This is a genomic window from Rhodanobacter sp. Root561 (assembly GCF_001427365.1).
In the GTDB taxonomy this organism is placed as follows: Bacteria; Pseudomonadota; Gammaproteobacteria; order Xanthomonadales; family Rhodanobacteraceae; genus Rhodanobacter.
Map to the genome: position 1 here is coordinate 56,739 of NZ_LMGH01000001.1, position 57,671 is coordinate 114,409.

Here is a 57,671-nt window from a genome sequence, read left to right on the forward strand (position 1 = left end):
GTCCGCGCGTGCCGACCCATACTCCCCAACCATCATCCGACTACGCGCGCCGCGTCGTGGCGGAATCCGCCGACATGCTGCCCGTTCCCACCGGCACGCGCGTACGCCGCGCCGCCTCGTCCGACCTGGATGAGCTGGTCGCCCTGGAACAGCGTAGCTTCAGCAGCGACCGGCTCAGCCGCGCGCAGTATCGTCGCCACCTGGACAGCGACAGCGCCGTGGTCCTGGTCGCCACCGGCCATCCCCGGCCTCTGCTCGGCAGTGGCGTGCTGTTCTTCCGCAAGCGCAGCAGCGTGGGCCGGCTCTATTCGCTGGCGACCCGGCCCGAGGCACGCGGCCAGGGCGTCGGTGCGGCGTTGCTCGAAGCGGCGGTGAACGCCTGCCGGCACCGTGGCTGCCACGCGCTGCGACTGGAAGTGCGCACCGACAACGCCGCCGCGATCGGCCTGTACGAGCGCGCGGGATTCCGGCGCATCGGCCGCTACGAGCGCTACTACCAGGACGGCGCGGATGCGTGGCGCTACGAGAAATCGCTGGACTGAGCGCCAGCTCGTTCAGTCACCCAGTGGCTGCCCGATGCGCCGCTCGGTCGCTTCGTCCGGCCGCGCCACCAACGCGCCGGTGCGCATCAGGCTCACCGTGTAGTGACCCTGGTCAACCAGCGGCAGGAACGCGCCGCTGCCGTAGACCGTGTCCACTTCGGGCAGCCAGCGCGGGTACTGCTTCTTGAGGTCGAGCAGATCGAAGCCGCCGTTCTCGCCGAAGCCGATCACCGTGCGCGGTGCGTTCATTTCCTGCGCCGCATCGTCGTAGCGGCCGGACAGGCGGTCGAGCCGGTACAGCGGCGGCACGCCGGCCAGCAGGGCCGGCAGTTTCCATTTCAGCACCACCGCCTCGATGCGCCACTGGTCTCCCGCCAGTTGCACCTGGCGCGTGCTGCCGTCCGGCCAGTTGAGGGTGACGTCCCAGCGCTGCGGCGACAGGATCCGCGCGTCGATCTCCACCACCGGCGCCTCCTCGCCCAGCAGGCGGTAGCCGCGCAAGGCATAGCCGGCGCCGGCCAGCAGCAGGGTCAGCGCGAAGCAGGTCAGGCAGAGCAGCGCGCGCCAGCTGGCCGCCAGTCGACGACCACGCTGCAGGCGCTGACGCACGGCCACCAGTTGCACCAGGGTGACCAGTGCAAGCACGGCGGCCAGCACCAGCAGCATGGTCGTCGGCAAGCGCAGCAGGGTGGCCCAGTCCATCGTGTTCATCCTCGTCGCCGCGGCCGGCGACCTGCGTCGGCATGATAACCGGCGCCCGCGAAGCAGGGCGGCCGGCCTCGCTATACTGCGCGAATCCACAGGAAATCCCGCCATGTCCCGTACCCTTTCGCTGTTGGCCTGCTGCCTCGCCCTCGCCCTGCTTGCCGGCTGTGGCAACAAGGGCCCGCTGGTGCTGCCCAGCCATCCCGCCGCCGCTTCCACCGCGCCGGCCCCGGCAACGGTTGCATCGGCCAGCCAGCCGCGCTGAGCGGCGTGACCTGATGCGGCTGCACTTCTCCAAGATGCACGGCATCGGCAACGACTTCGTCGTGCTGGATTGCCGGCAGCACCCGTTTCCGCTGAGCCCGGAACAGATCCGTGCGCTGGGCGATCGCCATGTCGGCGTCGGTTTCGACCAGTTGCTGAGCGTCGAGCCCGCGCGCGATCCGTCCTGCGCGTTCTACTACGGCATCTGGAATGCCGATGGTTCGCCGTCGGGCCAGTGCGGCAACGGCGTGCGTTGCGTGGCGGCGTGGCTGCATCGCGCCGGCGCGCTGGCGCTCGGCGAGCAGGTGATGATCGAAAGTCCTTCGGGGCCGGTGACGGTACGCCTGCTGGACGCCCACGAGGTGACCGTGGACATGGGCGAACCACGCTTCGAACCCGGGCGCATTCCGCTGGTGGCCGAGGCAGGGACGGACCGCCACGAAATCCTCGTCGGTGAGCGCAAGGTCGAGTTCGGCGCCGTCTCGATGGGCAATCCCCACGCCGTGGTGAGCGTGGCCGATCTGGCCGACCCGGCGCTGGAGCAGCTCGGTCCGCTGCTGACCAGCCATCCGCGGTTTGCCGAAGGCACCAACGCCGGCTTCGTCCTGCAGCTGGACCGCACGCAGCTGCGCCTGCGCGTGCACGAACGCGGCGCCGGCTGGACGCGCGCCTGCGGCACCGGCGCCTGTGCCGCGATGGCGGTGCTGCACCAGCGCGGCGAGGTGGACGACTCGGTGAGCGTCGAACTGCCCGGCGGCAAGTTGCGGATCGATTGGGCCGGCCGCGGCCATCCGCTGTGGATGACCGGCCCGGCGGCCTTCGTGTTCGAGGGCGAATGGCCGGTTCCGGCGGTCGACGGCGACCGGGGCGGTTGAAGCGCGCCCCCGGTCCATCGCACACTCGCGCCAGGCGGCACGCATCCTGCGCGTGCCCCGGAACGGTTCGAGGAACTCCGCGCATGACCGCAACCCTGCTCGACGACGCCACCCAGGCCCGGGTGGTCGCCGCTTACCTGAAGCGCCATCCGGAGTTCCTCAGCGAGTATCCCGAGTTGGCGGCCAAGCTGACCATGCCGCGCCCCGAGGGCGCGGTGGCCTCGCTGGCGGTCTATCAACTGCAGAGCCTGCGCGACAAGAACGCGGAGCTGGAACGCCAGCTGGCCGAGCTGGTCGCCATCGCCGCCGAGAACGAAAAGCTGATGGAGCGTGTCCATGCGCTGACCGTGGCCCTGCTGCGGGCAAACACCATGGAAGTCACCGTGCGCACGGTCATCGCCAGGCTGTCCGCGGATTTCCACACCGAACAGGTGCGCCTGCTGCTGTTCGGCGACGAGCCCCAGCTGCCGCGCACCGACTGGATGCAGCAGATTCCCGAGGGCGCCAGCGCACTGCCTGAGTTCAGCGAGTTCCTGCACAAGAACGAACCCGTGTCCGGGCGGCTGGCGAGCGAAAAGCTCGTGCGCCTGTTCGGCGTCGATGCCCCGCAGATCCAGTCGGTGGCGATGATGCGGCTGGGCGACTGCGGCATCCTGGCCATCGGCAGCGCCGACCCGGACCGCTTCCAGCCAGGCATGGGCACGCTGTTCCTGAAGATGATCTCGGCCACCATCACCGCGGCGCTGGCGCGCTCACGGGACGTCTCCTGAGCCGGCGATGACGCCCGAACAACAGGTCGAACGCTGGCTCGGCCGCCTCGCCGAAGAACGCCACGCTTCGCCGCACACGATCGACGGCTACCGGCGCGACCTGGCCAAGCTGCTGCGCTTCATGCAGGCGCAACGACTGGCCTCGTTCGACGCGCTGGACGCGAACCGGATGCGCACCTTCATCGCCGGCGAACATCGCGACGGGCTGGCGCCGAAGAGCCTGCAACGCCTGCTGTCATCCTGCCGCAGCCTGTTCCGCCAGCTCACCCGCGAGGGCCAGCTGGCGAACGATCCGCTGCTGGGCGTGCGCGGCCCCAAGGTGCGTCGCAAGCTGCCCCAGGTGCTCGACGTCGACGAGGCCACCGCCCTGGTCGAGACCGACAGCGGCGGCCAGCTCGCCGTGCGCGACCGCGCGATGCTGGAACTGTTCTATTCCAGCGGCCTGCGCCTGTCCGAACTGGTCGGCCTGCGCTGGCTCGACCTCAACCTCGACGACGGCGAAGTGCGCGTGCTGGGCAAGGGCGGCAAGACCCGCATCGTGCCGGTCGGCCGTCACGCCGTGACGGCGCTGCGCACACTCGGCGCGGAGCAGGGCATGCCGGCCGACGGTCCGGTGTTCCGCGGCCGCGGCGGCGCACCGATCAACCCCCGCACGATCCAGCTGCGCATGAACAAGCTGGCGCTGCAGCAGGGCATCCCGAAACACATCCACCCGCACCTGCTGCGCCATACCTTCGCCAGCCACATGCTGGAATCCTCCGGCGACCTGCGCGCCGTGCAGGAGCTGCTCGGCCACGCCGACATCGCCACCACCCAGATCTACACCCATCTGGATTTCCAGCATCTGGCGAAGGTCTACGACGCGGCGCATCCGCGAGCACGGGTGAAGCGAAGGGCGAAAAGAGAGGAGTGAGTGGAGAGGAGTGAGGAATGAGAGAGAGCAGACCACGAGCCCGGCTTTCTCTCGCTTCTCCCTCCTCTTCACTCACTCCTGGCCCGCGCATTGAAGCCCGCCGCCCGCGGCCCCATCTCATCCGCTCAGACATCCTCTTGCGGAGCTCTCATGGAATCGTTCCACGCCACCACCATCGTCTGCGTGCGTCGCGAAGGCCGCGTCGTGATCGGCAGCGACGGCCAGGTCACGCTGGGCAACACAGTGATGAAGGGCAATGCGCGCAAGGTGCGCCGGCTGGGCAAGAGCGGCGAGGTGGTGGCCGGGTTCGCCGGCGCCACCGCCGATGCGTTCACCCTGTTCGAACTGTTCGAGCAGAAGCTGGAAAAGCACAACAACAACCTCACCCGTGCCGCGGTGGAGATGGCCAAGGAATGGCGCACCGACCGCCGCTTCGGCAAGCTCGAGGCGATGCTGGCGGTGGCCGACAAGGAAACCTCGCTGCTGATTTCCGGCAACGGCGACGTGGTCGAGCCCGAACACGGCCTGATCGCGATCGGCTCGGGTGGCCCGTTCGCCCAGTCCGCGGCGATGGCCCTGCTGGAAAACACCGAACTGGATGCCCGCAGCATCGTCGAGAAGGCGCTGAAGATCGCCGGCGACATCTGCATCTACACCAACCACAACGTGTCGATCGAAGAGCTGTGAATCGGGTATGGGGCATCGGGCATGGTCAGAGTACCCGCGCCCGGTAACCCAAGCCGTTCCGATTCCCGATTCCCTACTCCCCATTCCCGGCGAAGCCCCATGTCCGAACTGACCCCCCGCGAAATCGTCAACGAACTCGACCGCTACATCATCGGCCAGCACGACGCCAAGCGCGCCGTGGCGGTGGCACTGCGCAGCCGCTGGCGGCGCATGCAGTTGCCGGCCGAGATGCGCAACGAGATCACCCCCAAGAACATCCTGATGATCGGCCCCACCGGCGTGGGCAAGACCGAAATCGCGCGGCGCCTGGCCACGCTGGCCAATGCGCCGTTCGTGAAGGTCGAGGCGACCAAGTTCACCGAGGTGGGTTACGTGGGCAAGGATGTCGAGTCGATCATCCGTGACCTGGCCGACGGTGCCTACAAGCTGACCCGCGAGCAGGCAGTCAAGCGCGTGCGCTCGCAGGCCGAGGACCGCGCCGAGGATCGCATCCTCGACGCGCTGCTGCCGCGCCGGCAGTCCCAGCCCACCGACTGGAGCCACGACGCCACGCCCGAGCCCGCCATCGAAAGCGACACCCGCCAGAAGCTGCGCAAGCAGTTGCGCGAAGGCGTGCTGGACGAGCGCGAGATCGAGCTGGATTTCGCCATGAACGTGGGCGTGGAAATCATGTCGCCGCCGGGCATGGAGGAGATGGGCGCGCAGCTGCGCCAGATGTTCCAGAACATCGGCGGCGCCAAGACGCAGAGCCGCAAGCTGGCGATCAAGCTGGCGCGGCCGCTGCTGATCGACGAGGAAGCCGGCAAGCTGCTCAACGACGAGGAGATCCGCGCCCAGGCGATGGAAAACGCCGAGCAGAACGGCATCGTCTTCATCGACGAGATCGACAAGGTGGCCCAGCGCAGCGACCACGGCCACGCCGGGGTCAGCCGCGAGGGTGTGCAGCGCGACCTGCTGCCGCTGGTGGAAGGCTCCACCGTGTCGACCAAGTACGGCCCGATCAAGACTGACCACATGCTGTTCATCGCCTCTGGCGCGTTCTCGCTGGCCAAGCCGTCCGACCTGATCCCCGAGCTGCAGGGTCGGTTGCCGATCCGGGTCGAGCTGTCCGCGCTTTCGGTGGACGACTTCAAGCGCATCCTGCGCGAACCGCACAACGCGCTGACCAAGCAGTACGTGGCCCTGCTGGGCACCGAAGGGGTGGGCATCGAATTCACCGATGCCGGCATCGACCGGCTGGCCGAGGTGGCCTTCCAGGTGAACGAGCGCACCGAGAACATCGGCGCCCGCCGGCTGCACACCGTGATGGAACGGCTGCTGGAGAAGATTTCCTTCGAGGCCGCGGACAAATCCGGCGAAAAATACCTGATCGACGCCGAACATGTAGACAAAAACCTCGGAAGCCTGGTCCAGAACGAAGACCTCAGCCGCTACATCCTCTAGCTTTGGGGTACTAACAAGCCGCTCAGGCGGCTCTGCTAAAATGGACGCCGTGAATAACGTTATCGAATTGAAAGGCACCGGCCAGCGCGCTCAGTTGCGCGAGGCGCAGCAGAACCAGACCCTGATCCGGTTGTGGCGCGAAGGGCTGGAGCACGGCAGCTTCTGCGGTTACGTGGGTGGCGTCGGGCGCGAGTTCTTCCTGCTGTGGGTGGTCGGCGACGGCATCACCTACGACGGCATGTACGTGATGCGTCACCGCGACATCTCCGAACTGGAGGCGCCGGACAAGCACCACGTGTTCTTCGCCAAGGCACTGGCCCTGAAACACATCCAGCCGCGCCCGCCGCGCGGCTTCCCGCTGGACAACATCCGCGAAGTGATCCAGGCCGCCGGCGCCCAGGCGCCGGTGATCGGCGTGCACGTGGACAGCGAGGACGAGTCCGAGGTCTGCTATATCGGCCGGCTGGTCGACGTCGAGGAAGACGGCTTCACCATGCAGGAGTTGAGTCCCGACGCGGAATGGATGCGCGAGCCCTCGTTCTTCAGCTGGGACGAAGTCTCCACCGTCAGCATCGAGGATGCCTACGCGCAGTCCCTGCTGGCCGTGGCCGGCCCCGCCCCCGACCTGCTGCCCGGCGGCGACACCGGCATCGGCCGCGTTCCGTCCCCCTGAGCTTTGAGCTCCCTCCCCTGCAACGCAGGGGAGGGCTGGGGAGGGGTTGCTCTTCGCCCCCGCCCAAGCCCGCCCCAGCGCCCGCAGCAGCTAAGCTCTCCCCTCCACCGTGAAACCTGCGCAAGGGGCTAGAGGCATGACACGCATCGTCGTCGTCGGCAGCATCAACATGGATTTGGTCACCCAGGCGCCGCGCTTCGTCGGCCCGGGCGAGACCATCCTGGGCGAACGCTTCCTCACCGTGCCCGGCGGCAAGGGCGCCAACCAGGCGGTGGCCGCCGCGCGGCTGGGCGCCGAAGTGGCCCTGGTCGGCGCACTCGGTCGCGACGCCTTCGGCGACCAGCTGCACGCGGGACTCACCATCGAACACATCGACCTGACCCATGTGGCGCGCCTCGCCGACTACGCCAGCGGCACCGCCTCGATCACCGTCGCCGACGGCGAAAACCAGATCATCGTGGTGCCCGCCGCCAATGCGCACGTCACGTCCGCCCAGGTCGAAGCGGCGCGCTCGCTGATCGAACGCGCCGATGCGGTGCTGGTGCAGATGGAGATCCCCCTGGAAACCGTCGAAGCCACCGTGCGCCTGGGTCACCGTCTCGGCGTGCCGGTGATCCTCAACCCCGCGCCCGCGCAACAGCTTCCCGTCGACTGGCTGAAGCTGGCCCGCTACGTCACGCCGAACCAGCACGAGCTGGCGATCCTGCTCGGTGCCGATCCCGGCGAAGACTTCAGGGCGCTGATGCAACGCGCCCCATGCCCGGTCGTGCTCACCCGCGGCGGCGAAGGCGCGTGGTATCGCGAGCAGGGCGAACCGCTGCACCAAGCCGGCTTCAAGGTCGACGTGGTCGACAGCACCGGCGCGGGCGACACCTTCAACGCGGCATTGGCGGTGTTCCTGAAAGAAGGCCTGCCCGCCGCGGTGCGCAAGGCCTGCGCCGCCGCCGCGCTGTCGGTGACCAAGCTGGGCGCGCAGGGTGGCATGCCGCGGCTGCAGGAGCTGGACACACTGGCGGGCTGAACCACGCGCCGACCCGTCGGCGCGCTGCGACACCGAAGCGCTTCCGCGCCCTGCGTCGTTGGCCAGAACCCGCCGCATGCGCCAGAATTCGCGCCGAGGCCATGGACGGCAACGTTGCCGCCGTGGCATGACACAGGGGTCCGCATGTCCGGCTTCAAGCTCTTCCAGCGCGTCTCCAAGGCGCCCACCAATCCGCGTGCCGTGCCGGCCGCGACACGCGAGTTCGATGTCGCCAGCCTGTACGAGGGACCGCTGGATGCTGGCGAGGAGACCGCCGCCACGGCGCTCCCGCTCGACGAAAAGCTGCGCCAGGCCTACTTCTGGATCGTCAACAACGCGGTGATCAGTCCGCACTACGACATCGAGTACAACGACGGCGCCGCCGCGGCGTTCACCATCGGCGACAGCAAGCGCACGCTGAACCTGCCCTCGGCGCAAAGCTATTCCAGCTTCATCCTGCTGCCGCTGCTGACCTTCGCCACCCGCCGCAAATGCCTGTTCGTGGGCGGCCCTGGCCGCGGCAAGACTGCCAGCGCGATCCTGATGGGCGTGCTGGCCGGCTATTCGGTCAAGGACGTGCGCCGCGCGATGCAGCACGGCCACCCGCAGATGACCCTGGCCGACCTGCTCGGCAATCCGCTGCCGGCCGACCTGGCCGGCGCGCAGAGCATGGAGGACATCCGCATCGCCTGGCGCAGCTGGCTGGGCATGCGGGTGAAGATCATCGACGAATACAACCGCATCCCCACCCGCACCCAGAGCGCCCTGCTCACGGTGATGGGCGACAACTACGCGGAGATGCTCAACCACGTCTACGAGTGCCCGGAATCGGCCTGGTACCTCACCGCCAACGACGACCAGGGCGGCGGCACCTACCAGGTGATCGAGGCGCTGCGCGATCGCATCGACGTGATCGTGCAGGCGCTGTCGTTCAACCCGCGCTTCCTCGACGAGCTGCTGCTGCGCATCGAATCCGGCGTGCGGCCGGAGGAGATGGTGCCGCCGGAGATCGTCTTCAGCGCCGCCGACATCGACGCGGCCGGCAAGCAGGTGCTGGCGGTGACGGTGCCGGAAGAACTGCGCCGGCGACTGGAGTTCTTCAGCAGCCAGTTCGAGCTGATGGAAACCGCGGGCAGCCAGTTCGAGTACATGACCAAGGACACCGCGCGGCTGTCCGGCGCGGAATGGCACCAGCTCACCGCCGCCGACAACGGTCGCGACCGGCTCAAGGACCTCGGCTGCCAGACCCGCAACGGCCTGTCGGTGCGCAACCTGATGACCTTGCTGATGTACGCCAAGGCGATGGCGTGGTTCCGCGGCAACCCGGCGATCGAGCTGGAGGACCTGCGCCAGGTGCTGCCGTTCGTGCTGCACGACAAGCTGCAGCCCGACCTCGACGCGCCGTTCTTCGCGCTGCCCGAGCACGCCGCGTTCCGCAGCGATCGGCTGAGCTGGCTGCGCCACCTGTTCGACCTCTCCAACGCCGAATACGACCGGCTGGACCTGGACCGCAACGACCCGGTCGGCGAGCTGTCCGCCGAATTTGCCAAGGGCCTGGATGGACTGGGCGAGCGCGAGACGCGGGCGCGGCTGTCGAAGATCGAGCACCTGGTGGAACAGCGCGCCGCCGGCCGCAAGCTCTACGGCCCCTTGTACGACGACCTGCTGAAACTGAAGTACCTGCACCAGCGCTACACCAACTACCTGAACTGGCTGCGGGCTTCCTGATGGCCGTCAGCGCACCGCTGGCCCGCGCACTCGCGGCCGGCCGCAGCCGCTTCAATGCGCGCGCGGCTGAAGTTCGCCACCGCCATCCCGGGTTCGACGACGCGGCCTTCGCCGGCTTCGTCGGCAGCGCGCTCGATCGCGTGGTACAGGCCGTCGATGCGGTCGCGCCCGAACGCGTCCATGCGGTGGCGATCGCCGGCTACGACATGGCGCTCGATCTGGTGGCGCAAGGCCTGGCCGGCCCCGGCGCGCGCCAGCCGTGGGTCGATCAGGTGTGGCTGGAACTGGCGCCGCGCCACGCCGGCCTGCTCGCCGCGCAACCGCAGGCGGTGCTCGGCGCGCTGGGCAATGCGGTCATCCAGCTGGGACAGTGGCCGCAGGTGCGCGTGGCCGACTGGCTGCAATGGATGACCGCGCTGGCCGGCGAGGTGGCCGAGCTGACGCAACTGCGCGCGCTCGGCCAGCTGCTGGCCTGGCGTGCCGGCATGGCGCACTACCGACGCGGTGCGCTGACCGCCGCGAACATCCTGCCGCCCGCACTGGCGCTGGCCGCGCTGGACGCCGACCCGGCCAGCGACTGGCCCGCGCTGCGCGACGCGCTGCTGGCCGATCCCTGGCACGGCGCGCAGCAGGTGCCGACAAGCGGCGTGCAGATCGGCGCCTTCAGCGGCTTCGGCGGCCACTTCGCGCAACCGCCGGAACTGCGCGCCGCCGACGAAGGCTTCATGGTGCGCAGCGCGGATCGCCACCGGCTGCTGCTCGCCGACCGCCACGGCGCCGTGCTGCTACCGGCCAGCGCGGCGGAATTCGAGGCGGCATCGACGAGCCAGGTGACCGCGCCGCTACAACATGTCGCCGCGCTGGGCTGGCCACGCGACTCGCTGCTCGCGGTGGCCGACGCGCACACGCTGGCGCTGAGCTCGCCCTGCACCCACGCGATCGCGCTGTTCCCGCGCCCATGAAACCGAAAATCACGCACACGGCCTTCGTAGGGCGGGCACTGCCCGCCGCTCTTCGCCGCGACGCACGGACAAGCCGGCGGGCAGTGCCCGCCCTACGCGATGTCCACCCGGCGAATAGCGCGTGAACACACCGGCGGCCGCCACCGACCTGCTCGAACGCTGGCGCGCCAGCTGGCCCGTCGCGCTGGCCACCTGGAGCAAGTACACCCGCCTGCGCGACCCGCGCTTGTGCGAGAGCCGCGTCGACGCCGCCGGCGAAGGCCTCAGCGGCAGCTTCGCGATGATCCGGCTGGCCGACCAGCGCGTAGTGGTGGACCTGCAGCAGGTACGCGCGCTGGCGCTGGACGACTACGCGCTGGAGATCCTCGCCCACGAGATCGGCCACCACGTGCTGGCGCCGGCCACGGCCACCGACCAGTTCCGCCTGCTGGCGCGCATCCGTCGCGCGCTGCCCACGCTGGAACGACACGCGCCGATGGTCGCCAACCTCTACACCGACCTGTTCATCAACGACCGCCTGCAACGTCAGGCCGGCCTGCGCATGGCCGACATCTACCGCAAGCTGGCCGCCGCCACGCCCACGCACGATCCGCTGTGGGCGCTGTACATGGGCATCTACGAAAACCTGTGGCAGCTCGATCGCGGCAGCCTCGGCGGTGCCGATGACGACGCCACCTGCGGCGATGCCTGGCTGGGCGCCCGGCTGGTGCGCGTCTACGCCGGCGACTGGCTGGAGGGCGCCGGCCGCTTCGCCACCTTGCTGCTGCCGTACCTGGTCGAAAGCGACCAGCGCCACGGCGCGATCGGCTTCCTGCACGACACCGCCCAGGCTGCCGCCGACTGCGATCCCAGCGGCGTGCTCGATGTGGAGGCGGACGAAATCGACGGCGCGATCCACCCCGGCCGCGACCCCGGCATCACCGGCGACGCCGCGCCGCCCGCGGCACCATTGCCGAACACGCAGCAGTCGAAAGGCCAGGCGCGCGAGCCGTTCGAATACGGCGAACTGCTGCGCGCCGCCGGCATCACCCTGACCGATCACCAGATCGCGGTGCGCTACTACCGCGAGCGCGCGCTGGCCGACCTGGTGCCGTTCCCGGTGCGGTTGTCGCCCGCCTCGCCCGAACCGCAGCTGGAAGGGCTGGAGCCGTGGCAGATCGGCGATCCGCTGGACGAGATCGACTGGCTGCAAAGCACCCTGCAATCGCCACAGGTGATCCCCGGCCTCACCACCGTGCGCCGCGTCTACGGCAACGCACCGGCGCGCGAGCGCGAGCGCGTGCCGGTGGACCTGGACATCTACGTGGACAGCTCCGGCTCGATGCCGAACCCGCAGCAGCGCACCTCGTTTCTCACCCTGGCCGGCAGCATCATCGCGCTATCCGCGCTGCGCGCCGGCTCACGCGTGCAGGCCACGCTGTGGAGCGGCAAGCACGAGGTCACCGCCACCGACGGCTTCGTCCGCGACGAGGACGCGGTCCTGCGGGTGCTCACCGGCTTCTACGGCGGCGCCACCTGCTTCCCGATCCATCGCCTGCGCGACACCTACGCCAGCCGCGGCAAGCACGCACGACCGGTGCACATCCTGCAGATCTCCGACGACGGCATCACCACGATGTTCGAACCGGACGAGCGCGGCAACAGCGGCTGGCAGGTCGCCGCCGACGCACTCGCCCGCGGCGGCGCCGGCGGCACCATGGCGCTGAACCTGCCGCCGCGCTGGACCGACGCGAAGTATGGCCACTGGGCCGCCGACCTGATCCGCGCCCGCGACGAACAGGGCTGGGACATCCACGCGGTGACCGCGATGGAGCAGCTGGTCGCGTTCGCCCGCGCCTTCGCCCGCAAGCATTACGCCGGGGAGGCGCCGCGATGATCGTGCTGTGGCGGGTCAGCGAGCGGTGCAACCTCGGCTGCAGCTTCTGCGCCTACGACCGTCGCCGCCCCGGCCAGCGCCACGAGATCGATGCGGCCACGGTCGAGCGCCTCGGCCGCCTGTTCGGCGAATACCGGCAGGCCACCGGCCAGCGCGTGCTATGGAGCTGGCTCGGCGGCGAACCGCTGCTGTGGCCGCCGCTGTGGCAGCTGTCGCGGATGCTGCACGACGAAGCCGGGCTGGCGATCAGCGCCACCACCAACGGCAGCACGCTGCAGCAGGCCGCAGTGCGCCGGCGGTTGCTGCAACACTTCGCCGAGCTCACCGTCAGCATCGACGGCCCGGCCGATTTCCATGACGCCATGCGCGGCTGGCCCGGTGGCTGGCAGCGCCTGCGCGAAAGCATCCTCGCCCTGGTCGCCGAACGCGACGACGGCGGCGCGCCGCTGAAGCTGCGCGTGAACACCGTGCTGATGCGGCAGAACGTGGCGTCGTTCGCCGAGCTATGCGAGACGCTGGCCGGCTGGGGCGTGGACGAGATCAGCTTCAATCCGCTGGGCGGCCGCGACCGCCCCGAGTTCTTCCCGGCCCACCGGCTACGCCCGCAGGATGTGGCCGAGCTGGGCGAACTGCTGCCGGGCTTGCGCCAACGGCTGCTTCGTCACGGCACGCGGCTGGCCGGCAGCGCGCATTATCTGCAGCGCATCGAAGCCAACGCGCACGACCGCGCCGTGGCTGTCGGCGACTGCGCGCCGGGCGAGGATTTTCTTTTCATCGACGAGCGCGGCCGCATCGCCCCGTGCAGTTTCAGCGTCGACGACTACGGCCGGCACGTGGACGAGCTGCGCACGATCGACGACCTGCAGGCGCTGTCGTCGCACTGGCGCGCCGCGCGCAGGCAACACGCTGCCCCAGCCTGCGCCGACTGCCGCGCCAACCATGTATTCGCCAAGTTCGAGGTATGAGCGTGCAACGTGAAGGCCTGCTGCTGGAAACCCTGACCCGCCGGCTGGCGGAAACGCCGCCGGACTTCCTCGACGAGCCGCGCATCGGCGAACGCGGCAGCGTGGTCGTGCCTGCACTGGTGCACGACCTGCTGCGCATGCACGGCGCCCGGGCCGGGCGCGACGTGCTGCTGCGCTTCGCCTCGAACGACGCCCGTGCCGATCGCAACCGCCTCGCCCTGGTGCAGATCGGCTGCTGGCTGCTCGCCGACGACTGGTTCCTGGGCGCCGGCTGCAGCGTCGAGGCCTTGCTGGCGCGGCTGGACGGCGACCTCGCCGAACTGGCTGCCGCCACGCCCGCACCGCGCTTCGTGCAGGACCTGGACCGTCGCGAAGAACTCGCCCGCGTGCTGCTGGCCCACCTCGGCTATCGCCCGGCCGGCGAGACCGAAGCCCAGGCCAGCGACCGGCTGTCGCGCATCAGCGGCACCGAACGCCAACGCCTGCTCGCCGCCAGTCGCGCCGCCGAAGAGCGCGCCCGCGCGATTCGCGAGGCGCTGGCGAAGAAGGCCGCCGAGGAGTCCGCCGACAAGTGGACGCGCGAGTGACCGAAGCCAGCGACCACGATCGCTACCCCACGCTCACCGACGCCGGCCGGCGCATGCTGCAACGGCTGCGCGAGCACCCGAGCGCGCCGATCTTCCGCAACTGCAGCGGCAATCGCCTGACCTACGACGACGTGGCGGCGCTGGGCGAATTCGAACAGCACACGCTGGCGGCCTCGCCCGGCTGGCCAGCGACGGGAACGCCGGCATGGCTCGACGCCTTCGTGCAGCGCGTGTTCGACGAGGTGCCGTACTACCGCGCGCTGGGTTCGCCGCCGCGCGACTTCCGGCAGCTGCCGACGATTTCGCGCGCCGAGCTGTCGGCCGACATCACCCGCTTCGTGCCCGATCCGCTGCCGCTGGACCGGCTGATCAATTTCCGCACCACCGGCACCACCGGCCACCCGCTGCTGGTCCCATCGCATCCGCAAGTGGCCGGCCGCTACCTGACTTTCCACAAGCGGGCGCTGCGCCGCTTCGGCATCGTGCCGCGGCACGGCCGCGACCAGATCGGCGTGATCCTGCTCGGCCACCAGCGCAAGTGCTTCACCTATGCCTCGGTGACGCCGACGATGGACGAATCGGGGCTGGCCAAGATCAACCTGCATCCCGACGACTGGCGCGATCCCGCCGACCGCGCCCGCTATCTCGACGCAATGGCGCCGGAAATCGTGGCCGGCGATCCGATCTCCTTCGCCGAGCTGCTGCGCCTGCCGACCCGGATGCGGCCGCGCGCATTGCTGAACGTCTCGATGACGCTGACCACCGGCCTGCGCGCCGAACTGGAACAGCGCTTCGCCGGCCCGGTGCTGGACATCTATTCGATGAACGAGGTCGGCCCGATCGCCGTGTTCGATGCCGCGGCCGGCGGCCACGTGCTGCTGCAGGACCGGCTGTACGTGGAGATTCTCGATCCCGCCGGGCGACCGGTAGCCGAAGGCCAGCGCGGCGAGATCACCGTCAGCGGCGGCTTCAACTTCTGCCTGCCGCTGCTGCGCTATCGCACCGGCGATCACGGCGCCCTCGTTCACACCGCCGCCGACCCGGTGCTGCGCGAACTGGCCGGTCGCGCGCCGGTGCGCTTCCGCCACGCCGACGGCCGCTGGCTCAACAACATCGACGTCAGCCACGCGCTGGGCCATCTGCCGCTGGCCCACTACGGCCTGCACCAGCAAGCGGACGGCTCACTGGCCTTGCGGCTGCCTGCGCAATCAAGCTGCGACGACGACGCCCGGCTGGCGCTGCGCGCCCTGCTCGGCGAGCTGCCGCTGCGCCTCCACGCCATCGAGGAAGACGACAAGATCATGCAGTACAGCTCCGACCTGGACGACGCCCGATGAACCTGCTGGAAATCGCCGCCAACCTGATTACCGGCGCCTCGATCCTGCTGGCCGGGCGCAACAGCGTGCATACCTGGTGGACCGGCATCGTCGGCTGCAGCCTGTTCGCCTTCGTGTTCCTGGAAAGCCGTCTATACGCCGATACGGTGCTGCAGGCGTTCTTCGTGGTCACCAGCGTGGTGGGCTGGTGGCAATGGCTGCATGGCAGCCATGGCGAGGCGCTGCCGGTCACCGATTTGCCGATGCGCCAACTGTTGTGGCAGCTCCTCTACGGCACGCTGGGTGCGCTCGGCTACGGCATGCTGCTGCATCGCTTCACCGACGCCTATGCGCCGTTCCTCGACTCCACCGTGCTGGCCTTCAGCATCGTGGCGCAGCTGCTGATGATGCGCCGCCACGTGCAGAGCTGGCCGTTCTGGCTGCTGGTCAACTCCATCGCGGTGCCGCTGTACGCCAGCCGCGGCCTGTATCTCACCTCGGTGCTGTACGCGGTGTACTGGATCAACGCGGTGGTGTCGTGGCGGCACTGGCTGCACCTGCGCGGGGCCGAACCGGCGGCTGCGGCGTGAGCGAGCGGCATCATCGCGGCCTCGTGGTCGGCAAGTTCTGCCCGCTGCATCGCGGCCACGAGCTGGTGATCGACGCCGCGCTGGCGCAATGCGACGAGGTGCTGCTGATCAGCTACACCCAACCCGCGTTCGAGCGCTGCGACGCCGACGCGCGCGAGCGCTGGCTGGCCGAACGCTTCCCGCAAACGCGGCGGCTGGTGCTCGACGTCGAACGCTTCGCCGCACTCTCCGCCGCGCACCACGGGCCCGGCCCCGCCACGCTGCCGCACAACGACGACGCGGACGCCACGCACCGCGACTTCGTCGGCTGGCTGTGCGATCGCGTGTTCGACTGCAGCGTCGATGCCGTGTTCACCAGCGAGGATTACGGCGACGGCTTCGCCGCCGCGTTGACCGCGTATTTCCGCCAGCGACGCGATCCACGACACGCCGAGGTTCGACACGTCTGCGTGGATCGCGAACGCCACGCCATCCCGATCTCCGGCAGCGTGCTCCGCCGCGATCCGCACGCGCACCGCGAACACCTGTCGCCCACCGTCTACGCCGACTTCGTGCAACGGGCCTGCCTGCTCGGCGGCGAATCCAGCGGCAAGACCGCGCTGGCGCAAGCGCTGGCCGAACGCCTCGGCACCACCTGGGTTCCCGAGTACGGCCGCCAGCGCTGGATCGAGCAGGGCGGCGCCCTGGTCTACGACGACCTGCTGCAGATCGCCCGCACCCAGCTCGTCCACGAACGCCAACACGCCGCCCATGCCCGCCGCTGGCTGTTCTGCGACACCAGCCCGCTCACCACCCTGCTGTACAGCCGCGATCTGTTCGGCCGCGCCGACCCCGAACTCGAACGCCTCGCCACCCACCCCTACGATCACGTCTTCCTGTGCGCCCCCGACTTCCCCTTCGTGCAGGACGGCACGCGGCGGGGCGACGCGTTCCGGCGGCAACAGCACGACGAATACCTGAGGGAACTGGCTATGCGCGGCGTGCCGTTCACCCTGCTGGAAGGCAGTCCGCACCGGCGTGTCGCCACGGCACTGCGCGTGCTCGCGGCCAGCTGAGCGGAACGCTCCGGCTCAATCCTGCCCGCGCGTGGACACCAGTCCCTGGGTCGCGGCCCACTGGCCGATGTCGTCGCGGCGGATCGCGGCGGCCATCAGGCCGGGGAAGGCGTCGGGGGTGCAGGCGAAGGAGGGCACGCCGAGGGCGGCGAGTTTGGCGGCGAGGGCCTTGTCGTACGACGGGCGGCCTTCATCGCTCAGCGCGAGCAGGGTGATGAACTGCACGCCGGCATCGACCAGTTCGCGGGCGCGGGCCAGCAGGCGTTCTTCCACGCCGCCTTCGTAGAGGTCGGAGATCAGCACCAGGATCGCGTTGTGCGGTTCGCGGATCAGCGACTGGCTGTAGCTCACCGCGCGGTGGATGTCGGTGCCGCCGCCGAGCTGCACGCCGAACAGCAGGTCGACCGGATCGTCGAGCTGCTCGCTCATGTCGACCACGCTGGTGTCGAACACCACCAGCCGCGTCGACACCGCCGGCAGCGAGGCAAGCACGGCGCCGAAGATGCTGGAGTACACCACCGAGGCGGCCATCGAGCCGCTCTGGTCGATGCACAGGATCACCTCGCGCTGCGGCTTGCGCGCCTTGCGGCCGAAACCGACCAGGGTCTGCGGGATGATCGTGCGATGGCTGGGCTGCCAGTGCCGCAGGTTGGCGCGGATGGTGCGGTGCCAGTCGATCTCGGCGTGCCGCGGGCGGCGGTTGCGGCGGGCGCGGTCGAGCGCGCCGCTGACCGCCGAGCGCATCGGCTCCTCCAGCTTGCGCAGCAGCGCATCGACCACCTGGCGCACCACCAGTCGCGCGGTTTCCCTGGTGCCGGCCGGGATCACCTGCGACAGCGAGATCAGGTTGGCCACCATGTGCACGTCGGGCTGGATGTTTTCGAGCATCTCCTTTTCCAGCAGCATCTGGCGCATGTCCAGCCGCTCCAGCGCATCGCGCTGCATCACCTGCACCACCGAGGCGGGAAAGTATTTGCGGATGTCGCCGAGCCAGCGCGCCACGTTCGGCGCGGAGCCGCCGCGGCCGCCGCGCCGCTGCAGGCCGTGTTTGCCGTCGGGTTCGTACAGCGCGGCCAGCGCCGCATCCATCTGGCCCAGCGCGCCATCGAGCGTGCCGCAGCTGTCGGCGGCGTCGCTGCCCAGCACCAGCCGCCAGCGTTCGGCGCGGCTGGTGGCCGGCAAGTTGTCGTCGTGCTCAGCCATCGGCCACTCCCAGCAGTTCGCGCAGCATCGGCAAGGCGCGACACGCGCGGTTTTCGTCCCACGCCAGTTCGGTGACGGCGGCACGCGAGGCACCGGCCGGCCGTTGCACGCGCAGGCCCAGGTCGCGCCGGTCGGCGGCCGCGAATGCGGCGAAGCTGCGCCGCACCAGCGGCAGCACGCGCACGAAATGCTCCTCGCCGAGGCCGGCGATCCATTCGTCGATCAGGGCCCACAACGCGTCACTGTGCAGCAGCACGGTGGCGTTGCGGTTGAGGAAACCGTCCAGCCACTGCGCGGCGGGCAAGGGTTCGGCACCGGGCGACAACTGTTGCGACAACTGCCGGCGCACTTCGTCCAGCGGCAGCACCGCGGCATCCAGCAGCAGGCGGCAGCACAGGCCGCGCAGCAGCGGCGTGCCGCTGTCTGCGTGGGCCACGATGTGCAGCGCGCGCTGCCAGGCTTGCTGCTGCGATTCGCCCTGGCGCAGCTCGACGGCGCGATCGGCGGCGAGGATCTGCTCGCGCGCCTGCGCCGCCGGTTCGTCGTCCAGATCCGCCAGCGCCAGCGGCAGGCCGAGGCTGGCGCGCAGCAGCATGCTGTCAAACAATTGCGCGACCTGGGCCACGTCGGTCTGGCGCACGTTGCCGTAGCGATACACGTTGGCCAGCGCGGGCAGGGCGCCGAGCAGGGCCAGTGGATCGGCATCGGTGGCGGCGCGCGCCTGCAGCTCGGCGGCGACCTGCTCGACCGCATCGGGCAGGTTCGCCAGCAGCACGCGATCGATCAGCGAGGCCAGCTCGGACAGCCGGTTCGCCGCGCGCGCCTGCTCCAGCGCGCGCGCCGTGGCGGCCAGCGCGAGCGTGTGGCCGTAGCGGCTGGCCACGATCAGCTCGACCGCGAACGACGGCTCCCACGCCAGCTGCCACACCTCGTGGAAGGTGCCGCGGCTGGAACGGCCGACCGCGCCGAGCCGCCCCCACTCGATGCCGAGCAGGGCCAGCCGGTGCAGCAGCTGGCTGCGCTGGCGGTCGTTGTCGTTGCGCAGATCCAGATCGAGCGTGCGGCTCAGCGCCTCGGGCTTCAGGCGCAGGCGTTTCTGCTGGGCTTCCAGGTCGCGCTGCAACGGCACGGTGGGCACCGCGGACGGCACGCTGCCGAGGGCATCGCCGAACATCAGCCGTTCGGCGATCAGCCGCATCGGCGCGTCGGCGCCCATGCAGATCACGCTGCGGGTGGCTTCGTTGAGTTCGTCCAGCCCGGGCGCGGGGCGCTCGCGCAGCGCGGCCAGGGTATCGGCCAGGCGGCTGGCCTCGATCAGGTGGGCGCTGGAGCAATCCAGTTCGTGCTCGCGCAGCAGCCGCGCCACCCGCGCGAACCAGCCGATCGCGCGGCTGCCGGCGGCGGGCTGGCGCCACAGGTGGTCGTACCACCCCGGCGCGGCGATGCCGGCGGCGTAGCCGCTGCGGCGAGCTAGGTGGCGATACGTCCACGGCACCCAGGTGGTCTGCGCTTTGAGCCTGTCGACGCCCTTGAGCACGGCCTTGTCGGCCGCCGCGGTGACGCTGGCGGCGAGCGCCGGCACATGCCACGCGCCGCAGACCACCGCGATGCGCGCGTGGCCGGCCTTGCGCGCGTCGCGCAGCAGGCTGCGCATGTGCGCCTCGCGGATCGCTTCCTGCGCCTCGTCGCCGCGCGGACGCTGCGGCGCGTGCGTGCGCAGCTCGGTCATCGCGGCAGCGATCGCCTCGAACAGCCCTTCGCCGTCGCCGCGTTCCTCGACCATGTGGTTCCACCAGCTCTCGCCGTCGTCGTAGCCGGCGGCGTGGGCCAGCCAATCGAGCGGATCGTGCGGCAAGCCTGCGCTGACTTCGTCGACGGCCGGCTCCTCGTCGGGCGCCGCTTCATCCACGTCCGCGGCCGCTTCCTCCACGCGGCGCGCCTGCTGCTGCCAGGCCAGGCTGATCCCCGCCGGCACGTCGATGAACTGCACCGGTACCGCGGCCTGCGCCGCCCATTGCAGCGCCTGCCACTCGGGTGAGAATTCGGCGTAGGGATGGAACACCGCCAGCTGCGGATCGTCGACGGCGTGCGAGAGCAGCGCCACCGGCGGCTGCATCTCGGCATCGGCCAAGTGCGCCAGCAACGGCTCGCTGCCGGCCGGGCCTTCGATCAGCAAGCAGTCCGGCTGCAACGTTTCCAGCGCACGGCGCAGGCTGCGGGCGCAGCCCGGGCCGTGGTGGCGGATGCCGAACAGGGTGACCGCGTCGGTCATCGCGAGCTCACGCCTGCTCGCGGAAGGCGCGGTACAGGTCCTTCCATTCGCTGCGTTCCTTCACCACGGTTTCCAGGTATTCGGTCCACACCACCTGGTCCTGCACCGGGTCCTTCACCACCGCGCCGATCATGCCGGCAGCCATGTCGGCCGGACGCAGCACGCCGTCGCCGAAGTGGCCGGCCAGCGCCATGCCGTTGTTGATCACCGAGATCGCCTCGGCGGTGGACAGCGTGGCGCTGGGCGATTTCAGCTTGGCCTTGCCGTCTTCGGTCTGGCCGTTGCGCAGCTCGCGGAAGATCCGCACGATCCGCGTCACTTCCTTCAGCGCCGGTGGCTCGGCCGGCAGCTGCAGCGCCTGGCCGAGTTCGGCCACGCGCTTGACCACGATCGACACCTCTTCTTCCTCGCTGGCCGGCACCGGCAGGATCACCGTGTTGAAACGGCGCTTCAGCGCGCTGGACAGTTCGTTGACGCCCTTGTCGCGGTTGTTCGCGGTGGCGATCACGCTGAAGCCGCGGGTGGCCTGCACTTCCGACGCCAGCTCGGGAATCGGCAAGGTCTTCTCGGACAGCACGGTGATCAGCGCGTCCTGCACGTCGGCCGGGATGCGGGTGAGCTCCTCGATGCGCGCGATCTTGCCCAGCTTCATCGCCTGCATCAGCGGGCTGGGCACCAGCGCCGCTTCGCTGGGGCCGTTCGCCAGCAGTTGCGCGTAGTTCCAGCCGTAGCGGATCTGCTCCTCGCTGGTGCCGGCGGTGCCCTGCACCAGCAGGGTGGAATCGCCGCTGATCGCAGCGGCAAGGTGCTCGGACACCCACGACTTGGCCGTGCCGGGCACGCCGAACAGCAGCAGCGCGCGATCGGTGGCCAGGGTGGCCACGGCGATCTCCATCAGGCGCCGGCTGCCGATGTACTTCGCGCTGACCTCGAAGCCGTTGTCGAGGCGGCCGCCGACCAGGTAGGTGACCACCGCCCACGGCGACATCAGCCAGTTGCCGGGACGCTGTCGCGTGTCGACCTTTCTCAGCTGGTCGAGCTCTTCGGCGAATTGGACCTCGGCATGTTGACGCAGGACGGCTGTGCTCATCGAAGCTCCGTGGAACGCGTGGATCGGGCAAGGGAATCGTGCAACGTGCAGCGCACCGCGACGATGCGCTGGAAGTCGGTCAGGCATTCGGCCAGCGCCGGGGTCTCGTCGCCGCGACGCGGCGGCTGGCGCAGCGCCGGCAGGCTGTCGGGATGCAGCAGGGTGGCCAGTTCGAGCAGCACGGCGCGCAAGCCGTAGTCCTGGCGCAGTGCATCGCCTTCCAGCAAGGCGTGCAGGCTGGGCAGCAGCGCGGCGGAATAACCGGCGGACAGCGTTTCGCCCGGGGCGCACGCGCCGATGATCGGGCCGAGCAGGCCGGCCTGCTGCAGTTCGGCAAGGTTCCGCGGCCAGTGCCGCTCGCGTTGCGCCATCGGCAGCAGCGCCAGCAGGTCGGACATGCCGTGGCGGAAGATCGGCGCGTTCGAGGCCAGCATCGCCTCGATCCATTCGGGGTCCGACGCGCCGACGCGCTCGCGCCAGCCGCGCTGCAGCGCCTCGGCCCAGTCCGACTTGCCGGCCCAGGCCAGCAGTTCCGCCGCACGCATCCCGGTGTGTTCGCACCACCACGCCAGCGGCACCTGCCGCACCAGCTGGTACAGCCACCAGGCACGTTCGCCCAGCGTCTCGTGCTGCGGCCGGGCGGACTCGATCGCGGCGCCGGCCCAGTCCGGGTTGGCCATCGCAGGCGCTTCGCACTGCCAGCTGCGACCAAGCATGCCGCGTCTGGATGTCACCAGTTCAGCCGTCCATGCGCACAGGCGTCGCGCGTGGGCCGCATCGGGCAGCAGGGCCAGCAGGCGGGCGGCGAGGTAGCGCACCTCGCGGCTGCGGTCCTTCAGCAGGCTTTCGAGCAGGGCGGCATCGTCCGCCTGCAGGCCGATCGCCAGCAGCTCGACCAGCGCCGAGCGCTCCTTCGCCGCCAGCTCGCCCAGTTGCGCCTGCAGCAGGGCGTTCGCCGCCACCGGATCACGGCTGCGCAGGGCGCGGAAATACTGCGATCGCTGCTCGATGCTGCCTTGCTGCCACTGCTGTTCCTCGTCGTTCGCCGCTGGCGCGCTTTCGCCAGAGGAAGCGGCGTAACGCCAGTCCGGATTGCACGCGGCCAGCCACTGTCCGCGCGCGCCGAGCCGCGGCAACAGCGCCGCACGCAGAACTTGCAGCCGCTGGCCAGCCTGTAACGCTGACGGCAGCAGCGCCGCGGGCAAGTGCGCATCGACCTCCGCCAGCCGGAGGCAGGCCTCGTACTGCAGGCGCAACGGGCCATCGGCGAAGGCCGAGACCAGCGCGGCGCAGGCGGGATGATCGTCCGTCAGCGCCTGCGCATCGGCAGTGGCCGCGGTCGGCAAGATCACCGGCGGCGGCAGGCTCAGCGCCGCGAGACGGCAAGCCGCCAGTACGCCGGCGACGCGGCAGTAACCTTGCGCCGGATCATCGCCCTGGGCGGCGAGCGTCGCCATCAACGCGCCGATCTCCCCGTCGGCAGGCATCGGCGCACTGGCTTCGATGCCGACCAGGGCGGCCTTCAACCAGCCATTCATGCGCGCGTCTCCAGCGCCCACGTCGCACCCGTCGACGCGCGCGCAGCGAGCACGTGCAGGCGCCGGCCATCCCACTCGCCCATCAACTGCAACGGATGTCCGCCGCTGAACGCGAGCAGCGACCAGCCATTGGCCATGTCGGCGCGCAGCGGAAACGTGCCGGCTCGGGTATGCAGCAGCCACTGCTCGTCCTGCCGCAGCGGCGTGGCCTCGGCCAGCAACATCGGCACGGCAGGCAGCCACGGATTGCCGGCCAGCGCACGCGAGGCCTGATCGATCGCCTCGTCCGCGTCGACCACCGGCCAGGCTTGCGCCACGCCGCTGCCCTGCTCCCCCGCGATCGCCCGCAACGGCACGCTGCCGGGATAGAAGCGCAAGCTGGCCGGATAGCTGCAACCATTGCTCCACGCGCCTTCCCAGCCACGGCCCTGATAGGCGTAATCCAGCAACAAGGCATGACGACCGCTGTCGCGGCCGCGCAGCCAGATGCGCCGCTCGCTGAGCCGCTCGTCGTCGCTTTGCACCTGCTGGCCCAGCACCAGCCAGTGATCGGTGATCGCCTCGCCGCTGGCCAGCACCTCGTCCCTGTCGTGCGGCCAACCCAGTGCGCTGCGCAAGTCGGCCAGTCGCGGCGGGGTCAGCGTGCCGCGGCGGGCGACGCCGTCGATCATCAACTGCAGCAGGCCGAAGCGCTCGATCGCTTCCTCGTGGCGGCCGCCGGCGAGGGCATCCAGTGCCTCACCCAGCCGCTGGGCCAGGCCGGTGGCCTGGGCGTCGACCATCCGCGCCGCCATCGCGGCGCCGTCCTTGCGCTGCGCCTCGCCGAAGCGAGCCAGGCCGTGACGGAATTGGTCGGCCATCCAGCGCTGCAGCTCGACGCTGCCGTCCTCGATGCGTTTCCAGCGGGCGGCCTCGCGTTTTGCCGCGGTCGCGGCGGCCTTCTGCGGATCGGCGGGCGGTTGCTCGGCCGCGTGTTCCTTCTTCGCCGCCTTGTCGCGGCGCGAAGCCAGCCATTCACTGACCCAGGCCGGCGGCGCGCTCGGCGTCGCCAGTCGCGGCTGGCCCTGCGCATGCATCAGAAGCAAGGCCAGCGCGTGCTTGCAGGGAAACTTGCGGCTGGGACAGGAGCAACGCGTGACCAGCGCGGAGAGATCGACCTGGGTCTGGTACGGCCTGGCACCGCTGCCCTTGCACTCGCCCCACAACGCCTCGCCATCGACCCCCAGGCTTGGCCACTGACCGTCACCGAGCAAACCACCGGCAGCTTTTGCCGAGGCGCTGTCCGGCGCCAAGGCCAGCACCTGGTCTCGAGTCAACGCGGTGGTCATGTGTCTGCCGGTTCCCTTCGGTCGTCATCCATGTCCGGCGAAGCATAGCCGAGGCAGGACGTTTCTGAAGAGCGGCGTGGCCGGCTTACTTGCCGATGCAGAAGCTCGAAAAAATCGCGCCGAGCAGGTCGTCGCTGCTGTAGTCGCCGGTGATTTCGCCCAGCGCGTGCTGGGCCTGGCGCAGTTCCTCGGCGGCGAGTTCACCGGCGCGGGTGGTGGTCAGCGCGTGGGCGGTCTGGTCGAGGTGGATGGCGACTTGCTGCAAGGCGAGCACGTGGCGCCGCCGTGCGCTGAAGGCGCCTTCGCCGCTGCCGGCACCGGCCAGCAACTTGAGATGCTCGCGCAAGGTGTCGAGGCCTTCGCCGGTCCTGGCGGAGGCCCACAGCCAGTGCATGCCTTCGCACTGGTCGTGTCGCGCGGGCAGATGGTCCAGGTCGATCTTGTTGATCAGCACGATGCGCTCGACGCCGGCAGGTACGCCTTCGAAAAGAGCCAGGTCCTCGGCATAGCCGCTGTGGGTGGTCACCAGCAAGGCCACGTCGGCGCGCTGCAGTTCGCCATGGGCACGGCGCACACCTTCGCGTTCGACTTCGTCGTCGGTGTCGCGCAGGCCGGCGGTGTCGGCCAGTTCGAGCGCGATGCCGTCGAGGCTCAGGGATTCGCGCAGCACGTCGCGGGTGGTGCCTGCGATCGGCGTGACGATGGCGCGGTCGCTGCCGGCCAGCGCGTTGAGCAGGCTGGACTTGCCGGCGTTGGGGCGGCCCACGATGGCGACCCGGAGGCCGTCGTTGAGGCGCAGGCCGCGTTGCGCTTCGCGCAGGAGTTCGGCGTGTTCGGCACGCAGGTTTTCCAGTCGCGCGGTGATCGCCGGGTCGGCGAGGAAGTCGATTTCCTCTTCGGGGAAGTCGATCGCCGCCTCGATATGCACGCGCAGGGCGATCAGCGATTGCAGCAGTGCCCCGACCTTGCGCGAGAACACGCCTTCCATCGACTGCAGCGCGGCGCGGGCGCCGGCTTGCGAGCGGGCGGCGATCAGGTCGGCCACGGCTTCGGCCTGGGCCAGGTCGAGCTTGCCGTTCAAGAAGGCGCGCTCGGTGAATTCGCCGGGGCGGGCCAGCCGTGCGCCGAGTTCGCAGACGCGGCGCAACAGCAGGTCGAGCAGCACCGCGCTGCCGTGGCCTTGCAGTTCCAGCACGTGCTCGCCGGTGTAGGAGGCGGGCGCGGGGAAATGCAGCAGCAGGCCGCGGTCGATCAGTTCGCCGGCACCGTCGCGGAACGCGGCGAAGTGGGCGTGACGCGGTTGCGGCGGGCGGCCGAGCAGAGCTTGCGCGATGCCCGGGACGGCGGGACCGGAGACCCGGACCACGCCGACGCCGGCCGCGCCGGGGGCGCTGGCGATGGCGGCGATGGTGTCGGCGGTTTCGGCTGTCATGGATTCAACTTTACAGGGCGTTTCCGGATTGGGTCGGAGGCGCGAGGTGTGATGCCCTTTCGACCAGAAACGACACAGCCGCGACGGTTGCCCGGTCGCGGCTGTGGGTTGCCGTTCGGCGCGGGATCAGGCCGCCTTGGGCTTGACCACTTCCTCGCGATCGATGTGATGGGTGATCCACCACTGCTGGCCGAGGCCGACGATACCGTTGACGGCGTAGTACAGGCACAGGCCGGCGGGGAAGAAGGCGAACATCACGGTGAACAGCAGCGGCATCACCTTCATCATCTTCGCCTGGGTCGGGTCCATGCCCGCGGCGACCGGGTTCAGCACTTGCGTGCCCAGCATCACGACCGCGTAGATGATCGGCAGGATGTACCACGGATCGGGCGCGCTGAGGTCGGGGATCCACAGGAACGGCGAGTGATGCAGTTCCAGGCTGTACTCGAGCACGAAGTACAGGCCGTAGAACACCGGCATGGTGATCAGCACCGGCAGGCAGCCGCCCATCGGGTTGACCTTCTCCTTCTTGTACAGCTCCATCATCGCCGTCTGCATTTTCTGCTTGTCGTCGCCATAGCGCTCCTTGAGAGCCTGGACACGCGGCTGCAGCTTGCGCATACGGGCGCTGGAGCGGTACTGGATGGCGGTGAGCTTCCAGCTCAGGCCCTTGATCAGCAGCACCAGCAGGATGATCGCCACGCCCCAGTTCTTGGTGATGGCGTGGAATTGCGACAGCACCCAGTGCATCGGCACGGCGATGATCTTGAACATGCCGTAGTCGATGGTGAGATCAAGACCCGGCGCGATCGCGTCCATCGTGCCCTGGCGATTCGGGCCCACGTACAGGCGCGATTCGCTGGTGGCAGTCTGGCCCGGCGCCACGCTGATGGCGGGACCCACGGTGCGGATCAGGAAGCGCGGATGGGCACTGTCCGGATTGATCGTGTCGGTGAGGTAGTGCTCGGTCTGGCCGGCCGGCGGAATCCAGGCGGTGACGAAGTACAGACGCAGCATCGCCGCCCAGCCGCCCTTGATCTGCGCGTTGAGTTGGTCCTTCGGTTCGGCGAAGTCCTTGAACGGCAGCTTTTCGAACTTCTCGCCGGTGAACCAGGCCGCGCCCTGGAAGCTGCGTTGTTCCGGATTGGAATAGTTCGCCAGCCAGTTGCTGGCCTTCGGCGGCTCGACGCGCAGCAGCTGCTGGTAGGCGTTGCCCTGCCACGGCGTGGCGGCGCCGTTGTCGATGCGCTGGCTGACGCCGATCACGTAGCTGCCGCGCTTGAACGTATAGGTCTTGGTGACCTTGAGCCCTGCGGCGTCCTGCCAGACGAGGTCGACCTTCAGCTCGTTCTGGCCATCGGCCAGGACGTATGAGGTCTTGTCGCTGTGGAACAGCGCCAGGTGGTTCGGCTGGTCCGCCGGTGCGACATCGCTGCTGCTGACCAGGCCATTCTGGGCGACCGAGTAGTGCGCATCGTCGCTGGACAGCAGCACCGTCGGCGGCGGGTTGGGGTTCTTGTGCGTGCGTGGTGCATTCGGGTAGGCCAGCAGGTCGGCGTGCACCAGGCTGCCTCCGCGGCTGTCCACGCCGAGCTTCAGCACGTCGGTCTGCACCGTGATCAGCTGTGCAGCAGCGGGAGCCGGGGCATTGGCCACGTTGCCGACAGCGGGACTGGCCACAGCGGTTGCAGTCGAGCCGGGGATCGCGCCGGGCACGCTGGCATCGCTGCTCGGCGCCGCGGTGGCCGTCACGGTGTTCTGCGGCGGCCTGGGTGCGTAGTCCTTCTGCCAGGCCATGAACAGGAAGTAGGCCACGGCGACCAGGGCGAACAAGAGGAAGGTGCGCGTTTGATTCATCGCGTAGCAGATCCGGGTAACGCCACGACACTTGTCAACGCCGCGGAGACAGGTAAGAAGGAGGTCAACGCTCGATTGTGGTGGTGTCGCCGGCGCGCTTCAATGGTCCGGACGATGCGGTCTGGCTGGCCAGCAGCTTTTTCCACAGCCCATCCAGTTCGGTGAGCAACTGCGTCCCCGGCACACCGGCGGCCTGTTCGCGCGCCATCACCATCATGTCCACCGCAGGAAGCTGGTGGCGCACGCGACGGAACGATTCGCGCAACAGCCGCTTGATCCGGTTGCGTTCGACCGCCCGCTTGGAAACGCGCTTGGAAATCGCCAAGCCCAGGCGGGCATGGCCGAGCTCGTTTTCGCGAAAACGCATATGAAAACAGCGGCCGCCTGCGCGTCCGCTGCTTGTCCGCAAGGCGGCGAAGTCACCCGGCCGACGTAACCGCGCGTCGCGCGGCAGCCCGGCGCTGGACATCACGCCAGGCCTGATTACGGGATCAGGCGCTTGCGGCCCTTGGCGCGACGGGCATTGATGACTTTGCGACCGTCGGCGGTGGCCATACGGGCACGGAAACCGTGGGTGCGAGCGCGCTTGAGCTTGCTGGGCTGGAAGGTCCGCTTCATGGCTTACTCCGAAGGGAATATGGATAAAAAGGTTGGAAAGTATGGCGGGGATTTGTCACGGCTGTCAAATGCCTGCCCGGCGCAAGCTGTGGACATCCATGTGGATATCCGTGCGGTCTGCCTGTGGAGGCAGCTGTTAGACTAGCCCATCACCCCGCGCAGCAGCGCTTCAAAGCAGTGGTTGATTTCATTCATGAGTGATCTGTGGCGGCGCTGCCTTGAGCGCCTGGAGGGCGATCTGAGCGCCGAAGACCTGCACACCTGGCTGATGCCGTTGCAGGCGCGCGAAGATGGCCATGGCCTGCAGCTGTTCGCACCCAATTCGTACACCCTGGAAACGGTTCGCGGACGCTATCTGGAGCAGATCGAAACCGTGCTGGCGCAACTTGCGGGCAAACCCTGCGCCGTGCGGCTGGAAGTGGGTTCCAGCTCGATCCGCCCAGCCCCGGTCAGCAAACCGGCAGCCGCCCCTGCGCCGCGCCCTGCGGCGGCGCCGGCAACCCCGCATCTCCACAATCTGGACCCCCACTACACCTTCGAAACCTTCGTCGAGGGCAAGTCGAACCAGCTCGGCAAGGCCGCGGCGATGCAGGTGGCGACCAACCCGGGTCGAGCCTACAACCCGCTGCTGCTGTACGGCGGCACCGGCCTGGGCAAGACCCACCTGATGCACGCCGCCGGCAACCTGATGCGCGAGCACAATCCCGACTGCAAGGTGCTGTACCTGCGTTCCGAGCAGTTCGTCGGTTCGATGATCGAGGCCTTGCGTGCCAAGAGCATGGACCAGTTCAAGCAGCGCTTCCGCTCGGTCGACGCCCTGCTGATCGACGACATCCAGTTCTTCGCTGGCAAGGACACCACGCAGGAAGAATTCTTCCATACATTCAACGCCTTGTTCGAATCCAAGCAGCAGATCATCCTCACCTGCGACCGCTATCCGAAGGAAGTGGACAAGCTGGAGCCCCGGCTGAAGTCGCGGCTGGGCTGGGGTTTGAGCGTGGCGATCGAACCGCCGGATTTCGAAACGCGGGCGGCGATCCTGCTGGCCAAGGCGCACGAGAAGGGCGTGGCGGTCGACGAGAACGTGGCGATGCTGCTGGCCAAACGCATCCGTTCCAACGTGCGCGACCTCGAAGGCGCGTTGAACACGCTGGCGGCACGGGCGAATTTCTACGGCAAGCCGATCACCACCGACTTCGCCGAGGAGACCCTGCGCGACCTGCTGGCCACCCATGCGCAGGCGGTCACCATCCCGAACATCCAGAAGATCACCGCCGAGTATTTCAACGTCCGGCTGCAGGACCTGCTGTCCAAGCGTCGCGTCCGTTCCCTGGCACGTCCGCGCCAGATCGCGATGACGCTGTCCAAGGAACTGACCGAACACAGCCTGCCGGAGATCGGCGAGGCCTTCGGTGGGCGCGACCACACCACGGTCATGCACGCGTGCAAGACGATCCGCAAGTTCATCGAGACGGACCCGCGGATACGGCAGGACTGGGAACAACTGATTCGAACACTGACCGGTTGAGGCGGAAATCAGCGAAAGCTATGGATAAGCGGGCGCGCAGGTTGTGGATAATGGGTGGATGGATTGGCCGCTAGACTTATCCACAAATCACGCACCGGCAACCCGCCTCTCAGGACACAGTGTGGAAACGCGACAACTTTTTGATTTGTCTGTGGTTTTTGAGATATAAAAGTTATACACCGCACCAACAACCACTACTAACTTCTTTTAAAGATAGAACAGCAGGTATAGGGGAAGCACAGCCATGCAATTCAGCATCCAACGAGAAGCCCTGCTCAAGCCGCTGCAACAGGTTGTCGGCGTGGTCGAAAGGCGGCAGACCCTGCCGGTTCTGGCCAACCTTCTGGTCAAGGTCGGCGACGGCAAGCTGTCCCTCACCGGCACCGATCTCGAAGTCGAGATGGTGGCCACGGCAGACGCGGAGAAGCTGGCCGACGGCGAGATCACGATTCCAGCGCGCAAGCTGTTCGACATCGTGCGCGCCCTGCCGGACGGCGCCCGCATCGACCTGAAGTTGAACGGCGACCGCGTGGCGCTGAATGCCGGACGCAGCCGCTTCACGCTGACCACCTTGCCAGCCAGCGAATTCCCCACCGTCGACCAGATCGAACTGGTTGAGAAGGTCAGCCTTCCGGAAGAGGTCCTGCGAGACCTGATGGAACGCACGGCATTCGCGATGGCAAACCAGGACGTGCGCTATTACCTCAATGGCATGCTGCTGGATCTGCAGGAACACACGTTGCGGTGCGTGGCCACCGACGGTCATCGACTGGCCATGAAGGAAACCGAGCTGCAAAGTTCGGTGAGCACCCGCCGGCAGATCATCATTCCGCGCAAGGGCGTCAACGAACTGGTCGGCCTGCTCGAGACCGGCGACGGCGAGGTCGAGCTGGAGTTCGGTCGCAATCATCTGCGCGTACGTCGCGGTGAGGTGGTCTTCACCTCCAAGCTGATCGACGGACGTTTCCCGGACTACGAGGCGGTGATTCCGCTGGGCGCCGACAAGACCGCCACGCTGGATCGTGAGGTGCTGCGCGGCGCCCTGCAGCGTGCAGCCATTCTCTCGAACGAGAAGTACCGCGGCGTTCGCCTGGAACTGTCGCCGGGCAAGCTGCGCATCGTTGCGCACAACCCCGAGCAGGAAGAGGCGGTCGAGGAAGTGGAGGCTGATACGCACGTGTCGGATCTGGCCGTGGGTTTCAACGTGGGATACCTGCTGGATGCGCTGGCGGCGTTGCGTGGTGACCAGGCCCGCTTGAGCCTGCGAGATGCGCAGTCCAGCTGTCTGGTGCAGGAACACGACAACGAGCACGCCCGTCACGTGATCATGCCGCTGCGGCTCTGACGGCCACGGCATGGTTTTCAGGAGCTGGGGCAGGAAGTCGAAGCGCCGGGGTATCCGCGAGGAACTCCGGCGTTGCTGTTTGCGGCGTGGCTACGCATGAACATCGAACAGCTGCGCATTGCCGGCCTGCGCTGCTTCGGCGAGACAGCCGTGGCGCTGGACCCCGGCATCAATGTCTTTACCGGCGACAACGGCGCGGGCAAGACCAGCGTGCTGGAAGCGGTGTTCCTGCTGTCCCACGGCCGCTCCTTTCGTAGCGGCGCGAAGGATGCCTTGTTGCAGCGAGGGGCATCGGGACTGTCCATCTTCGCCGAACTGCGCCATGCGGATGGCCGACTCGCGCGGCTCGGCTTGGGGCGGACGGGATCCCGCTGGGAAGGGCGGATCGACGGACTCAACGCTCCGTTGGGCGAACTCGTTCGGGAGTGTGCCGTGGTCTGTTTTGATCCCGGTTCGCACGCACTCATCTCCGGGGGTGCTGAGGAACGCCGCCGCTATCTCGACTGGGGCGTGTTCCACGTGGAACATCAGTTCCTGTCGACCTGGCGCCGTTATCAGCGGGCTCTGAAACAACGGAACAGCCTGCTGCGCAGCTACCCGCTGGCCGCTGACGCACTCTTCCTGCCCTGGGAAGCCGAGCTGGCCCAGACGGGGCAGCAGATCGACCTGCAACGGCAGGCGTATCTCGATCTGTTGCGACCCAGGCTAGCGCGAAGCATGGAAGGACTGCTAGGTGAGCTGGGTGCGCTGGAGCTGCGTTATCGCCGGGGGTGGGCGGAAGATCAGGACCTGGCCTCGCAGTTGCGCGTCCAGCGGGAGAGGGACGTCGTTCGTGGGCACACCACGATGGGAGTCCACCGCGCAGACTGGACGCTGGCGTTCGAGCATGCCCCGCTGCGCGAGCACCTGTCGCGCGGCCAGGGCAAACTGGTCGCATTGGCCTGCATGCTGGCTCAAGCCGAACTCTACGCGGAGCATCACGGCGACTGGCCCATTGTCTGTCTGGATGATCTGGCTTCGGAACTCGACCAGGCCCATCAACGCGCGGTCATCGGACAATTGATGGGGGCCAGCGCCCAGATTCTGCTGACGGGTACCGAGCTGCCGGCAGCGATGCAGGGTCTGCCCGCCCGGGTGTTCCACGTGGAACAAGGCGAGCTGTCCCGCCTGCTATAATCGAAAGGTTGCATCCCCACGGATCGCATAACCCTGTCCGGCCTTTACGGCGCCGCGTCGGGCGGGTAGCTGGCGCCAGGAAACGGTCACCGCATGAACGAATCCACGAACGAATCGCACTACGACTCAAGCAACATCAAGGTCCTCAAGGGCCTGGAAGCGGTGCGCAAGCGCCCGGGCATGTACATCGGCGACACCGATGACGGCACTGGCCTGCATCACATGGTGTTCGAGGTGGTCGACAATGCGATCGACGAAGCGCTCGCGGGTTACTGCGACAAGGTGGTGGTCACCATTCTTGAAGACGGCTCGGTCAGCGTCAGCGACAACGGCCGCGGCATTCCGGTCGACATCCACCCGGAGGAAGGTCGCTCCACCGCCGAAGTCGTGATGACCGTGCTGCACGCCGGCGGCAAGTTCGACGCGAACTCGTACAAGGTCTCGGGCGGTCTGCATGGTGTGGGCGTCTCGGTGGTGAACGCGCTGAGCGATCACCTGTGGCTGACGATCTATCGCGACGGTTTCGAATACCTGCAGGAATACGCGCTCGGCGAACCGCTGTACCCGTTGAAGGAAGTCGCCCCTTCGACCCGGCGCGGTACCGTGGTGCGTTTTCTTCCCAGTCCGGCCACCTTCACCAACAACATCGATTTCCATTACGAGATTCTGGCCAAGCGCCTGCGCGAACTGGCCTTCCTCAACTCGGGCGTGACCATCGATCTGAAGGACGAACGCGGGGAAGGGCGAGCGGATACGTTCGCGTACGAGGGCGGCATCCGCTCGTTCGTGCAGCACCTGGCGCAGCTGAAGACTGCGCTGCACCCGAACGTGATCAGCCTCCTCTCCGAGCAGGACGGCATCGTCGTCGACCTCGCGATGCAGTGGACCGACTCCTATCAGGAGACGATGTTCTGCTTCACCAACAACATTCCGCAACGTGATGGCGGTACCCATCTCACCGGTTTCCGCGCCGCGCTGACCCGCTCGCTGCAGAACTACATCGAGAAGGAAGGTCTGGCCAGGAACGCCAAGGTGGCGCTGTCCGGCGACGACATGCGTGAGGGCATGATCGCGGTGCTGTCGGTGAAGGTGCCCGATCCGAAGTTTTCCTCGCAGACCAAGGACAAGCTGGTTTCCTCCGAGGTGAAGACCGCCGTGGAGCAGGCGGTCAACGAGAAGTTGAGCGAGTTCCTGCTGGAACACCCGAACGAGGCAAAGGCGATCGCCTCCAAGGCGGTCGATGCCGCGCGTGCCCGCGAGGCTGCGCGCAAGGCGCGCGAGATGACCCGTCGCAAGGGCGCGCTGGACATCGCCGGCCTGCCCGGCAAGCTGGCCGACTGCCAGGAAAAAGATCCGGCGCTGTGCGAACTGTTCCTGGTCGAGGGTGACTCCGCCGGCGGCTCCGCCAAACAGGGCCGCAACCGCAAGACCCAGGCCGTGCTGCCACTGAAGGGCAAGATCCTCAACGTCGAGAAGGCGCGCTTCGACAAGATGCTGTCCTCCGCCGAAGTCGGCACCCTGATCACCGCGCTGGGCACGGGTATCGGCAAGGACGACTACAACCCGGACAAGCTGCGCTACCACCGCATCATCCTGATGACCGACGCCGACGTCGACGGCTCGCACATCCGCACCTTGCTGCTGACCTTCTTCTACCGCCAGATGCCGGAGCTGATCGAGCGCGGGCACGTCTACATCGGCCTGCCGCCGCTGTACAAGGTGAAGCAGGGCAAACAGGAGCTCTACATCAAGGACGACGCGGCGCTGAACGACTACCTGATCTCCAGCGCTGTCGACAACGCTTCGCTGACCTACAGCCCGGATGCGCCGCCGATCACCGGCGAGGCCCTGGAAAAGCTGTTGCGAGGCTATCAGCACGCGCTGGATCAGATCGCCAAGCTGGCGCATCGCTTTGATGCGGCGGTGTTCAACGCGCTGCTTGAACACCCACCGATCCATGCCGAGCTCTGGGCCGATGAAGCCGCCATGCAGGCATGGCTTGATGGCGCCGCCGGGCGGCTGGCCGCCAGTGGCCTGGGCAAACCGCACTACCGCATGGCGTTGCGCCCGGCGCAGGGCGAACAGGTGGCCGCGATCGAGGTGGTCAGGGAACAGCACGGGCTGACCCATACCTGGCTGTTGCCGCAGCCGTTCTTCAGCAGCAACGAATTCCGGCCGATCCTGGCGATGAGCCAGCAGATCGCCGGCATGATCCAGCCCGAAGCCGTCGTACGTCGTGGCAACGCCTCGCGTGGCGTGCTGAGCTTCCTGGAAGCGCGCAACTGGCTGCTGGACGAGGCCAAGAAGGGCCGCAGCATCCAGCGCTTCAAGGGTCTGGGCGAAATGAATCCCGAGCAGCTGTGGGATACCACCGTGAATCCGGAAACCCGGCGCATGCTGCAGGTGGGCATCGAGGACGCGATCGCCGCCGACCAGATGTTCTCGATGCTGATGGGCGAAGCCGTGGAGCCGCGCCGCGACTTCATCGAGGCCAACGCGCTGAAGGTGGCCAACCTCGACATCTGACCATTCGCTAGAGTATGTAGGAATCATCACCAAGTGACTGATTTTTAACAAACTTCCATGCGGCGTTGCAACTTGTTATCGCACGCCGGCTCGGGTTAATCTCCACAGTTCCCCCGCGTCACTCGACCGATACGCGCAGACAATACGAGGATCACCATGAAGCATGTCCGTGGATTGACCATGCTGGCGAGTGCGGCACTGTTGCTCGGCCTTGCCAGCAGCCCGGTTCTGGCGCGCAAGCACGAGGACACGCCAAAGAAGGAAGTGCTTTATCCCGACACCAGTCGCAAGGAGCCGAAGCTCGACCTGACCAGCGAGAAGGACCAGAAAAACCTCAGCGAGGGTCTGGACGCGGTCAACGCAGGCGACAAGGCCAAGGCGCAGGAACTCCTGCAGCCGATCGTCGACCACAGCAAGAGCAAGTATGCGCAGGGCCTCGCTCTCCAGGGGCTGGCCAACCTCGCCTACAACAACCAGGACGTGAAGGGGGCGATCAGCCTGCTGCAGCGCTCGTTGTCCGTCGGCCTGCTGCCGAACGACACCTATTTCCAGCTCCAGTACATGCTCGCCCAGTTCCAGATGGCCGACGAGCAGTACCAGGCCGCGCTCGACACGATCACGAAGTGGCGCGCGGAAGGCAAGAAGGAAACCGCCGATTCCTACGCGCTCGAGGGCAACGCGTATTACCGCCTTGCCAAGTATCCCGAGGCGATCGCCGCGATCACCAAGGCCAAGTCGCTGAGCACCAAGGCCGAGCCGAGCTGGGACCAGCTCCTGATGGCCAGCTACGCCGAATCCGGCCAAGACGACAAGGCGGCCGCGCTGGCGACCGATCAGCTCAATTCGAACCCGACTGACCCCAACGCGCTGAACAACGCCGTGGCCGTGTTGATGCAGGCGCACAAGTATCCCGAAGCGATCCAGCTGATGGAGAAGGCTCGTGCGGCCGGTACGCTGACCAAGGAATCGCATTACGTGAACCTGGCCAAGCTGTACCTGATCACCGGCCAGGAAAGCGCGGACCCTGGCCCGAATGCGGCCAAGGCTGCGCAGGTCCTGGAAGAAGGCATGAGCAAGGGTGTGGTCAAGCCGACAGCGGAAACCTATGTGCTGCTCGGACAGGCCGCCGAGATCGGCAACAAGATCGACAAGGCCGTCGGCTACTACGCGAAAGCCCAGCCGCTCGCCAGCGACGGCGAACCCGCGCTCCGTGCCAGCCGCCTGATGCTCAGCGAGAGCAAGTACAAGCAGGCCAGGACGCTGGTGCAGACCGCCCTCGACAAGGGTGTCAAGGAGAAGGGCAAGGCCTACATGATCCTGGCCGAAAGCGAGCGCGGCATGAAGAACAAGCCCGCTGCAATCGCGGCCATGAAAAAGGCCGCGCAGGATCCGGAAACCGCCGCGAAGGCCAAGGCCTGGCTGCAGAAGGCCGGTGCCGGCTGAAAGCAGAAAGATCATGGCAAGCTGCGGGATGGAATGGCCGTCAATCCGCCTCGCAGCGCTATACAAAAGCCATGTGCTGTTGTAACGTTGAAACCTTCCCCTGCGTCTCCCCAGTGGCAAGTTCTCTCCGGCTCCGTCCAGACATCAGACGGATCCGGGCCAAGCCCTGCGGCAACGTTCTCTTCCGATTGATCAGCTCCAGACTAGTGACAGATGGCCTCAAGTAACGAAGAAATCGGGCGCGAGCCATTCAGTTGGAAGCGCACCTGGGCATTGGCTGTAGCTATTGGGCTGCACGCGTTTGCGTTCCTGTTGATCGTGGCGCCAATGGCACCACCGCATCAGAACCACAAGGAGAAGGAACGCATCGTCCAGGTGAACTTCATCGAACCGCCGCCGCCGCCGCCGCCACCGCCGCCGCCGCCGCCGGAGCCGCCGAAGCAGCCGCCACCGAAGGTCATCAAGCAGGTGGTGCCGCCACCGACGCCGCCGCCGCCGACCCCGCCACCTCCGGTGGAAGAAGTCTCGGCGAACGCGACCCCGGCACCGCCGCCGGCGCCGCCTGCTCCACCGGCGCCGCCATCGGACATCACGGCCAGCTCGGATCTCAGCTACAACAGCAGGCTTCAGCCGAAGTACCCGCCGCAGGCGATCCGCCAACGGCATGAAGGTACGGTGGTGCTGATGATCCTGGTGGGCGTGGATGGTTCGCCGAAGGACATCAAGATCGACCGGTCCAGCGGTTACCACGAACTCGATCGTGCCGCCATGGATGCCGCACGTCGTTGGCGCTTCAATCCAACGATTCGAAATGGACAAAAAGTCGAGGGGTACGCCCGCGTTCCCGTCAACTTCAATCTCAGCCAGCTGTAACCGGATCCACCCGGTTACAGTTACAGTTCACGCTTGACTTCCCTAGGGTAGCGTTATGTTCCTACAGACTCCTGCAACGACCGATGCCGCACAGGCCATGGGTGGCAATACCAACGCCGAAGCCATGAAGCAGATGGGCTTCGACAACCTTATCCAGAACTTCGACTGGCTCGGCTGGGTCGTCTTCGTGACCCTGGTCGTGATGTCGTTCCTGTCGTGGTACTTCATCATCGCCAACGGCATCCGCAATGCCACCGTCCGCGCTCGCGCCGACAAGGTCATCGACGGCTTCTGGGGCAACGGCTCCACCCAGGACGCGATTCGCGAACTCGAGGCGCAGCCGCGCAGCGAGCCGTTCTCGAAGATTGCGCTGGACGCCGCCTCGGCGGTTGCCCATCACCAGCAGGCCACTGCGGCTGCCGGCACCACCGGTCGTCTGGCCGAGTCGCTGAGCCGTTCGGAGTTCATCGATCGCGCCCTGCGTCAGGCCGTGGCTCGCGAGAGCCTGCGTCTGGAAGGCGGCATGACCCTGCTCGCCACCGTCGGTTCGGCGGCTCCGTTCGTCGGTCTGCTCGGTACGGTGTGGGGCATCTACCACGCGCTGATCCGCATCGCCGCTTCGGGCAACGCCTCGATGAACGCCGTGGCCGGCCCGGTCGGTGAGGCGCTGATCATGACCGCCTTCGGTCTGTTCGCCGCTATCCCGGCGCTGTTCGCGTACAACTTCTTCAGCCGCTCGAACCGCCTGACCTACGCCCGCTTCGACGAATTCGCACACGACCTGCACGACTTCTTCGCTACCGGTTCGCGCGTCGACAGCTCGAAGTGAGGGATTGACCCATGGCGATGAGCACTGGAGGCAATTCCGGCGGTCCGATGTCGGAAATCAACGTCACGCCGCTGGTCGACGTGATGCTGGTTCTGCTGATCATCTTCATGATCACCGCACCACTGATGTCGCACTCCATCACGATCGACCTGCCTACCGCCAATCCAAAGACCAAGGAACCGGAAATGGTGGTTCCGCCCCTGGATCTGGCGGTCAAGCAGGACGGCAGCATGTACTTCAATGACCATGCGGTCACGGAAGCCGAGCTGAGGTCGCTTCTGGCGGTAAACGCCCAGAAGTCGCCCCAGCCGGAGCTGCAGATCCGCGCGGACAAGGGCACCGAGTTCAAGATCGTGAAGAAGATCATCGGCGACACGAAGGATTCCGGCATGGTGCATGTCGCCTTCATGACCACTGACGCGCCGAAGGGGTGACCTGAGATGGCTTTCACTACCAAGACAACAGGTCCGATGTCGGAGATCAACGTCACGCCGCTGGTCGACGTGATGCTGGTCCTGCTGATCATCTTCATGATCACGGCGCCGGTGCTGGCCCACAAGATCCAGGTCGACCTGCCGCAGCCGAACGTGAACAATCCGCCGCCGACCAATCCGCTCGATCCGATTCATCTGAAGATCGATCAGGCCGGTGCGCTGTATTGGAATGACACCCCGGTCGACGAACTCGGCCTGAAAGCCCAGCTGGCGGTGATCGCGCAGCAGAGCAATCAGCCGGAGATCCAGATCGCGGCAGCCGACGGCGTGGCCTATGAGCACGTGGCCCGCGTGCTGGCGGATGCGAAGAGCTACAACCTGGTCAAGATCGGCTTCACCGAAGACTTCTGATCGGGCTGCCTCGGCAACATGCAACAGACAAGACCCCCGCCCCGTGCGGGGGTTTTTGTTGGTGTGACGGTTTGTCGGAACGGTGTCAGCGCAGGATCTGCAGGTAGTTGCGCACGGTGGTGGCAAGTCCCTCGTACAAGGCCTCGCCAATCAGTGCGTGTCCGATGGACACCTCGGCCAGGCCGGGAATCGCGGCGCGGAAGGTGCCCAGGTTCGCCTGGCTGAGATCGTGCCCCGCGTTCACGGCCAGCCCGGCCTGTTGCGCGCGCCGCGCGGTGTCCGCACAAGCGGCCAGCACCGTGGCGGGCTGGCCGTCGGCAAAAGCCTGGGCGTAGGGCCCGGTGTAGATCTCGATGCGCTGTACCCCGATCACCGCGGCCAGATCGAAATCCTGGCTGCCAGCGTCGACGAACAGGCTGACCCGGCAACCGAGATCGCACAACTCGCCCACCAGCGGGCGCAGCTGCGCAATGTCCCGGCGCAGGTCGAAGCCGTGATCGGAGGTGATCTGGCCATCGCCATCGGGAACCAGGGTTACCTGGGTGGGACGCACTTCGCGGGCCAGTTCGACCAGGCCCGGATAGTCTCCCCGCGCGCCGGCAAACGGGTTGCCTTCGATGTTGTATTCGACCCGTCCGCGCAGCATCGCGGCGAGCGCCCGTACGTCATGTGGGCGCACATGGCGCTGATCGGGCCGGGGATGGACGGTAATGCCGCCGCAACCCGCGTCGATGCAGGTTTGCGCGGCACGGCAGATGTCCGGTTCGTCGCCGCCGCGCGAATTGCGCAGCACCGCGATCTTGTTGAGGTTGACGCTGAGCAGGGTCATGGCGTTCCGGCAATCCGCTGGAGATGAAAGGCTATCGCAAGGACGATCGGGCGAGGCAGCCGACGGCCGATACGTGGCCGTCGATCGACCGGAAACAGTGCGCCGATCACTCGCTGCTGGCAAGCGCCCCGAACCGTATCCGGCGCTCGTCCCCCCGCCATGCCAGTGCCGCGACCAGGCCGGCGTCCAGCTCGAGCCGGCGCAGTTGCCAGGCGTCGACGTCGTCACCTTGAAGGTGTCGCAGGCGCAGCTGCCCGGCATCGCTGGTGACGCTGAAGCGGTCGAGCCCGAACGCGATGCCGCGTCCCAGCGCCTTCACCACGGCCTCCTTGGCCGTCCACAGTTCCAGAAAGGCCGCGTCGCGCGCCGCCGCCGGCAGCGCCGCCAGGGCCGCCGCTTCGTCGGCGCTGAAGAAGCGCCGGGCAATCTCCAGACTGCGCTGGCGCGGTCGCGCGCGCTCGAGGTCGATCCCGGGCGCCACGTGCCGTCCCACCGCTATCAGCGCCTGATCGCCGCTGTGCGACCAGTTGAAGCCCAGCGACTGATCGTGGAACGCGTCCAGCGCGGGACGGCCATGCTCGCCATCCACCAGCGCCACCCGTTCCAGGCTGACATCGAGATAGGCGGCAAGCACCGTGCGCAGCGGCTTCCGTCCCAGCGCCTGTCGGTAGTGCACTCGCCACACATGAATCTCGTCATCGCGCAGGGCCTCTGCTACGTTGGCAAGCACGAGTTCGGGCGGGGCGATCATCAGGGCATGGTGCCGTCCGGCCCGCCGGGGCACAAGCGCGGATCGCCCGCCGCGCCGCCCATCTGCTGGGGGAGATTGGCTTGATCCAGGGCTGGTTGCTGCTGCTGGTGTCGCTGCTCTACGTGGGACTGCTGTTCGTGGTGGCCTACGCGGGCGACCGGCGACCGCTGTATCCGCGTCAGCCGCGCCTGCGCCCGATCGTCTACAGCCTGGCGCTGGCCGTCTATTGTTCGTCGTGGACGTTCTACGGCGCCGTGGGCACGGCCGCGCGCGACGGCCTGGCCTATCTGCCGATCTATCTGGGCCCGATCCTGCTGTACGTGTTCGGTTTCGGCCTGCTGCGCCGGCTGGTGCAAGTGGTCAGGCAGCGCAACATCACGTCGATCGCCGACTTCATCGGTGCACGCTTCGGCAAGTCGCACGGGCTGGCGGCGCTGGTCGCGGTGATCGCGGTGATCGCGGTGGTGCCGTATATCGCGCTGCAGTTCAAGGCCGTGGCAATGTCGTACGGCGTGCTGGGCGGCGCGGCGTTTGGTGCGATGAAGGCGGGCGGGATCGACAGCGCGATGTGGTGTGCCGTGCTGCTGGCCCTGTTCGCGATCCTGTTCGGCACGCGCAGCATCGATGCGACCGAGCACCACCATGGCCTGATGCTGGCGATCGCGCTGGAATCGCTGATCAAGCTGTTCGCCTTCGTGGCGCTGGCGGGCTACGCGCTGTGGCGTGGCCCCGGCCTGCTCGGCACCGTGCAGCCGCCGATGGCCCAGCTGAGTCACGGACTGAGCCCGGGCTTCATGGCCCAGACGATGCTGGCCTTCTGCGCGATGTTCTGCCTGCCGCGCCAGTTCCAGATCGGCATGGTCGAATGCGAGGACGCCAGCGATCTCAGCCGCGCGCGCTGGATGGTGCCGCTGTACCTGGTGATCGTCAGCCTCGCGGTGCTGCCGATCGTGGCGGCCGGCGCGCACATGCCGCTGGTGCGCGACGGCGCGGCTGACGCGTGGGTGCTGACCCTGCCGTTGTCGCACGGCGATCGGGGCATGGCCCTGCTGGCTTTCGTGGGCGGATTCTCGGCCGCCACCGGCATGGTGATCGTGGCGGCGGTGGCATTGTCCACGATGATCAGCAACGACCTGGTGATGCCGGCCCTGCTGCGCTTCCGCCGCCTGCGGCTGGAACATCGCAGCGACCTGTCGCAGCTGGTGCTGGGCGTGCGGCGAATCGCGATCGTCCTGCTGGCGGCGATGGCCTACGCGTACTACCGCGTCGCCGCCAATGCGGAGAACCTGGCCGCCACCGGCCTGCTGGCGTTCGCCGCGGTGGCGCAGTTTGCCCCGGCCCTGGTCGCCGCGATGTACTGGCGCGGCGCCAGCCGTCGTGGCGTGGTGGTGGGCCTGGCCGGCGGCTTCATCGTATGGGTCTACACCCTGCTGTTGCCGGCGCTGATCCGCTCGGACCAGTGGCTGCAGCAGGGGCCGTTGGGCTGGGACTGGCTGCGTCCGCAGGCGCTGTTCCACCTCAGCGGCTGGGAACCGGTGATGCACGGCACGTTCTGGTCGTTGCTGGTCAACGTGGGCTGCCTGGTGTTCGTCTCGCTGCGCTTCCGGCCCAGCCTGGAAGAGCGCCTGCACGCGGCGGTGTTCATGGATGCCGATCCGGCCAGTCGCAGCGGCGCGGGCGACTGGCGTGGCCGCGTGGTGGTGGCCGACCTGCGCACGATCGCCGAACGCATCGTCGGCGAGCGCAGCAGCGCGCGCGCGTTCGAGGAGTACGGCCACCGCCTGGACAAGCCGCTGCTGCCCGGCGCCGCCGCGGATCGCGCGCTGATCCAGTTCACCGAACGCCTGCTCGCCTCGGCTGTCGGCGCGGCGAATGCGCGGCGCATCCTGATCAGCGCGCTCTCCGGCAGCGGGCTGGACCTGGCCGAGTCGATGGCGCTGCTGGACGAAGCCTCGCAGGAACTGCGCTTCAACCGCGAACTGCTGTCCACCACGCTGGAAAACGTTTCGCAGGGCATCAGCGTGGTCGACGCCAGCATGCGCCTGGTGGCATGGAACCGGCGCTACCTGGAGCTGTTCGACTATCCCGACGGCATGGTCCACGTCGGCGTGCCGGTGGCCGAGCTGATCCGCTGGAACGCCGAGCTGGGCGAGTGCGGTCCCGGCGAAGTGGACGGCCATGTGGCCAAACGCATCGACTACATGCGCGCCGGCTCCTCGCACCTGTTCCAGCGCATCCGGCCGGACGGCACGGTGATCGAGATGCACGGCCGCGCCCTGCCCGGCGGCGGCTACGTGACCACCTATACCGACGTGACCGCCTACAAGAACGCCGAGCAGGCGCTGATGGAAGCCAACGAGACGCTGGAGCTGCGCGTGGAGCAGCGCACCGCCGAACTGTCCGAAGCGCTGGTGGCCACCGCCCAGGCGCGTCGTGCGGCCGAGGCGGCGAACATTTCCAAGACGCGCTTCCTCGCCGCCGCCAGCCACGACCTGCTGCAGCCGTTGAACGCCGCGCGGTTGTTCACCTCGGCGCTGCGCCAGCATCCGGGGCTGGACAGCGAGGCCGAACAGCTGGCCGAACGCATCGATGCCTCGTTCCGCGCGGCCGAGGACCTGCTGGACGCACTGCTCGACACCTCGCGCCTGGACACCGGCAGCTATCGTCCCGACGTATCGGGCTTTGCGCTGGCCGACCTGTTCGATTCGCTGAAGGCGCAGTTCGCCGTGGTGGCCGAACAGCGTGACCTGCGCCTGCGCGTGGCGCCGACGCGACTGGCCGTGCGCAGCGATCCCCAGCTGTTGCGGCGGATCCTGCAGAACTTCCTGTCCAATGCCTTGCGCTACACGCGCCACGGCGGCGTGCTGCTGGGTGCGCGCCGGCTCGGCGACCAGGTGCGCATCGAGGTGTGGGACACCGGACCGGGGATTCCGCCGGAGCAGCGGGCGCGGATCTTCGACGAGTTCCAGCGCCTGGAGCAGCCGTCGCCGTGGGGCGAGAAGGGGCTGGGCCTGGGCCTGTCGATCTGCGACCGGCTGGCCGGCATTCTCGGCCATCGCCTGGACCTCGACTCACGCGTGCAGCATGGCAGCCGTTTCGCGGTGAGCGTGCCACGCAATGAAAGCGTGCCGATGCGGCGTCGGCGCGTGGCGCGCAGCGGCCCGGACACGCAGCTGCCGCTGACCGTGCTGTGCCTGGACAACGACGAGTCGATCCTCGACGGCATGCGCGCGTTGCTCGGGCGCTGGGGCATCGACTGCCGCACCGCGGTCGACGTGGACCAGGCGCGGGCGGAACTGCGGCGTGGTCCGATCGACCTGATCCTCGCCGACTACCACCTGGCCAACGATGTCGATGGCCTGCAGGCCCTGCAGCAACTGCGCGACGCGGTGGTGCAGATGCCGCCGGCGGCGATCATCACCGCCGACGGCAGCAGCGAGCTGAAGCAGCGGGCACGGGCGCTGGGTTACCCGCTGTTGCACAAGCCGGTGAAGCCGGCGGCCCTGCGCGCGCTGCTGGCTGCGCCGCTGCGCGGCCAGCACTAGCCCAGCCAGCACTAGCTCAGCCAGCACAGTTCAGCCAGCTCAGCGCGGCAGCAGCGAACTGCCCATCAGGTACTCGTCGACCGCACGAGCGCACTGGCGGCCTTCGCGAATCGCCCACACCACCAGCGACTGCCCGCGCCGCATGTCGCCGGCGGCGAACACCTGGTCGACGCTGGTGCGGTAGTCGTCGGTGCCGGCCCTGGCGTTGCCGCGGGCGTCCTTCTCCACGCCGAACGCGTCCAGCACATGCTGCAGCGGCGAGACGAAACCCATCGCCAGCAGCACCAGCCCGGCGGGCACCTCGAACTCGCTGCCGGCGATCTCGGTCATCCGGCCGTCCTTCCACTCCAGCCGCACCGCGGTGAGGCTGCGCACGTTGCCCGCGCCGTCGTCGTTGAAACACTTGGTGGCCACCGCCCAGTCGCGCTGGCAGCCTTCCTCGTGCGAGCTCGAAGTGCGCAGGCGAATCGGCCAGTACGGCCACACCAGCGGCTTGTTCTCCTGCACCGGCGGTTGCGGCAGCAGCTCGAACTGGGTCACCGACGCGGCACCGTGGCGATTGGAGGTACCCACGCAATCCGAGCCGGTGTCGCCGCCGCCGATCACCACCACGTTCTTCGCGGTGGCCAGGATCTGCCGGTCGAGCCGGTCGCCGGCGACCACCTTGTTCTGCTGCGGCAGGAAGTCCATCGCGAAATGCACGCCGTTCAGTTCGCGCCCGGGTACCGGCAGGTCGCGCGGCGTCTCGGCGCCGCCGGCGATCACCACCGCGTCGAAATCCTGCTTCAGCTGATCGGGCGTGATCGTCTCGCCGGCCCTTCCCGCGGCGGCATCGCCCACGAACACGCCGGTGCGGAACTGCACGCCTTCGCCGCGCAGTTGCTCCACGCGGCGATCGATCAGCATCTTGTCCAGTTTGAAATCGGGGATGCCATAGCGCAGCAGGCCGCCGATGCGGTCGTTCTTCTCGAACACCGTCACCGCATGTCCCGCCCGTGCCAGCTGCTGCGCGGCGGCGAGTCCGGCCGGACCGGAGCCGACCACCGCGACGCTCTTGCCGCTGGGCCGCGCCGCCGGTTGCGCGGTGACCCAGCCTTCTTCCCAGCCCTTGTCGATGATCTTGTGCTCGATCGACTTGATGCCCACCGCCTCGCTGTTGATGTTCAGCGTGCACGCCGACTCGCACGGCGCCGGGCAGATCCGCCCGGTGAACTCGGGGAAGTTGTTGGTCGAGTGCAGCACCTCGAGCGCGCGCCGCCAGTCCTGCTGGTGGACCAGCTCGTTGAAGTCGGGGATCAGGTTGTTGACGGGGCAGCCGTTGTGGCAGAACGGAATGCCGCAATCCATGCAGCGGGCGGCCTGGGTCGACGCGTCGGCGTCGCCCAGATGGCGGATGAACTCGCGCCAGTGCTTCTTGCGCTGCGCGGGCGCCTCGCTGGTTTCGCTGAGCCGCGGATAGTCGAGAAAGCCGGTGATCTTGCCCATCTGTCTTCCCCTGGCCTCAGGCCGTGGCCGTCGCGGTGGATGCCGTGGCGGACGCGGCGTTCGCATCGCCCAGCGCGCGCCGGTATTCGTGCGGCATCACCTTGACGAAGCGCGCGCGCGCGCTTTGCCAGTCATGCAGGATGTCCTTGGCGCGGAAGCTGCCGGTGTGACGGAAATGCGCCTCGATCAACTGGCGCAGGATCGCCTCGTCGGTGGCGCGCGGCGCACTGCGCGAAACGGCATGCCAGTGATGCGGCGGCACGCGGACCTCCTGCTCCACGCCGGCAAGTACCGGCTCCAGCGCCACCATGGCGAGGTTGCACTTGCGCTCGAACGCGCCGCGCGGGTCGTACACGTAGGCGACGCCGCCGGACATTCCCGCGGCGAAGTTGCGTCCGGTATCGCCCAGCACCACCACGGTGCCGCCGGTCATGTATTCGCAGCCGTGGTCGCCGACGCCTTCGACCACCGCGCTGGCGCCGGAATTGCGCACGGCGAAGCGTTCGCCGGCGACGCCGTTGAAATGCGCCTCGCCCTCGGTGGCGCCGTACAGCACGGTGTTGCCCGCGATGATGTGCTCCGGGCCGAAGCCGTGGAAGTCGTTCGGTGAGCGCACGATGATGCGGCCGCCGGACAGGCCCTTGCCCACGTAGTCGTTGCCTTCGCCGACCAGGTCGAGGGTGATGCCGCGGGCCAGGAACGCGCCGAAACTCTGCCCGGCGACGCCGGACAACTGCACGTGGATGGTGTCGTCGGGCAGGCCGGCGTGGCCGTAGCGCCGCGCCACTTCGCCGGACAGCATGGTGCCCACGGTGCGGTTCACGTTGCGCACGCCGAGCATGAAGCTGGTCTTCTCGCCCTGCTCCAGCGCGGCGCGGGCCTTCTCGATCAGCACGTGGTCGAGCGCCTTGCCGCCTTTCTCCAGGCCGTGGTCCTGCGATTCCACGTGGCGGCGGGCGACCTCGGCGGGCACCTCGGGGCGATGGAACACCCGCGAGAAATCCAGCCCGCGCGCCTTCCAGTGCGCGATGCCCTGGCGCACGTCGAGCAGGTCGGCGCGGCCGACCAGGTCGTCGAAGCGGCGGATGCCCAGCTGGGCCATGATCCGGCGCGCTTCCTCGGCGACGAAGAAGAAGAAATTCACCACGTGCTCCGGCTTGCCGGCAAACTTCCGGCGCAGCACCGGGTCCTGCGTGGCCACGCCGACCGGGCAGGTGTTGAGGTGGCATTTGCGCATCATGATGCAGCCTTCCACCACCAGTGGCGCGGTGGCGAAGCCGAACTCGTCGGCGCCCAGCAACGCCCCGATCACCACGTCGCGGCCGGTCTTCATCTGGCCGTCCGCCTGCACCCGGATGCGTCCGCGCAACCGGTTCAGCACCAGGGTCTGCTGGGTCTCGGCCAGGCCCAGTTCCCATGGCGTGCCGGCGTGCCTGATCGACGACCACGGCGAGGCGCCGGTGCCGCCGTCGTGGCCGGCGATCACCACGTGGTCGGCCTTGGACTTGGCCACGCCCGCGGCGACCGTGCCCACGCCGATCTCGGACACCAGCTTCACCGAGATCGAGGCCTGCGGATTGCAGTTCTTCAGGTCGTGGATCAGCTGGGCCAGATCCTCGATCGAATAGATGTCGTGGTGCGGCGGCGGCGAGATCAGGCCCACGCCGGGCACCGAGAAGCGCAGCCGCGCGATGTATTCGGACACCTTGTGGCCGGGCAGCTGGCCGCCCTCGCCGGGCTTGGCGCCTTGCGACACCTTGATCTGGATCTGGTCGGCCGAGACCAGGTAGGCCGCGGTGACGCCGAAGCGGCCCGAGGCCACCTGCTTGATCCGCGAGCGCAGCGAATCGCCGGCTTCCAGCGCGATGTCGCTTTCGATGTGCTGCGCGCCGATCACGCTGGCCAGGGTGTCACCGGACTGGATCGCGATGCCGCGCAATTCGTCGCGGTAGCGCGCCTCGTCCTCGCCGCCTTCGCCGGTGTTGGACTTGCCGCCGATCCGGTTCATCGCCACCGCCAGCGTGGCGTGCGCCTCGGTGGAGATCGAGCCCAGCGACATCGCGCCGGTGGCGAAGCGCTTGACGATCTCCCTGGCCGGTTCCACCTCGTCCAGCGGAATCGCCGCCGCCGGATCGATGCGGAACTCGAACAGCCCGCGCAGCGTCATGTGGCGGCGGGTCTGGTCGTTGATCAGCTGCGCGTATTCCTGGTAGGTGCCGGGGCTGTTGGCGCGGGTGGCGTGCTGCAGCTTGGCGATCGAGTCCGGCGTCCACATGTGTTCGTCGCCGCGCGTGCGCCAGGCGTACTCGCCGCCCACGTCGAGCGCGTCGGCCAGCAGCGGGTCGTCGCCCCAGGCCGCCCGGTGCTGGCGCAGCGCCTCCTCGGTCACCTCGAACAGGCCGATGCCCTCGATGTTCGAGGTGGTGCCGGTGAAGTAGCCATCGACCAGCTCGCGGCTGAGACCCACCGCCTCGAAGATCTGCGCGCCGGTGTAGGACATGTAGGTCGAGATGCCCATCTTGGACATCACCTTCTGCAAGCCCTTGTCGATCGCCTTGATGTAGTTGTGGATCGCCTTGTCGGCGCTGATCCCGCCCGGGCTGGCGGCGAACTGCTGCGCCAGCACCTCCATCGCCAGGTAGGGATGGATCGCCTCGGCGCCGTAGCCGGCGAGCAGGGCGAAGTGATGCACCTCGCGCGCCGAGCCGGTCTCCACCACCAGGCCGGTGCTGGTGCGCAGGCCGCGGTTGACCAGGTGCAGATGGACCGCCGAGGTGGCCAGCAGGGCGGGAATCGCCACGCGCTCGCGGTCGGCGTGGCGGTCGGACACCACCAGGATGTTGTGGCCCTGGCCGATCGCGTCCACGGCCTGCGCGCATAGCGAGGCCAGCCGCGCCTCGATGCCTTGCTTGCCCCACGCGGCGGGGTAGGTGATGTCGAGTTCGAAGCTGCGGAACTTGCCTTTGGAGTAGCGGCCGATCTTGCGGATCTTCGCCATCTCGGCGAAATCCAGCACCGGCTGCTGCACTTCCAGTCGCAGCGGCGGATTGATGTTGTTGATGTCCAGCAGGTTCGGCTTGGGCCCGATGAAGGACACCAGCGACATCACCAGCTGTTCGCGGATCGGGTCGATCGAGGGGTTGGTGACCTGGGCGAACAACTGACGGAAATAGCTGTACAGCGACTTGTCGCGATCGGACAGCACCGCCAGCGGTGCGTCGTTGCCCATCGCGCCGATCGCTTCCTGGCCGTCCAGCGCCATCGGCAGCAGCTGGAATTTCAGGTCTTCCTGGGTGTAGCCGAACGCCTGCTGGCGATCGAGCAGGTCGTCGCCCAGGCGCGCCTCGGCGCGGGGCTCGGGCAACGCGTCCAGCTTGATCCGGATGTGCTCGATCCACTGCTTGTACGGCTTGGCGTTGGCGAGCTGGTCCTTCAGTTCCTGGTCGTCGATGATCCGCCCCGCTTCCATGTCGATCAGCAGCATCTTGCCCGGCTGCAGCCGCCACTTCTTCACGATGCGCGATTCGGCCACCGGCAGCACGCCGGCCTCGGAAGCCAGGATCACCAGGTCGTCGTCGGTGATCAGGTAGCGCGCCGGGCGCAGGCCGTTGCGATCCAGCGTGGCGCCGACCTGGCGGCCGTCGGTGAAGGTGATCGCGGCCGGTCCGTCCCACGGCTCCATCATCGCGGCGTGGTACTCGTAGAACGCGCGATGGTTGTCGTCCATCAGAGTGTGCCGTTCCCACGCCTCGGGAATCATCATCATCATCGCGTGCGACAGCGGGTAGCCGGCCATCGTCAGCAGTTCGAGGCAGTTGTCGAACGAGGCCGTGTCGGACTGGCCCGGGTAGATCAGCGGCCACAGCTTGGCCAGGTCGTCGCCGAGCACCGGCGAGGAAATCGCGCCGGTGCGCGCGTTGATCCAGTTGACGTTGCCCTTGACGGTGTTGATCTCGCCGTTGTGGGCGATCATCCGGTACGGATGGGCCAGCTCCCACGCCGGGAAGGTGTTGGTGGAGAAGCGCTGGTGCACCATCGCCAGCGCCGACACCGTGCGCGGGTCGGCCAGGTCGAGGTAATACTGGCCGACCTGGTCGGCCAGCAGCAGGCCCTTGTAGACCACGGTGCGGGTGGACATCGACGGCACGAAGTATTCCTTGCCGTACTTCAGGCCCAGCGCACGGATCGCGTGGCTGGAGGTCTTGCGGATCACGTATAGCTTGCGCTCCAGCGCGTCGGGCACCATCACGTCCGGGCCGCGGCCGATGAAGATCTGCCGGATCACCGGCTCGCGCCCGCGCACGGTGGGCGACATCGGCATCGTGGCGTCCACCCGCACGTCGCGCCAGCCCAGCACCTGCTGGCCCTCGGCTCGCACCGCGCGTTCCAGTTCCTGCTGGCAGGCCAGCCGCGACGCCTGCTCGCGGGGCAGGAACACCATGCCCACGCCGTACTCGCCCGGTGGCGGCAGCACGATGTCCCGGGCGGCCATTTCCTCGCGATAGAACTGGTCGGGAATCTGGATCAGGATGCCGGCGCCATCGCCCATCAGCGCATCGGCGCCGACCGCGCCGCGATGATCGAGATTGCGCAGGATCAGCAGGCCCTGCTCGATGATCGCGTGGCTTTTGCGGCCCTTGATATGGGCGACAAAGCCCACGCCGCAGGCGTCGTGTTCGTTGCGCGGGTCGTACAGACCCTGGGCCTGCGGCTGATCCATTGACTCCCCTCCACGGGAATGGCTGCTTATCGACTATAGTGCGATGCAGCAAAAGCGCAAGGGGTTTTTCGCAATTGGACGTCTATAGGGATGGACGGCTATTCGCCTGACCGTCCAGACCGACGGGCAGTGGCTGTCCGCGGCCCGCTCAGTCTTCCTCGGGCGGCAGCACCGGCATCGCTTCCTGGTCCACCGCCAGCTGGCTGGCGGCCAGCGCGACCTGGGTGCGGTTGCTGACCCCGAGCTTGCGCATGATCGCGGTCATGTGCGCCTTCACGGTCGCCTCGGAAACGCCGAGCTCCCAGGCGATCTGCTTGTTCAGCAGGCCCTCGGCGATCATCGTCATCACCCGGAACTGCTGCGGCGTCAGCGTGGCGATCTGGGCGGCGGCGGCGGCTTCGTCGGGTCGCAGTTCGTCGGAACCGCCCAGCAGGGCGTGCGGCAGCCAGACGTCGCCATCGAGCACGGCGCGGATCGCCGCCACGATGTCCTCGCCCGCGGTGGACTTGGGCACATAGGCCGACGCACCGTGGGCCAGCGCGCGGCGCGCCACCTGGGCCTCTTCATGGCCGGACACCACCATGATCGGCAGTCCCGGATACTGCCCGCGGATATGCGCCAGCGCCGAATAGCCCCGCGCGCCGGGCATGTGCAGGTCGAGCAGCAGCAGCTCGGCGTCGGGGAATTGCTCGATCAGCCCGAGCAGCGCATGCACGCTGTCCGCACTGTGCACCCGCGCCTGCGGCACGGCCGCCAGCACCGCGCGCTGCAACGCGTCGCGGAACAGCGGATGGTCGTCGGCGATCAGGATGTCAGTCATGGGCGGGTATCGGGAGGCGGGATTCGGGATTCGGCAGACCCGCTTTTGCGAATCCCGAATCCCGCCTCCCAAATCCCGTCATTTGATCAACCGCTCATCAACCAGGTTCTTCACCACGCCAGGATCAGCCAGCGTGGTGATGTCGCCGAGCTGGTCGGGCTGGTTCTCGCCGATCTTGCGCAGGATGCGGCGCATGATCTTGCCCGAGCGGGTCTTCGGCAGGCCGGGTGCCCACTGCAGGTAGTCCGGCGTGGCGATCGGGCCGATCTCCTTGCGCACCCAGGCGATCAGCTCCTTGCGCAGTTCGTCGCTGCCGGTCTCGCCGGCGACCAGGGTGACGTAGGCGTAGATGCCCTGGCCCTTGATCTCGTGCGGACAGCCGACCACGGCGGCTTCGGCGACCTTCGGGTGGGCCACCAGCGCACTCTCCACCTCGGCGGTGCCGAGGCGATGGCCGGACACGTTGATCACGTCGTCGACGCGGCCGGTGATCCAGTAGTAGCCGTCCTCGTCGCGGCGGGCGCCGTCGCCGGTGAAATAGTTGCCGGGATAGGCGCTGAAGTAGGTTTCGATGAAGCGCTGATGGTCGCCGTAGATGGTGCGCACCTGGCCGGGCCAGGAGTCGGTGATCAACAGGTTGCCTTCGGCCACGCCCTCTTTCACTTCGCCATCGGCGTTGACGATGGCCGGCTTGATGCCGAAGAACGGCAAGGTGGCGGAGCCGGGCTTGGTGGCGATCGCGCCGGGCAGCGGCGAGATCAGGATGCCGCCGGTCTCGGTCTGCCACCAGGTGTCGACGATCGGGCAGCGTTCGTCGCCGACCACGCGGTGGTACCACTCCCACGCTTCGGGATTGATCGGTTCGCCCACCGAGCCGAGCAGGCGCAAGCTGGCGCGCGAGGTCTTCTTCACCGGCGCCTCGCCTTCGCGCATCAGGGCGCGGATCGCGGTGGGCGCGGTATAGAACAGGCTGACTTGGTGCTTGTCGATCACCTGCCAGAAGCGGCTGAAGTCGGGGTAGTTCGGCACGCCCTCGAACATCACCGTGGTGGCGCCGTTGCATAGCGGGCCGTACACCACGTAGCTGTGGCCGGTGACCCAGCCGACGTCGGCGGTGCACCAGTAGACGTCGTCCTCGCGCAGGTCGAACACCTGCTCGTGGGTGTAGCTGATGAATACCAGGTAGCCGCCGGTGCTGTGCTGCACGCCCTTCGGCTTGCCGGTGGAGCCGGAGGTGTACAGCACGAACAGCGGATGCTCGGCCTCGACCGGGGTGGCCGGGCAGTCGGCGCTCTGGCCTTCCATCAGGGTGTGCCAATAACGGTCACGCGGCGACTGCATGTGTACCGCGCTGCCGGTGTGGCGCACCACGATCACGGTTTCCACGCTGTTGGTGCCGGGGCGTTCGAGCGCGGCGTCCACGTTGACCTTGAGTGGAATGTGCTTGCCCGCGCGCAGGCCTTCGTCGGCGGTGATCACCACCTTGGCCTGCGAGTCGACGATGCGCCCGGCCAGCGAGTCGGGCGAGAAGCCGCCGAACACCACCGAGTGGATCGCGCCCAGCCGGGCGCAGGCCAGCATCGCCACCGCGGCTTCGGGAATCATCGGCAGGTAGATCGCGATGCGATCACCCTTGACCACGCCCAGGTGCTTCAGCGTGTTGGCGAACTTGCACACTTCGGTGTGCAGCTCGCGATAGCTGATCCGACGCGAGTCCTTCGGGTCGTCGCCTTCGAAGATGATCGCCACCTTGTCGCCGCGCTCGGCCAGGTGGCGGTCGAGGCAGTTCGCGCTGACGTTGAGCTCGCCGTCCTCGTACCAGCGGATGTGCAGGTCCTGCGGATCGAACGACACATCCTTGATCTTCGTCGGCGGCTTGATCCAGTCCAGTCGCTGGCCGATGCGACCCCAGAAGCCTTCCGGGTCGCTGACCGACTCGGCATACAGCCTGGTGTAGTCGTCGTGGCGCAAACGCGCTGCGGCGGCAAACGACGGGTCGACCGGATAAAGCTTGGACATGGCTGGCTCCTGCTGGCGGCGTCACCAGTGGCGACGGGATTCGCGCGCCTGGCGTCAGCGCCCGGCGCAGCACGGACGTCGAGTGTAGCCCGATCAAGCCGGGGCCTGCGGCGGCGGGCGCGCTCGACTTTGGTCGAACTTCGACCAATGGCGAATAGTCGCGCGCGCTGCAGCATGGCCATGCTCGGCCTGTCATCGACCTGGGGAGACGCACGCATGACTACGCGACACACCAATCGCCGCAACGCGCTTGCCCTGAGCATGGCATGTGCGCTGATGCTTCCGCTCGCCGGCCACGCGCAAAGCGACACGCGCGAACAGCAACTCGAACAACGGGTGGCCCAGCTCGAACAACAGTTGAACGAACTCAAGGCGATGGTGCAGGCGCAGAAGGCCGCTCCCGCGCCCGCGCCCGCCCCGGTGCAGCAGGTCGCTGCCGCGCCGGCGACGCCGGTGTTCAGCAGCGCGCCCGGCGTGTCGGTGGCCCTGCATGGTTTCATCAGCGCCAGCGCCTTCAGCCAGAACAAGAGCTTTTCCTACGGCAACGGGCAGAACGCGCTGTATCCGACGCCCGGCTCGAAAGGCTCCCTCAGCGGCGTCGACGTTCGCAACACGCGCTTCTGGCTGGACTTCAAGGGCGCCAAGTTCGCCGGCAACTGGAGCGGCGGCGGTCGCATCGAGATGGACTTCTTCGGCGGCTTCAACGGCACCGGCGCCTACAGCCAGCAGCAGCCGACGCCGCGCCTGCGCCAGGCCTACATGGACCTGACCAACCCCGAGAGTGGCACCACGGTGCGCATCGGCCAGCAATGGGACCTGATGTTCCCGATCGACAACTCGGCCACTTCGCTGGCGCATATCGCATTCCCGCTGGGTTACGGCTCGGGCGTGATCGGCTGGCGCTTCCCCGGCCTGGTGGTGATGCAGGACTTGAACCATGGCAGCACCGGCGCGCAGTGGCGACTCGACGTGGGCGTGTTCGAAGGCCACTGGAGCGGCCCGGGCAACAACGTCAATTACCTGACCGCGGGCAGCGCCGGCTTCCGGCCGCAGCTCGAGGCGCGCCTGCACGTGCAGGACAAGAACTGGCTGGCCTATTTCGCGGGGCATTACAGCAAGGTCGACCTGCGCGGGGTGGGCGGCACCGCGGCCACGCCGGTGAAGTCCGAGGTCACCAGCGTGGGCTACGAGCTCGGCGGACAGTGGAAGCCCGGCCCGTGGACCTTCAAGGGTGCGGCGTACAGCGGCAAGGGCCTGGGCCAGATCTTCGGCGCGATGTCGCAGTTCGGCGACATCCAGGAAACCGGCGGCTATGCACAGGCCGGTTACAGCTTCACGCCGAACTGGAGCCTGTACGCGTTCTACGCCTACAACAAGCCGGACCGGAATGACGTGGTCGACTGGATGGGCAACGGCGCCACCGGCCTGCTGCGCAATCGGCAGACCGCGTTGAGCCTGCAGTACGCGGCCGGTTCCTACGAGCTGGGCATGGAGTGGCTGCACGACAAGCTGGATTCGACCAGCAACGGCACCGACCACAGGACCACCAGCGGCAACCAGGTCAGCCTCAACGCGCTGTACCGCTTCTGACTTCACCGGCGATGCCTGGCATCGCCGCACAGCCTCCCGCCTTGCGGGGGGATGACGGGGTGCGGTCCGGGGCTTGCCGGGGGACCGCATCGGTCGACTTCTCTTCCACCCTGGCGGAGAGCGGCATCCCACTATCCTGAGAGGGGAAACATCCATGGCCACCACCGCGATCGACGGGCGCGCCGCGCTCGATGTCAGCCACAAGCGGGTCATCCTGGCGTCCAGCCTGGGTACCGTGTTCGAGTGGTACGACTTCTACCTGTACGGCTCGCTGGCCGTGATCATCGGCAAGCAGTTCTTCTCCGGGCTCAACGAGGCCAGCCAGCTGGTGTTCGCCCTGCTGGCGTTCGCCGCCGGTTTCGCCGTGCGTCCGTTCGGCGCGCTGGTGTTCGGTCGGGTCGGCGACCTGGTCGGGCGCAAATACACCTTCCTGATCACCATCGTGATCATGGGCCTGTCCACGTTCTTCGTGGGCCTGCTGCCCAGCTACGGCTCGATCGGCGTGGCGGCGCCGGTGATCCTGATCCTGCTGCGCATGCTGCAGGGCCTGGCGCTGGGCGGCGAGTACGGCGGCGCAGCCACCTACGTGGCCGAACATGCACCGCCGGGCAAGCGCGGCCTGTACACCAGCTTCATCCAGATCACCGCCACCTTCGGCCTGTTCCTGTCGCTGCTGGTGATCCTGGGCTGCAAATGGATGATGGGCGACAAGTTCGAGGACTGGGGCTGGCGCATTCCGTTCCTGATCTCCTCCCTGCTGCTGGCGGTGTCGGTGTACATCCGCCTGCAGCTGGCCGAGTCGCCGGTGTTCCAGCAGATGAAGGAAGAGGGCAAAACCTCCAAGGCGCCGCTGACCGAATCGTTCGCCCGCTGGGGCAACCTGAAGCTGGTGATCCTGGCCCTGCTGGGCGCCACCGCCGGCCAGGCCGTGGTGTGGTACTGCGGCCAGTTCTACGCGATGTATTTCCTCGGCAGCACGCTGAAGATCGATTCGACCACCACCCAGTTGCTGATCGCGGCCGCGCTGCTGATCGGCACGCCGTTCTTCGTGGTGTTCGGCTGGCTGTCGGACAAGATCGGCCGCAAGCCGGTGGTGCTCGCCGGCTGCCTGCTGGCCGCGCTGACCTATTTCCCGATCTTCAAGGCGATCACCCACTACGGCAATCCCGGCATCGAGGCGGCCCGCACCACGGCGCCGGTCACCGTGCACGCCGACCCGGCCAACTGCCACCTGCAGATCAACCTCACCGGCACCTCCACCTTCACCAGCTCCTGCGACATCGCCAAGAGCACGCTGGCCAAGCGCGGCGTACCGTACGACAACCAGGCCGCCCCGGCGGGCACGGTGGCAAAGGTCACGGTGGGCAGCGCCAGCATCGACGCCTTCGAGGGTGGCACGCTGGCCAAGGCCGACTTCGCGGCCCAGGGCAAGACGTTTGCGGCCAGCCTCGGCGCGGCGCTGGACCAGGCCGGCTACCCGGCCAAGGCCGATCCGGCACGCAGCAATTACCCGATGCTGGTGTTCCTGCTGTTCCTGCTGGTGCTGTACGTGACCATGGTCTACGGCCCGATCGCGGCGTGGCTGGTGGAAATGTTCCCGACCAAGATCCGCTACACCTCGATGAGCCTGCCGTACCACATCGGCAACGGCTGGTTTGGCGGCTTCCTGCCCTCGGTGTCGTTCGGCATCGTGGCGCTCACCGGCAACATCTACGCGGGCCTGTGGTATCCGGTGGTGATCGCGCTGATGACCTTCGTGATCGGCATGCTGTTCGTGCGCGAAACCAAGGATGTCGACATCACCGCCTGAGCCATGCGGGCGCGGCACGAAGAACGCAGCGGCGGGAGCCGCTGCGTTCTTCGTTGCGAAGCGCGTCAGGCGCGCTTGATCAGTCCGATGATCACCAGCAGCACGATCGCGCCGATCATCGCGTAGACGATGCTGGTGACGATCGGATTGCCCAGGCTGAAGCCGACACCGAGCGTCGGCAGCAGCCAGCCGGCCAGGAACGCGCCGATGATGCCGACCACGATGTTGCCTAGCAGGCCGAAGCCGAAACCGCGCACGATCAACCCGGCCAGCCAGCCGGCGATGGCGCCTATCAACAAGAAGATGAGCAGGGCGGTAAGCGTCATCATGAACTCCTGGTTCGAGCGAAAGAGTCGACGGTGGCCGCATGCCGGGCCACGCCGCCGCAGCGTCTGCGCTCGCGTGTGCAGCGGTCGTGACGGCTGTGGGCCGGGGTATGCTGGCGCCCAGCATTCAGCGGTGACGCCACCGGGAACCGGCCGATGACCACAGCCACACCGAGTTACGTGCATGGCGCCAGCCTGCAGCCGCTGCTGGGCGAAACCGTCGGTGGCCTGCTCGATCGGGTGGCGGCGAAATACCCGCAGCGACCGGCGCTGGTCGCGCGTGCGCAGGACGTGCGCCTGGACTATCGGGCATTCCATGCCGAGGTGGAACGTGTCGCGGCGGGCCTGCTGGCGCTGGGCCTGGAGCGGGGCGAGCGCATCGGCATCTGGGCGCCGAACCGGGCCGAGTGGGTCGTGCTGCAGTTCGCCGCGCCGAAGGCCGGGCTGATCCTGGTCAACATCAATCCGGCGTACCGCACGCACGAGCTGGAGTACTCGCTGAACAAGGTGGCCTGCCGCGCACTGGTGCTGCCGCGCCGCTTCAAGACCTCGCACTACCTGGCGATGCTCACCGAGCTGGCGCCGGAACTGGCGACGGCGGCACCGGGCCAGTTGCAGGCGGCCAGGTTGCCCGCGTTGCGCGAGGTGATCCTGCTGGACCAGCAGGACGAGCCCGGTACCCGCCGATGGGCGGAGCTGGCCGCGCTTGGCGACGAGGCGGCGCGTGCGCTGTTGCGCGTGCGCGAAGCGGCGCTCAACTTCGACGACGCGGTGAACATCCAGTTCACCTCCGGCACCACCGGCGCGCCCAAGGGCGCCACCCTGACCCACCACAACATCGTCAACAACGGCTGGTTCATCGGCGAGGCGATGCGCCTGACCGAGCAGGACCGGCTGTGCA

The 57,671-nt window shown here is 67.9% G+C and carries 47 protein-coding genes (1 of these 47 only partly in view); 30 read left to right on the top strand and 17 right to left on the bottom strand.

Annotation, left to right across the window (positions count from 1 at the left end):
- The first annotated feature begins 74 nt into the window (after positions 1–74).
- A complete protein-coding gene (locus tag ASD55_RS00255) occupies positions 75–542 on the top strand; it encodes an N-acetyltransferase (protein ID WP_200946041.1) in 468 nt (155 codons plus the stop codon).
- 12 nt (positions 543–554) lie between these two features.
- Here the strand turns inward: ASD55_RS00255 and ASD55_RS00260 are convergent, their stop codons facing one another.
- A complete protein-coding gene (locus ASD55_RS00260; RefSeq protein ID WP_056764365.1) occupies positions 555–1,244 on the bottom strand; it encodes a hypothetical protein in 690 nt (229 codons plus the stop codon).
- Positions 1,245–1,356: 112 nt separating this feature from the next.
- Here ASD55_RS00260 and ASD55_RS18215 point away from each other — a divergent pair, with 112 nt between their 5' ends.
- The 16 genes from ASD55_RS18215 (at position 1,357) to ASD55_RS00335 (ending at position 16,972) form a co-directional block, all read left to right on the top strand.
- Positions 1,357–1,512 carry a lipoprotein gene (locus ASD55_RS18215; RefSeq protein WP_157598709.1) on the top strand — a complete coding sequence of 52 codons (156 nt, stop codon included), beginning with the start codon at positions 1,357–1,359 and terminating at the stop codon, positions 1,510–1,512.
- A 13-nt stretch (positions 1,513–1,525) separates the two neighbouring features.
- Positions 1,526–2,386: a diaminopimelate epimerase gene (gene dapF / locus ASD55_RS00265; RefSeq protein ID WP_056762832.1), complete on the top strand. Its 861-nt coding sequence runs from the start codon at positions 1,526–1,528 to the stop codon at positions 2,384–2,386.
- Between the two features lie 83 nt (positions 2,387–2,469).
- A complete protein-coding gene (locus ASD55_RS00270; protein ID WP_056762835.1) occupies positions 2,470–3,156 on the top strand; it encodes a DUF484 family protein in 687 nt (228 codons plus the stop codon).
- A gap of 7 nt (positions 3,157–3,163) precedes the next feature.
- A complete protein-coding gene (gene xerC / locus ASD55_RS00275) occupies positions 3,164–4,069 on the top strand; it encodes a tyrosine recombinase XerC (RefSeq protein WP_056762838.1) in 906 nt (301 codons plus the stop codon).
- Positions 4,070–4,219: 150 nt separating this feature from the next.
- Complete coding sequence (gene hslV, locus ASD55_RS00280) at positions 4,220–4,756, top strand: ATP-dependent protease subunit HslV (protein WP_056762840.1); 537 nt, start codon at positions 4,220–4,222, stop codon at positions 4,754–4,756.
- Between the two features lie 99 nt (positions 4,757–4,855).
- Positions 4,856–6,199 (top strand): ATP-dependent protease ATPase subunit HslU, encoded by a 1,344-nt coding sequence (hslU, locus tag ASD55_RS00285; RefSeq protein ID WP_056762842.1) that lies wholly within the window; start codon positions 4,856–4,858, stop codon positions 6,197–6,199.
- Between the two features lie 40 nt (positions 6,200–6,239).
- Positions 6,240–6,872 carry a hypothetical protein gene (locus tag ASD55_RS00290; protein WP_200946042.1) on the top strand — a complete coding sequence of 211 codons (633 nt, stop codon included), beginning with the start codon at positions 6,240–6,242 and terminating at the stop codon, positions 6,870–6,872.
- 136 nt (positions 6,873–7,008) lie between these two features.
- A complete protein-coding gene (gene rbsK, locus ASD55_RS00295) occupies positions 7,009–7,893 on the top strand; it encodes a ribokinase (RefSeq protein ID WP_056762845.1) in 885 nt (294 codons plus the stop codon).
- Positions 7,894–8,037: 144 nt separating this feature from the next.
- Complete coding sequence (locus tag ASD55_RS00300; protein ID WP_056762848.1) at positions 8,038–9,621, top strand: AAA family ATPase; 1,584 nt, start codon at positions 8,038–8,040, stop codon at positions 9,619–9,621.
- Complete coding sequence (locus tag ASD55_RS00305) at positions 9,621–10,583, top strand: hypothetical protein (RefSeq protein WP_056762849.1); 963 nt, start codon at positions 9,621–9,623, stop codon at positions 10,581–10,583. Before ASD55_RS00300 ends, ASD55_RS00305 begins: the two co-directional genes overlap by 1 nt.
- Before the next feature lie 121 nt (positions 10,584–10,704).
- A complete protein-coding gene (locus tag ASD55_RS00310) occupies positions 10,705–12,459 on the top strand; it encodes a VWA domain-containing protein (RefSeq protein WP_200946043.1) in 1,755 nt (584 codons plus the stop codon).
- Complete coding sequence (locus ASD55_RS00315; RefSeq protein WP_056762852.1) at positions 12,456–13,424, top strand: radical SAM protein; 969 nt, start codon at positions 12,456–12,458, stop codon at positions 13,422–13,424. The genes ASD55_RS00310 and ASD55_RS00315 overlap by 4 nt, the downstream gene beginning before the upstream one ends.
- Positions 13,421–14,011: a hypothetical protein gene (locus tag ASD55_RS00320; protein ID WP_056762855.1), complete on the top strand. Its 591-nt coding sequence runs from the start codon at positions 13,421–13,423 to the stop codon at positions 14,009–14,011. The genes ASD55_RS00315 and ASD55_RS00320 overlap by 4 nt, the downstream gene beginning before the upstream one ends.
- Positions 14,008–15,348 (top strand): AMP-binding protein, encoded by a 1,341-nt coding sequence (locus ASD55_RS18740; RefSeq protein WP_082542588.1) that lies wholly within the window; start codon positions 14,008–14,010, stop codon positions 15,346–15,348. Before ASD55_RS00320 ends, ASD55_RS18740 begins: the two co-directional genes overlap by 4 nt.
- Complete coding sequence (gene pnuC, locus ASD55_RS00330) at positions 15,345–15,917, top strand: nicotinamide riboside transporter PnuC (RefSeq protein ID WP_056762862.1); 573 nt, start codon at positions 15,345–15,347, stop codon at positions 15,915–15,917. Before ASD55_RS18740 ends, pnuC begins: the two co-directional genes overlap by 4 nt.
- The gene (locus ASD55_RS00335) at positions 15,914–16,972 is read left to right on the top strand and encodes an AAA family ATPase (RefSeq protein ID WP_200946044.1); all 1,059 of its coding nucleotides are present in this window, start codon (positions 15,914–15,916) and stop codon (positions 16,970–16,972) included. Before pnuC ends, ASD55_RS00335 begins: the two co-directional genes overlap by 4 nt.
- Positions 16,973–16,987: 15 nt before the next feature.
- Here ASD55_RS00335 and ASD55_RS00340 read toward each other — a convergent pair whose 3' ends face one another.
- The 9 genes from ASD55_RS00340 to rpmH form a co-directional block, all read right to left on the bottom strand.
- On the bottom strand, positions 16,988–18,175 hold the full coding sequence (locus tag ASD55_RS00340; protein WP_056762866.1) for a VWA domain-containing protein: 1,188 nt from the start codon (positions 18,173–18,175) through the stop codon (positions 16,988–16,990).
- Positions 18,168–20,447 carry a DUF5682 family protein gene (locus tag ASD55_RS00345; protein WP_056762870.1) on the bottom strand — a complete coding sequence of 760 codons (2,280 nt, stop codon included), beginning with the start codon at positions 20,445–20,447 and terminating at the stop codon, positions 18,168–18,170. The genes ASD55_RS00340 and ASD55_RS00345 overlap by 8 nt, the downstream gene beginning before the upstream one ends.
- Before the next feature lie 7 nt (positions 20,448–20,454).
- On the bottom strand, positions 20,455–21,537 hold the full coding sequence (locus ASD55_RS00350) for an AAA family ATPase (RefSeq protein ID WP_007809840.1): 1,083 nt from the start codon (positions 21,535–21,537) through the stop codon (positions 20,455–20,457).
- On the bottom strand, positions 21,534–23,075 hold the full coding sequence (locus ASD55_RS00355; RefSeq protein ID WP_157598711.1) for a DUF5691 domain-containing protein: 1,542 nt from the start codon (positions 23,073–23,075) through the stop codon (positions 21,534–21,536). The genes ASD55_RS00350 and ASD55_RS00355 overlap by 4 nt, the downstream gene beginning before the upstream one ends.
- Positions 23,072–24,403, bottom strand: coding sequence for an SWIM zinc finger family protein (locus ASD55_RS00360; RefSeq protein ID WP_056762876.1), 1,332 nt, complete (start codon positions 24,401–24,403; stop codon positions 23,072–23,074). The genes ASD55_RS00355 and ASD55_RS00360 overlap by 4 nt, the downstream gene beginning before the upstream one ends.
- A gap of 85 nt (positions 24,404–24,488) precedes the next feature.
- Positions 24,489–25,835, bottom strand: coding sequence for a tRNA uridine-5-carboxymethylaminomethyl(34) synthesis GTPase MnmE (gene mnmE / locus ASD55_RS00365; RefSeq protein ID WP_056762878.1), 1,347 nt, complete (start codon positions 25,833–25,835; stop codon positions 24,489–24,491).
- 126 nt (positions 25,836–25,961) lie between these two features.
- Entirely contained in the window at positions 25,962–27,692 is a 1,731-nt protein-coding gene (gene yidC, locus ASD55_RS00370) for a membrane protein insertase YidC (protein WP_056762880.1), read from the bottom strand.
- Between the two features lie 64 nt (positions 27,693–27,756).
- Positions 27,757–28,161: a ribonuclease P protein component gene (gene rnpA, locus ASD55_RS00375; protein WP_082542589.1), complete on the bottom strand. Its 405-nt coding sequence runs from the start codon at positions 28,159–28,161 to the stop codon at positions 27,757–27,759.
- 14 nt (positions 28,162–28,175) lie between these two features.
- On the bottom strand, positions 28,176–28,310 hold the full coding sequence (gene rpmH, locus ASD55_RS00380) for a 50S ribosomal protein L34 (protein ID WP_007809828.1): 135 nt from the start codon (positions 28,308–28,310) through the stop codon (positions 28,176–28,178).
- A 193-nt stretch (positions 28,311–28,503) separates the two neighbouring features.
- Here rpmH and dnaA point away from each other — a divergent pair, with 193 nt between their 5' ends.
- The 9 genes from dnaA to ASD55_RS00425 all read left to right on the top strand — a co-directional run bounded on the left by dnaA (position 28,504) and on the right by ASD55_RS00425 (position 38,875).
- Positions 28,504–29,838 (top strand): chromosomal replication initiator protein DnaA, encoded by a 1,335-nt coding sequence (gene dnaA, locus ASD55_RS00385; RefSeq protein WP_056716482.1) that lies wholly within the window; start codon positions 28,504–28,506, stop codon positions 29,836–29,838.
- A gap of 244 nt (positions 29,839–30,082) precedes the next feature.
- Complete coding sequence (gene dnaN, locus ASD55_RS00390) at positions 30,083–31,183, top strand: DNA polymerase III subunit beta (protein ID WP_007809824.1); 1,101 nt, start codon at positions 30,083–30,085, stop codon at positions 31,181–31,183.
- 96 nt (positions 31,184–31,279) lie between these two features.
- On the top strand, positions 31,280–32,359 hold the full coding sequence (gene recF, locus ASD55_RS00395) for a DNA replication/repair protein RecF (protein ID WP_056762885.1): 1,080 nt from the start codon (positions 31,280–31,282) through the stop codon (positions 32,357–32,359).
- A 93-nt stretch (positions 32,360–32,452) separates the two neighbouring features.
- Positions 32,453–34,885, top strand: coding sequence for a DNA topoisomerase (ATP-hydrolyzing) subunit B (gene gyrB / locus ASD55_RS00400; RefSeq protein ID WP_056762888.1), 2,433 nt, complete (start codon positions 32,453–32,455; stop codon positions 34,883–34,885).
- 156 nt (positions 34,886–35,041) lie between these two features.
- Positions 35,042–36,328, top strand: coding sequence for a tetratricopeptide repeat protein (locus ASD55_RS00405; protein ID WP_235577681.1), 1,287 nt, complete (start codon positions 35,042–35,044; stop codon positions 36,326–36,328).
- A 213-nt stretch (positions 36,329–36,541) separates the two neighbouring features.
- The gene (locus ASD55_RS00410) at positions 36,542–37,201 is read left to right on the top strand and encodes an energy transducer TonB (RefSeq protein WP_056716471.1); all 660 of its coding nucleotides are present in this window, start codon (positions 36,542–36,544) and stop codon (positions 37,199–37,201) included.
- 97 nt (positions 37,202–37,298) lie between these two features.
- Positions 37,299–38,030 carry a MotA/TolQ/ExbB proton channel family protein gene (locus ASD55_RS00415; protein WP_007809815.1) on the top strand — a complete coding sequence of 244 codons (732 nt, stop codon included), beginning with the start codon at positions 37,299–37,301 and terminating at the stop codon, positions 38,028–38,030.
- Between the two features lie 11 nt (positions 38,031–38,041).
- Entirely contained in the window at positions 38,042–38,464 is a 423-nt protein-coding gene (locus tag ASD55_RS00420; protein ID WP_007809813.1) for a biopolymer transporter ExbD, read from the top strand.
- Positions 38,465–38,470: 6 nt separating this feature from the next.
- Entirely contained in the window at positions 38,471–38,875 is a 405-nt protein-coding gene (locus ASD55_RS00425; RefSeq protein ID WP_040673554.1) for a biopolymer transporter ExbD, read from the top strand.
- A gap of 85 nt (positions 38,876–38,960) precedes the next feature.
- On the opposite strand, the gene ASD55_RS00430 is transcribed toward ASD55_RS00425, so the two are convergent.
- Positions 38,961–39,704 (bottom strand): pyridoxine 5'-phosphate synthase, encoded by a 744-nt coding sequence (locus ASD55_RS00430; protein ID WP_056716468.1) that lies wholly within the window; start codon positions 39,702–39,704, stop codon positions 38,961–38,963.
- A 106-nt stretch (positions 39,705–39,810) separates the two neighbouring features.
- On the bottom strand, positions 39,811–40,455 hold the full coding sequence (locus tag ASD55_RS00435) for a 4'-phosphopantetheinyl transferase superfamily protein (RefSeq protein ID WP_056762891.1): 645 nt from the start codon (positions 40,453–40,455) through the stop codon (positions 39,811–39,813).
- 80 nt (positions 40,456–40,535) lie between these two features.
- Between ASD55_RS00435 and ASD55_RS00440 the strand changes: the two genes are divergently transcribed.
- Positions 40,536–44,000, top strand: coding sequence for a PAS domain-containing hybrid sensor histidine kinase/response regulator (locus ASD55_RS00440; protein ID WP_056762893.1), 3,465 nt, complete (start codon positions 40,536–40,538; stop codon positions 43,998–44,000).
- A gap of 39 nt (positions 44,001–44,039) precedes the next feature.
- On the opposite strand, the gene ASD55_RS00445 is transcribed toward ASD55_RS00440, so the two are convergent.
- The 4 genes from ASD55_RS00445 to acs form a co-directional block, all read right to left on the bottom strand.
- A complete protein-coding gene (locus ASD55_RS00445; protein WP_056762895.1) occupies positions 44,040–45,485 on the bottom strand; it encodes a glutamate synthase subunit beta in 1,446 nt (481 codons plus the stop codon).
- A 16-nt stretch (positions 45,486–45,501) separates the two neighbouring features.
- Positions 45,502–50,205, bottom strand: coding sequence for a glutamate synthase-related protein (locus ASD55_RS00450; RefSeq protein ID WP_056762898.1), 4,704 nt, complete (start codon positions 50,203–50,205; stop codon positions 45,502–45,504).
- Between the two features lie 148 nt (positions 50,206–50,353).
- The gene (locus ASD55_RS00455; RefSeq protein WP_056716450.1) at positions 50,354–51,025 is read right to left on the bottom strand and encodes a response regulator transcription factor; all 672 of its coding nucleotides are present in this window, start codon (positions 51,023–51,025) and stop codon (positions 50,354–50,356) included.
- A 78-nt stretch (positions 51,026–51,103) separates the two neighbouring features.
- Positions 51,104–53,044, bottom strand: a complete 1,941-nt coding sequence (acs, locus tag ASD55_RS00460; protein WP_056762901.1) for an acetate--CoA ligase — start codon at positions 53,042–53,044, stop codon at positions 51,104–51,106.
- A gap of 216 nt (positions 53,045–53,260) precedes the next feature.
- On the opposite strand from acs, the gene ASD55_RS00465 reads away from it, so the two are divergent.
- Positions 53,261–54,634: a carbohydrate porin gene (locus tag ASD55_RS00465; RefSeq protein WP_056762904.1), complete on the top strand. Its 1,374-nt coding sequence runs from the start codon at positions 53,261–53,263 to the stop codon at positions 54,632–54,634.
- A gap of 154 nt (positions 54,635–54,788) precedes the next feature.
- On the top strand, positions 54,789–56,444 hold the full coding sequence (locus ASD55_RS00470) for an MFS transporter (protein WP_056762907.1): 1,656 nt from the start codon (positions 54,789–54,791) through the stop codon (positions 56,442–56,444).
- Positions 56,445–56,509: 65 nt separating this feature from the next.
- Here the strand turns inward: ASD55_RS00470 and ASD55_RS00475 are convergent, their stop codons facing one another.
- Positions 56,510–56,773 (bottom strand): GlsB/YeaQ/YmgE family stress response membrane protein, encoded by a 264-nt coding sequence (locus ASD55_RS00475; protein ID WP_235577682.1) that lies wholly within the window; start codon positions 56,771–56,773, stop codon positions 56,510–56,512.
- A 153-nt stretch (positions 56,774–56,926) separates the two neighbouring features.
- Between ASD55_RS00475 and ASD55_RS00480 the strand changes: the two genes are divergently transcribed.
- Positions 56,927–57,671 carry the 5' portion of an AMP-binding protein gene (locus ASD55_RS00480; protein WP_056762909.1) on the top strand. Its footprint extends 932 nt past the window's final position, so only the first 745 of its 1,677 coding nucleotides appear in the window; its start codon is at positions 56,927–56,929; its stop codon lies beyond the right edge, outside the window.

Excerpts from the sequence above, each read along its gene's own strand:
- ASD55_RS00255 (WP_200946041.1), top strand. The coding sequence starts at position 75 with ATGCTGCCCGTTCCCACCGGCACGCGCGTACGCCGCGCCGCCTCGTCC.
- ASD55_RS00260 (WP_056764365.1), bottom strand. The coding sequence starts at position 1,244 with ATGGACTGGGCCACCCTGCTGCGCTTGCCGACGACCATGCTGCTGGTG.
- ASD55_RS18215 (WP_157598709.1), top strand. The coding sequence starts at position 1,357 with ATGTCCCGTACCCTTTCGCTGTTGGCCTGCTGCCTCGCCCTCGCCCTG.
- dapF (WP_056762832.1), top strand. The coding sequence starts at position 1,526 with ATGCGGCTGCACTTCTCCAAGATGCACGGCATCGGCAACGACTTCGTC.
- ASD55_RS00270 (WP_056762835.1), top strand. The coding sequence starts at position 2,470 with ATGACCGCAACCCTGCTCGACGACGCCACCCAGGCCCGGGTGGTCGCC.
- xerC (WP_056762838.1), top strand. The coding sequence starts at position 3,164 with ATGACGCCCGAACAACAGGTCGAACGCTGGCTCGGCCGCCTCGCCGAA.
- hslV (WP_056762840.1), top strand. The coding sequence starts at position 4,220 with ATGGAATCGTTCCACGCCACCACCATCGTCTGCGTGCGTCGCGAAGGC.
- hslU (WP_056762842.1), top strand. The coding sequence starts at position 4,856 with ATGTCCGAACTGACCCCCCGCGAAATCGTCAACGAACTCGACCGCTAC.
- ASD55_RS00290 (WP_200946042.1), top strand. The coding sequence starts at position 6,240 with ATGGACGCCGTGAATAACGTTATCGAATTGAAAGGCACCGGCCAGCGC.
- rbsK (WP_056762845.1), top strand. The coding sequence starts at position 7,009 with ATGACACGCATCGTCGTCGTCGGCAGCATCAACATGGATTTGGTCACC.
- ASD55_RS00300 (WP_056762848.1), top strand. The coding sequence starts at position 8,038 with ATGTCCGGCTTCAAGCTCTTCCAGCGCGTCTCCAAGGCGCCCACCAAT.
- ASD55_RS00305 (WP_056762849.1), top strand. The coding sequence starts at position 9,621 with ATGGCCGTCAGCGCACCGCTGGCCCGCGCACTCGCGGCCGGCCGCAGC.
- ASD55_RS00315 (WP_056762852.1), top strand. The coding sequence starts at position 12,456 with ATGATCGTGCTGTGGCGGGTCAGCGAGCGGTGCAACCTCGGCTGCAGC.
- ASD55_RS00320 (WP_056762855.1), top strand. The coding sequence starts at position 13,421 with ATGAGCGTGCAACGTGAAGGCCTGCTGCTGGAAACCCTGACCCGCCGG.
- pnuC (WP_056762862.1), top strand. The coding sequence starts at position 15,345 with ATGAACCTGCTGGAAATCGCCGCCAACCTGATTACCGGCGCCTCGATC.
- ASD55_RS00340 (WP_056762866.1), bottom strand. The coding sequence starts at position 18,175 with ATGGCTGAGCACGACGACAACTTGCCGGCCACCAGCCGCGCCGAACGC.
- ASD55_RS00345 (WP_056762870.1), bottom strand. The coding sequence starts at position 20,447 with ATGACCGACGCGGTCACCCTGTTCGGCATCCGCCACCACGGCCCGGGC.
- ASD55_RS00350 (WP_007809840.1), bottom strand. The coding sequence starts at position 21,537 with ATGAGCACAGCCGTCCTGCGTCAACATGCCGAGGTCCAATTCGCCGAA.
- ASD55_RS00355 (WP_157598711.1), bottom strand. The coding sequence starts at position 23,075 with ATGAATGGCTGGTTGAAGGCCGCCCTGGTCGGCATCGAAGCCAGTGCG.
- ASD55_RS00360 (WP_056762876.1), bottom strand. The coding sequence starts at position 24,403 with ATGACCACCGCGTTGACTCGAGACCAGGTGCTGGCCTTGGCGCCGGAC.
- mnmE (WP_056762878.1), bottom strand. The coding sequence starts at position 25,835 with ATGACAGCCGAAACCGCCGACACCATCGCCGCCATCGCCAGCGCCCCC.
- yidC (WP_056762880.1), bottom strand. The coding sequence starts at position 27,692 with ATGAATCAAACGCGCACCTTCCTCTTGTTCGCCCTGGTCGCCGTGGCC.
- rnpA (WP_082542589.1), bottom strand. The coding sequence starts at position 28,161 with ATGTCCAGCGCCGGGCTGCCGCGCGACGCGCGGTTACGTCGGCCGGGT.
- rpmH (WP_007809828.1), bottom strand. The coding sequence starts at position 28,310 with ATGAAGCGGACCTTCCAGCCCAGCAAGCTCAAGCGCGCTCGCACCCAC.
- dnaA (WP_056716482.1), top strand. The coding sequence starts at position 28,504 with ATGAGTGATCTGTGGCGGCGCTGCCTTGAGCGCCTGGAGGGCGATCTG.
- dnaN (WP_007809824.1), top strand. The coding sequence starts at position 30,083 with ATGCAATTCAGCATCCAACGAGAAGCCCTGCTCAAGCCGCTGCAACAG.
- recF (WP_056762885.1), top strand. The coding sequence starts at position 31,280 with ATGAACATCGAACAGCTGCGCATTGCCGGCCTGCGCTGCTTCGGCGAG.
- gyrB (WP_056762888.1), top strand. The coding sequence starts at position 32,453 with ATGAACGAATCCACGAACGAATCGCACTACGACTCAAGCAACATCAAG.
- ASD55_RS00405 (WP_235577681.1), top strand. The coding sequence starts at position 35,042 with ATGAAGCATGTCCGTGGATTGACCATGCTGGCGAGTGCGGCACTGTTG.
- ASD55_RS00410 (WP_056716471.1), top strand. The coding sequence starts at position 36,542 with ATGGCCTCAAGTAACGAAGAAATCGGGCGCGAGCCATTCAGTTGGAAG.
- ASD55_RS00415 (WP_007809815.1), top strand. The coding sequence starts at position 37,299 with ATGGGTGGCAATACCAACGCCGAAGCCATGAAGCAGATGGGCTTCGAC.
- ASD55_RS00420 (WP_007809813.1), top strand. The coding sequence starts at position 38,042 with ATGGCGATGAGCACTGGAGGCAATTCCGGCGGTCCGATGTCGGAAATC.
- ASD55_RS00425 (WP_040673554.1), top strand. The coding sequence starts at position 38,471 with ATGGCTTTCACTACCAAGACAACAGGTCCGATGTCGGAGATCAACGTC.
- ASD55_RS00430 (WP_056716468.1), bottom strand. The coding sequence starts at position 39,704 with ATGACCCTGCTCAGCGTCAACCTCAACAAGATCGCGGTGCTGCGCAAT.
- ASD55_RS00435 (WP_056762891.1), bottom strand. The coding sequence starts at position 40,455 with ATGATCGCCCCGCCCGAACTCGTGCTTGCCAACGTAGCAGAGGCCCTG.
- ASD55_RS00445 (WP_056762895.1), bottom strand. The coding sequence starts at position 45,485 with ATGGGCAAGATCACCGGCTTTCTCGACTATCCGCGGCTCAGCGAAACC.
- ASD55_RS00450 (WP_056762898.1), bottom strand. The coding sequence starts at position 50,205 with ATGGATCAGCCGCAGGCCCAGGGTCTGTACGACCCGCGCAACGAACAC.
- ASD55_RS00455 (WP_056716450.1), bottom strand. The coding sequence starts at position 51,025 with ATGACTGACATCCTGATCGCCGACGACCATCCGCTGTTCCGCGACGCG.
- acs (WP_056762901.1), bottom strand. The coding sequence starts at position 53,044 with ATGTCCAAGCTTTATCCGGTCGACCCGTCGTTTGCCGCCGCAGCGCGT.
- ASD55_RS00465 (WP_056762904.1), top strand. The coding sequence starts at position 53,261 with ATGACTACGCGACACACCAATCGCCGCAACGCGCTTGCCCTGAGCATG.
- ASD55_RS00470 (WP_056762907.1), top strand. The coding sequence starts at position 54,789 with ATGGCCACCACCGCGATCGACGGGCGCGCCGCGCTCGATGTCAGCCAC.
- ASD55_RS00475 (WP_235577682.1), bottom strand. The coding sequence starts at position 56,773 with ATGATGACGCTTACCGCCCTGCTCATCTTCTTGTTGATAGGCGCCATC.